Annotated in this window: 46 protein-coding genes, 2 tRNA genes and 8 pseudogenes (2 of these 56 cut by a window edge); 18 read left to right on the top strand and 38 right to left on the bottom strand. The window is 35.3% G+C overall.

Going from position 1 to position 57671, the window contains the following annotated elements; all coding sequences use genetic code 11:
- Positions 1–833, bottom strand: the 5' portion of a protein-coding gene (locus BAR153v2_RS00535; RefSeq protein ID WP_078679851.1) for a quinone-dependent dihydroorotate dehydrogenase. 256 nt of this gene lie to the left of the window's left edge; only the first 833 of its 1089 coding nucleotides appear in the window; the start codon lies at positions 831–833; the stop codon falls past the left edge of the window.
- Between the two features lie 436 nt (positions 834–1269).
- Here BAR153v2_RS00535 and mscL point away from each other — a divergent pair, with 436 nt between their 5' ends.
- The gene (mscL, locus tag BAR153v2_RS00530) at positions 1270–1683 is read left to right on the top strand and encodes a large conductance mechanosensitive channel protein MscL (RefSeq protein ID WP_078679850.1); all 414 of its coding nucleotides are present in this window, start codon (positions 1270–1272) and stop codon (positions 1681–1683) included.
- 463 nt (positions 1684–2146) lie between these two features.
- On the opposite strand, the gene BAR153v2_RS00525 is transcribed toward mscL, so the two are convergent.
- Positions 2147–4732 carry a DNA translocase FtsK gene (locus tag BAR153v2_RS00525; protein WP_078679849.1) on the bottom strand — a complete coding sequence of 862 codons (2586 nt, stop codon included), beginning with the start codon at positions 4730–4732 and terminating at the stop codon, positions 2147–2149.
- Between the two features lie 267 nt (positions 4733–4999).
- Here BAR153v2_RS00525 and BAR153v2_RS00520 point away from each other — a divergent pair, with 267 nt between their 5' ends.
- The 3 genes from BAR153v2_RS00520 (at position 5000) to rpoH (ending at position 8545) form a co-directional block, all read left to right on the top strand.
- Positions 5000–6430, top strand: a complete 1431-nt coding sequence (locus BAR153v2_RS00520; RefSeq protein ID WP_078679848.1) for an aldehyde dehydrogenase family protein — start codon at positions 5000–5002, stop codon at positions 6428–6430.
- Between the two features lie 37 nt (positions 6431–6467).
- The gene (locus BAR153v2_RS00515; RefSeq protein WP_078679847.1) at positions 6468–7469 is read left to right on the top strand and encodes an RluA family pseudouridine synthase; all 1002 of its coding nucleotides are present in this window, start codon (positions 6468–6470) and stop codon (positions 7467–7469) included.
- Positions 7470–7627: 158 nt separating this feature from the next.
- Complete coding sequence (gene rpoH / locus BAR153v2_RS00510; RefSeq protein ID WP_078679846.1) at positions 7628–8545, top strand: RNA polymerase sigma factor RpoH; 918 nt, start codon at positions 7628–7630, stop codon at positions 8543–8545.
- 113 nt (positions 8546–8658) lie between these two features.
- Here rpoH and BAR153v2_RS00505 read toward each other — a convergent pair whose 3' ends face one another.
- Both BAR153v2_RS00505 and BAR153v2_RS00500 read right to left on the bottom strand, forming a co-directional pair.
- Positions 8659–10083: a hypothetical protein gene (locus BAR153v2_RS00505; protein ID WP_078679845.1), complete on the bottom strand. Its 1425-nt coding sequence runs from the start codon at positions 10081–10083 to the stop codon at positions 8659–8661.
- 222 nt (positions 10084–10305) lie between these two features.
- Positions 10306–11595, bottom strand: a complete 1290-nt coding sequence (locus BAR153v2_RS00500; protein ID WP_078679844.1) for an adenylosuccinate synthase — start codon at positions 11593–11595, stop codon at positions 10306–10308.
- 745 nt (positions 11596–12340) lie between these two features.
- Between BAR153v2_RS00500 and BAR153v2_RS00495 the strand changes: the two genes are divergently transcribed.
- Positions 12341–12416 (top strand) — tRNA-Phe (locus tag BAR153v2_RS00495).
- 56 nt (positions 12417–12472) lie between these two features.
- On the opposite strand, the pseudogene BAR153v2_RS07425 reads toward BAR153v2_RS00495, so the two are convergent.
- The 3 genes and pseudogenes from BAR153v2_RS07425 to BAR153v2_RS00480 form a co-directional block, all read right to left on the bottom strand.
- Positions 12473–12677 (bottom strand): annotated as a pseudogene (locus BAR153v2_RS07425) (helix-turn-helix transcriptional regulator).
- Between the two features lie 102 nt (positions 12678–12779).
- A pseudogene (locus tag BAR153v2_RS00485) lies at positions 12780–13185 on the bottom strand (hypothetical protein).
- Between the two features lies 1 nt (position 13186).
- Complete coding sequence (locus tag BAR153v2_RS00480; protein ID WP_078679843.1) at positions 13187–13546, bottom strand: hypothetical protein; 360 nt, start codon at positions 13544–13546, stop codon at positions 13187–13189.
- Between the two features lie 50 nt (positions 13547–13596).
- Between BAR153v2_RS00480 and BAR153v2_RS00475 the strand changes: the two are divergent.
- The 4 genes and pseudogenes from BAR153v2_RS00475 to BAR153v2_RS00455 form a co-directional block, all read left to right on the top strand.
- Positions 13597–14094, top strand: a pseudogene (locus tag BAR153v2_RS00475) (hypothetical protein).
- 247 nt (positions 14095–14341) lie between these two features.
- Positions 14342–15042 (top strand): annotated as a pseudogene (locus BAR153v2_RS00470) (enterotoxin A family protein).
- 207 nt (positions 15043–15249) lie between these two features.
- Positions 15250–15567 carry a hypothetical protein gene (locus tag BAR153v2_RS00460; protein ID WP_078679840.1) on the top strand — a complete coding sequence of 106 codons (318 nt, stop codon included), beginning with the start codon at positions 15250–15252 and terminating at the stop codon, positions 15565–15567.
- Positions 15568–15768: 201 nt separating this feature from the next.
- Positions 15769–16062 (top strand): annotated as a pseudogene (locus BAR153v2_RS00455) (lysozyme); the annotation flags it as partial.
- Positions 16063–16461: 399 nt separating this feature from the next.
- Here the strand turns inward: BAR153v2_RS00455 and BAR153v2_RS00450 are convergent.
- A tRNA-Thr gene (locus BAR153v2_RS00450) sits at positions 16462–16534 on the bottom strand.
- 468 nt (positions 16535–17002) lie between these two features.
- Between BAR153v2_RS00450 and BAR153v2_RS00445 the strand changes: the two genes are divergently transcribed.
- The 5 genes from BAR153v2_RS00445 to BAR153v2_RS00420 all read left to right on the top strand — a co-directional run bounded on the left by BAR153v2_RS00445 (position 17003) and on the right by BAR153v2_RS00420 (position 21283).
- Positions 17003–17209, top strand: a complete 207-nt coding sequence (locus BAR153v2_RS00445; RefSeq protein WP_078679838.1) for a SlyX family protein — start codon at positions 17003–17005, stop codon at positions 17207–17209.
- 761 nt (positions 17210–17970) lie between these two features.
- Positions 17971–19404, top strand: a complete 1434-nt coding sequence (locus tag BAR153v2_RS00435; protein WP_078679837.1) for an amino acid permease — start codon at positions 17971–17973, stop codon at positions 19402–19404.
- 31 nt (positions 19405–19435) lie between these two features.
- A complete protein-coding gene (locus BAR153v2_RS00430; protein ID WP_078679836.1) occupies positions 19436–20113 on the top strand; it encodes an energy-coupling factor ABC transporter ATP-binding protein in 678 nt (225 codons plus the stop codon).
- Positions 20110–20733: an energy-coupling factor transporter transmembrane protein EcfT gene (locus tag BAR153v2_RS00425; protein ID WP_078679835.1), complete on the top strand. Its 624-nt coding sequence runs from the start codon at positions 20110–20112 to the stop codon at positions 20731–20733. Before BAR153v2_RS00430 ends, BAR153v2_RS00425 begins: the two co-directional genes overlap by 4 nt.
- Positions 20734–20737: 4 nt before the next feature.
- A complete protein-coding gene (locus tag BAR153v2_RS00420) occupies positions 20738–21283 on the top strand; it encodes a biotin transporter BioY (RefSeq protein WP_078679834.1) in 546 nt (181 codons plus the stop codon).
- Between the two features lie 565 nt (positions 21284–21848).
- On the opposite strand, the gene lldD is transcribed toward BAR153v2_RS00420, so the two are convergent.
- Both lldD and BAR153v2_RS00410 read right to left on the bottom strand, forming a co-directional pair.
- Positions 21849–23000 (bottom strand): FMN-dependent L-lactate dehydrogenase LldD, encoded by a 1152-nt coding sequence (gene lldD, locus BAR153v2_RS00415; RefSeq protein ID WP_078679833.1) that lies wholly within the window; start codon positions 22998–23000, stop codon positions 21849–21851.
- A gap of 90 nt (positions 23001–23090) precedes the next feature.
- A complete protein-coding gene (locus tag BAR153v2_RS00410) occupies positions 23091–24179 on the bottom strand; it encodes a 2'-deoxycytidine 5'-triphosphate deaminase (protein WP_078679832.1) in 1089 nt (362 codons plus the stop codon).
- Between the two features lie 331 nt (positions 24180–24510).
- Here BAR153v2_RS00410 and mutL point away from each other — a divergent pair, with 331 nt between their 5' ends.
- On the top strand, positions 24511–26349 hold the full coding sequence (mutL, locus tag BAR153v2_RS00405; RefSeq protein WP_078679831.1) for a DNA mismatch repair endonuclease MutL: 1839 nt from the start codon (positions 24511–24513) through the stop codon (positions 26347–26349).
- Positions 26350–26469: 120 nt separating this feature from the next.
- Complete coding sequence (locus tag BAR153v2_RS00400) at positions 26470–26703, top strand: DUF2093 domain-containing protein (protein WP_078679830.1); 234 nt, start codon at positions 26470–26472, stop codon at positions 26701–26703.
- 43 nt (positions 26704–26746) lie between these two features.
- On the opposite strand, the gene lpxK is transcribed toward BAR153v2_RS00400, so the two are convergent.
- The 9 genes from lpxK to BAR153v2_RS00355 form a co-directional block, all read right to left on the bottom strand.
- Positions 26747–27769 (bottom strand): tetraacyldisaccharide 4'-kinase, encoded by a 1023-nt coding sequence (gene lpxK, locus BAR153v2_RS00395; RefSeq protein WP_078679829.1) that lies wholly within the window; start codon positions 27767–27769, stop codon positions 26747–26749.
- 2 nt (positions 27770–27771) lie between these two features.
- Positions 27772–29082: a lipid IV(A) 3-deoxy-D-manno-octulosonic acid transferase gene (gene waaA / locus BAR153v2_RS00390; RefSeq protein WP_078679828.1), complete on the bottom strand. Its 1311-nt coding sequence runs from the start codon at positions 29080–29082 to the stop codon at positions 27772–27774.
- 10 nt (positions 29083–29092) lie between these two features.
- Positions 29093–29848, bottom strand: a complete 756-nt coding sequence (locus BAR153v2_RS00385; RefSeq protein WP_078679827.1) for a lysophospholipid acyltransferase family protein — start codon at positions 29846–29848, stop codon at positions 29093–29095.
- Positions 29849–29923: 75 nt separating this feature from the next.
- Positions 29924–30169 (bottom strand): DUF4170 domain-containing protein, encoded by a 246-nt coding sequence (locus tag BAR153v2_RS00380; RefSeq protein ID WP_078679826.1) that lies wholly within the window; start codon positions 30167–30169, stop codon positions 29924–29926.
- 46 nt (positions 30170–30215) lie between these two features.
- Positions 30216–31025 carry a 3'(2'),5'-bisphosphate nucleotidase CysQ gene (locus BAR153v2_RS00375; RefSeq protein WP_078679825.1) on the bottom strand — a complete coding sequence of 270 codons (810 nt, stop codon included), beginning with the start codon at positions 31023–31025 and terminating at the stop codon, positions 30216–30218.
- Positions 31012–32346 (bottom strand): TldD/PmbA family protein, encoded by a 1335-nt coding sequence (locus tag BAR153v2_RS00370; RefSeq protein WP_078679824.1) that lies wholly within the window; start codon positions 32344–32346, stop codon positions 31012–31014. Before BAR153v2_RS00370 ends, BAR153v2_RS00375 begins: the two co-directional genes overlap by 14 nt.
- Positions 32347–32440: 94 nt before the next feature.
- Positions 32441–33274, bottom strand: a complete 834-nt coding sequence (locus tag BAR153v2_RS00365) for a patatin-like phospholipase family protein (RefSeq protein WP_078679823.1) — start codon at positions 33272–33274, stop codon at positions 32441–32443.
- 409 nt (positions 33275–33683) lie between these two features.
- Positions 33684–34241: a 16S rRNA (guanine(966)-N(2))-methyltransferase RsmD gene (gene rsmD / locus BAR153v2_RS00360; RefSeq protein WP_078680906.1), complete on the bottom strand. Its 558-nt coding sequence runs from the start codon at positions 34239–34241 to the stop codon at positions 33684–33686.
- Position 34242: 1 nt separating this feature from the next.
- Positions 34243–35622: a pseudouridine synthase gene (locus BAR153v2_RS00355; RefSeq protein ID WP_078679822.1), complete on the bottom strand. Its 1380-nt coding sequence runs from the start codon at positions 35620–35622 to the stop codon at positions 34243–34245.
- A 267-nt stretch (positions 35623–35889) separates the two neighbouring features.
- On the opposite strand from BAR153v2_RS00355, the gene BAR153v2_RS00350 reads away from it, so the two are divergent.
- On the top strand, positions 35890–36342 hold the full coding sequence (locus BAR153v2_RS00350; RefSeq protein WP_078679821.1) for a nucleoside deaminase: 453 nt from the start codon (positions 35890–35892) through the stop codon (positions 36340–36342).
- 116 nt (positions 36343–36458) lie between these two features.
- On the opposite strand, the gene BAR153v2_RS00345 is transcribed toward BAR153v2_RS00350, so the two are convergent.
- The 18 genes and pseudogenes from BAR153v2_RS00345 to gshB all read right to left on the bottom strand — a co-directional run bounded on the left by BAR153v2_RS00345 (position 36459) and on the right by gshB (position 56490).
- Positions 36459–36971 (bottom strand): hypothetical protein, encoded by a 513-nt coding sequence (locus BAR153v2_RS00345; protein ID WP_078679820.1) that lies wholly within the window; start codon positions 36969–36971, stop codon positions 36459–36461.
- A gap of 212 nt (positions 36972–37183) precedes the next feature.
- Positions 37184–40097 (bottom strand): annotated as a pseudogene (gene ileS / locus BAR153v2_RS00340) (isoleucine--tRNA ligase).
- A gap of 254 nt (positions 40098–40351) precedes the next feature.
- Complete coding sequence (locus BAR153v2_RS00335) at positions 40352–40744, bottom strand: outer membrane protein (RefSeq protein WP_078679819.1); 393 nt, start codon at positions 40742–40744, stop codon at positions 40352–40354.
- 38 nt (positions 40745–40782) lie between these two features.
- Complete coding sequence (locus BAR153v2_RS00330) at positions 40783–41238, bottom strand: hypothetical protein (protein ID WP_078679818.1); 456 nt, start codon at positions 41236–41238, stop codon at positions 40783–40785.
- Positions 41239–41368: 130 nt separating this feature from the next.
- Positions 41369–42157: an outer membrane protein gene (locus tag BAR153v2_RS00325; protein WP_078679817.1), complete on the bottom strand. Its 789-nt coding sequence runs from the start codon at positions 42155–42157 to the stop codon at positions 41369–41371.
- 147 nt (positions 42158–42304) lie between these two features.
- The gene (locus BAR153v2_RS00320) at positions 42305–43141 is read right to left on the bottom strand and encodes an outer membrane protein (protein WP_078679816.1); all 837 of its coding nucleotides are present in this window, start codon (positions 43139–43141) and stop codon (positions 42305–42307) included.
- 431 nt (positions 43142–43572) lie between these two features.
- A complete protein-coding gene (locus BAR153v2_RS00315) occupies positions 43573–43869 on the bottom strand; it encodes a hypothetical protein (RefSeq protein WP_078679815.1) in 297 nt (98 codons plus the stop codon).
- 612 nt (positions 43870–44481) lie between these two features.
- Positions 44482–45102 (bottom strand): ribonuclease D, encoded by a 621-nt coding sequence (locus BAR153v2_RS00310; RefSeq protein WP_078679814.1) that lies wholly within the window; start codon positions 45100–45102, stop codon positions 44482–44484.
- A pseudogene (locus BAR153v2_RS00305) lies at positions 45095–46488 on the bottom strand (M20/M25/M40 family metallo-hydrolase). The gene BAR153v2_RS00310 and the pseudogene BAR153v2_RS00305 overlap by 8 nt, the downstream one beginning before the upstream one ends.
- A gap of 75 nt (positions 46489–46563) precedes the next feature.
- On the bottom strand, positions 46564–47439 hold the full coding sequence (gene mutM, locus BAR153v2_RS00300; RefSeq protein ID WP_078679813.1) for a bifunctional DNA-formamidopyrimidine glycosylase/DNA-(apurinic or apyrimidinic site) lyase: 876 nt from the start codon (positions 47437–47439) through the stop codon (positions 46564–46566).
- A 29-nt stretch (positions 47440–47468) separates the two neighbouring features.
- The gene (locus BAR153v2_RS00295; protein WP_078679812.1) at positions 47469–48716 is read right to left on the bottom strand and encodes an aminopeptidase; all 1248 of its coding nucleotides are present in this window, start codon (positions 48714–48716) and stop codon (positions 47469–47471) included.
- Positions 48717–48748: 32 nt separating this feature from the next.
- A pseudogene (locus tag BAR153v2_RS00290) lies at positions 48749–49599 on the bottom strand (cell wall hydrolase).
- 469 nt (positions 49600–50068) lie between these two features.
- Positions 50069–50785 (bottom strand): phosphate signaling complex protein PhoU, encoded by a 717-nt coding sequence (gene phoU, locus BAR153v2_RS00285; RefSeq protein WP_078679811.1) that lies wholly within the window; start codon positions 50783–50785, stop codon positions 50069–50071.
- 28 nt (positions 50786–50813) lie between these two features.
- Positions 50814–51572, bottom strand: coding sequence for a phosphate ABC transporter ATP-binding protein PstB (gene pstB, locus BAR153v2_RS00280; protein ID WP_244548650.1), 759 nt, complete (start codon positions 51570–51572; stop codon positions 50814–50816).
- A 40-nt stretch (positions 51573–51612) separates the two neighbouring features.
- Complete coding sequence (gene pstA, locus BAR153v2_RS00275; protein ID WP_078679809.1) at positions 51613–52905, bottom strand: phosphate ABC transporter permease PstA; 1293 nt, start codon at positions 52903–52905, stop codon at positions 51613–51615.
- Positions 52902–54350, bottom strand: coding sequence for a phosphate ABC transporter permease subunit PstC (gene pstC / locus BAR153v2_RS00270; protein ID WP_078679808.1), 1449 nt, complete (start codon positions 54348–54350; stop codon positions 52902–52904). Before pstC ends, pstA begins: the two co-directional genes overlap by 4 nt.
- 59 nt (positions 54351–54409) lie before the next feature.
- Positions 54410–55456 (bottom strand): PstS family phosphate ABC transporter substrate-binding protein, encoded by a 1047-nt coding sequence (locus BAR153v2_RS00265; RefSeq protein WP_078679807.1) that lies wholly within the window; start codon positions 55454–55456, stop codon positions 54410–54412.
- Positions 55457–55551: 95 nt separating this feature from the next.
- Positions 55552–56490 carry a glutathione synthase gene (gene gshB / locus BAR153v2_RS00260; protein ID WP_078679806.1) on the bottom strand — a complete coding sequence of 313 codons (939 nt, stop codon included), beginning with the start codon at positions 56488–56490 and terminating at the stop codon, positions 55552–55554.
- A gap of 88 nt (positions 56491–56578) precedes the next feature.
- Here gshB and BAR153v2_RS00255 point away from each other — a divergent pair, with 88 nt between their 5' ends.
- On the top strand, positions 56579–57367 hold the full coding sequence (locus BAR153v2_RS00255; RefSeq protein ID WP_078679805.1) for a molybdopterin-synthase adenylyltransferase MoeB: 789 nt from the start codon (positions 56579–56581) through the stop codon (positions 57365–57367).
- Here the strand turns inward: BAR153v2_RS00255 and BAR153v2_RS00250 are convergent.
- On the bottom strand, positions 57313–57671 hold the 3' end of the coding sequence (locus BAR153v2_RS00250; protein ID WP_078679804.1) for an ABC transporter ATP-binding protein. It continues 1252 nt past the right edge of the window; 359 of the gene's 1611 nt are visible here — the last part of the coding sequence; the start codon falls outside the window, past its right edge; its stop codon occupies positions 57313–57315. The two genes, BAR153v2_RS00255 and BAR153v2_RS00250, sit on opposite strands and share 55 nt — an antisense overlap.

Raw genomic sequence — 57671 nt, 5'->3', positions numbered from 1 at the left:
ATTTTTGCAAGAACAATAGTAGAACGTTCAAATAATGGGTGCCCTGATAGCCCACCTTCTTCAGTAGCCCATCTGTTATCCGTGAGTCCTCGACGAGAAAGAGTCGTGTTAGAAATAATTAAACCATCAAAATCAGAAGCACTTATTTCTTGAGCTACATCATCCAATTCCTTCTCCGTCAAATCAGGAGAAATTTTCAAAAAAATTGGAATAGAGAATCCATGTTTTTCCTTTTGTTCGCTGCGTGCTTGCGAAATTGCCTGAATCAAAAAACGCAAGCTATCACGTATCTGTAAATTACGTAAGCCTGGTGTATTAGGAGAAGAAACATTAAGCGCAAAATAATCAGCAACATTGTAAAAGTAAGAAATACCAGAAACATAATCATCAATCCTATTTACTGTATCCTTATTCGCACCAATATTGACTCCTACAATACCAACTCGTTTACGCGCACAAAGCTTACGATAAACAATTTGATACCCGTCATTATTAAAGCCCATTCTATTAATAATAGCTTCATCTTCTATCAAGCGGAAAAGCCGTGGTTTTGGATTTCCAACTTGTGGTTTTGGTGTAATTGTACCAATTTCAGTAAAACCAAACCCTAAGCGTAAAATAGAATCTACAACTTCTGCATTTTTATCAAAACCTGCAGCAAGACCAATAAAATTTTCAAATGCAAGTCCTAAAATATTGACACATAAGCGCTTATCAAAAATCTTTTGACAACAACCCAATCCACTTTTTAGTCCAGAAATAGCTAAACGATGCGCGCGCTCTGGATCTAACATAAATAAAGCGGAACGACCAATACAACGAAAAAAACTCATGAAACTGCCTTTATACGATAAAATCTATCTTTTGCATTTTATTGAAATTTTTGCACATCAAAAACCACCAATAAAGATAAAATAGCATATAAATGATGAAATAAATTTCTATAGTACAAAAATGTACAATATCACTAAGTGATTAACTTTACTCTATAATTATTGGAAAAAAGTCAGATAAATCACTGGGATGAGTTTATACATCTCACATATTTTCATAATTCATGATTTTATAGCTATTTTAATATAAAATACCTTTAATATTAACCTAAAATGAAACATTCATTAGAGAATTTTCATTTATCATAAGAATTTTGTAAAATATTGTTGATATTTATATTATAATTGATCAAGAAAATTAAAATTACTCTTTTCTTTTTTATTAAAAGCGATAGTTAAAATTGTTATACATCGCAGATATAAATAGGAAAAAACAATGCTTAAAGAATTCAAAGAATTTGCTCTAAAAGGAAATATGATTGATTTAGCTATCGGTGTCATTATAGGAGGCGCTTTTGGTGGTCTAATTAATTCAATTGTTAACGATATTTTTATGCCAGTAATTGGTCTTATCACAGGTGGTATTGACTTCTCTAATATGTTTATTCAACTCGCTGGTGAAAAAAAAGCGACCCTACATGCTGCGAAAGAAGCAGGTGCAACCATTAGCTACGGAAATTTTATAACACTTCTTATCAATTTTCTGATTATTGCTTGGATTCTTTTCCTTTTTGTCAAGGGAACCAATAAAATTCGCCGCCAACAAAAAGAAGCAGAAAATCCAACAGACATGTCTCTTGAAGAGAAACTTTTAACAGAAATCCGAGACCTATTAGCCAATAAAAAATAAGTTCACACACATAGCTTTAATCATGGAATACAAAAACAATAATTTCTATCTTTGTTCCTACCTTTATTCCGTGATTAAGTTTTAAAAATAATAAGTTTGGCTCCCGATCCCTTCTAACACTAAACTAATGAACCCTAAGCCAGTTTCCATAAATATACTGTAACAATAGCTCTACCTATCTATTTAATCATAAAGCTGAATTGTTCGTACAATTTCTTTATCATCTCTATTGTTAACCGTTATATCTCATTACATTTTGAAGTACGTTTTTTTCTCTATAAGAATAAATGGATAACGAGTTATTGAACTGAAATCTTCAAATAATCTTTTTGCTCTGTCACTCTTTATTTAATCTTATGAATATTCACAATTAAAAAATAAGCACGGAATTATGCTCGTGCTTTTAAAAATGAGCATTTGGCTTCTAATATAGATCTGATAGTTATAGGTTTTAATATTGTCTTTAATTGCACTTACCAAGCAAAATTTCACGTTTCCCTACATGATTGGCTGCCCCAACAATACCCTCCTCTTCCATTCTTTCTACAAGAGAAGCTGCTTTATTATAACCGATCGCAAGACGACGCTGAATATAAGATGTTGAACATTTTTTATCACGCAATACAATTTTAACCGCTTGTCCATAAAGCTCTTCACCATCTTCGCTAGAACTTCCTACTGAAACAATTTCAGAAACAGAATCAGCAATTTCAGCATCGTTATCATTCTCCTCACCATCCGTTACTGTTGCTAAATAATCAGGTTTTCCCTGCTTTTTAAGATGTGCAACAACTGCCTCTACTTCTTTATCAGAAACAAAAGGTCCATGTACACGCACAATACGACCACCACCAGCCATATGAAGCATATCTCCCTGCCCTAAAAGGGTTTCAGCACCTTGTTCACCTAAAATTGTACGACTATCAATTTTCGATGTAACTTGAAAAGAAATGCGGGTAGGAAAATTTGCCTTAATTGTGCCTGTAATCACATCCACAGAAGGACGTTGCGTAGCCATAATGAGATGAATACCAGCAGCCCGAGCCATTTGTGCTAAACGTTGAATAGCACCTTCAATCTCTTTACCAGCCACCATCATGAGATCCGCCATTTCATCAACAATAACTACAATATAAGGCAACTGTTTCAAATCCATAGTTTCTTCGTGATAAAGTATTTCTCCGCTTTCCTTATCAAAGCCGGACTGTACAGTACACATAATTGTTTCATCTTTTTCCACAGCGAGTGCAATCCGTGCATTAAAACCATCAATATTACGCACACCCAATTTAGCCATTTTTCGGTAACGCTCTTCCATTTCACGAACCACCCATTTTAAAGCCGTCACAGCTTTTTTGGGATCAGTTACAACAGGTGTTAGAAGATGTGGAATACCATCATAAATAGAAAGTTCCAGCATTTTAGGATCAACCATAATCAAACGACATTGTTCTGGTGAAAGTCGATAAAGAATCGACAAAATCATTGTATTAATAGCAACTGACTTTCCTGATCCTGTCGTTCCAGCAACTAACAAATGGGGCATTTTTGCCAATTCTGCTGTTACAGGATCACCATTAATCCCTTTCCCTAAAGCAAGAGCTAATTTAAATTCACTATTACTAAAAGTACTTGATTGAATTAATTCGCGCAAATAAACAGTCTCACGAACTGTATTTGGCAATTCAATTCCAATAACATTCCGTCCAGGAATCACAGCAACACGAGCAGAAATAGCAGACATAGAACGAGCAATATCATCAGAAAGACCAATAACTCGCGATGACTTAACCCCAGCAGCTGGTTCAAATTCGTACATTGTCACTACTGGCCCTGGGCGCACATGAATAATTTCACCCTTAATGCCAAAATCCTCTAAAACGCTTTCCAAAAGCCCTGCACTACACTCCAATGTTTCTTGCGAAATAATTGTACCTTCTTGAAAAACAGGCTCTTGCAATAAATCAATTGGAGGAAATTCATAAGCATCGCAGTTTACAGAATGAAAACTTGGTACAAAAGCTGTATCACGACCACGAAACGGTATACTCGCAGTTTTCTGTTCACTTTCTTTTTTTATCATTAGAGAAACATCTACTGTATTCTCTCTTGCCGTTATGCAATCAATAACATGAAGTGAGTCATTATGCACTAAAGTATCCGTTATATTGTTTATTTCATGAATAGATTCTTCAATAACAGACAAATCTTGTCTCTTTACAACTTCTTTATTATCTTCGTCCTTCAAAAAAGATTCAACGTGACACATTTGAATCTCTTGAACAACTTCACTTTCCGCACAATTCATATCAAAAGCTTTCTCAGAATCCTTTATCTCTTCTGTTGGATCTTTTGATAAACTTATATTACAAAACTGAGGATAACGACATTCAAGCACACGATAAAAAGCAGTAATTGATTCATCAATGACAGAATCAGTCTCTAATAAATCTTCATTATGAATAAAATTAACTGATATTTCTTCTCTTGAAGCCTTCCGATTAATTTTTTCTAATGTAAAAGAATCACACTCAAAAAATGCATCATCAGATAGATAATTAGATAGATACAATGTATGATCTGTTTTTTGGGTTATATTTTCTACTTCTATCAAAGATGAATGATGTGCTCTATTTTCTTCAATTGGTGTAACCATAGTCTGTTGTATAAATTGCTTAAAAGCAGCTGAAGAATAAAGCGATGCTTTCTTTTCAGACAATGAAATATTTATTTCATTCTCTGTCAATTGAGGTTCCATTGCTACTCCATCCAATTTTCTCATATTTGTAAGTCTTTGCTGCTTTTTCTCTGCAAAACCTTTAAATTGTTTTGCAAAAATCGGATCTGTTTCTATACGACGACGTAAAATCTCCACTTCTGGTGTTCGAGTGAAACGTACGTTCTTCCCAAGAGAAAATGCTTTTTTCCACACCGTAGGATAAGAAAGTATTTCAACAATATTAGCTGATGAATTTTTTTTTGATACATCTTCTGCACTTTTATCAGCAGGAAAAGACGTAGAAATAGATTTTTTTTCCAAATGACGCATGATACCAAACAAATTATAGAAATGAGAATAACTATTTTACAATGAAAATACATAAATGTTATATTATGAAGGTTAATAACCTTTTGCCAACCATCAATTTTTTAAATTCGAAATAAAAAAATTTAATTAAAGAAAAATACAATCACTGATATGGTAGTGTGGTATTATTTCTTTACTTTAAACCCGTTCGCATTTCAGTGAAGAGCCTCTTGTTACAAAAGCAACCTGTACTCTGCAATTTGCAAACAAAGAAATGGTAAATAGATTATGCTAAATAAGAGACAATTTTATATCAACGGTCTATGGGAAAGCCCGAGTACAAACAATGATCTTCATGTTATTAACCCATCAACAGAAGAAATCTGTGCTGTTATCAGTATTGGGAATATCAAAGATGTAGATAAAGCAATTACTGCTGCCAAAAATGCTTTTCAAAATTGGAAAACAACTACACCAGAGCAACGTCTTGCCTTTATTGAAAAAATTTTAGAAATTTATGAAAAACGCTCCGAAAATATCGCTAAAACTATTTCAATGGAAATGGGTGCGCCTATTGATATGGCGCGAAATTCTCAAACTGCTGCCGGTAGCTATCATATTCGCAATTTTATTAAAGCTTTCAAAGATTTTTCTTTTCAACAAGTTTTAGTAAAAGACTATAACCATGCAATCTTGCAATACGATCCTATTGGTGTCGTCGGATTGATCACACCATGGAATTGGCCTATGAATCAAATAACTTTAAAAGTCATTCCTGCGTTATTGGCTGGCTGTACTATGATCTTAAAGCCCTCTGAACTTGCTCCTCTTTCTGCAATGCTTTTCGCTGAAATTTTAGATGAAGCTGCTTTACCTGCTGGTGTTTTTAATTTAATCAACGGTGATGGAGCCAACGTAGGCTCTTATTTATCTTCACATCCAGATTTAGAAATGATCAGTTTCACGGGCTCAACAAGAGCAGGAAAAGCTATTTCTAAAAATGCTAGTGATACTTTAAAACGCGTCTGCTTAGAACTGGGAGGCAAGGGGGCTAATCTTATTTTTGCTGATGCTGATGCTGATGCTCTTCAACGTGGTGTAAACAACTGTTTTCATAATAGTGGGCAAAGCTGCAATGCACCAACACGTATGCTTGTGGAACATTCGATCTATAATAAAGCTATAACAATAGCACAACATATTGCTGAAAAAACAATGGTAGGATTAAGTTGTCAATCAGGGGATCACATTGGTCCCGTTGTATCAAAACAACAATACGATAAAATTCAAGCCCTTATCCAATCTGGAATCGACGAAGGAGCAATTCTCGTTGCTGGTGGCACAGGTCTTCCTATAGGTATGAAAAGGGGCTATTATGTACGACCAACAGTCTTCGCTGATGTAAAACCACATATGCGTATTTTCCGAGAAGAAATATTCGGTCCAGTTCTTTCAATTATTCCCTTTAATACAGAGGAAGAAGCTGTAACCTTAGCCAATGATACAAAATATGGCCTCACCAATTATATACAATCACAAGATAGAAATAGATGTCAACGTATTGCTGCACAACTACGTTCTGGTATGGTAGAAATTAACGGATACGATTTGCCTGATGGCAGCTATTTTGGGGGTGTAAAACAATCTGGACGCGCTCGTGAAGGTGGACGTTGGGGAATTGAAGAATTTTTAGATACCAAAGCGATTTCATATTGGTAAAAGAATCCCATAAAAATCTCAAAAAAGGGATCATGTAGTGGCACAACACATAACAAATGAAAATGCATGTGGACAACGAATTGATCAATGGCTTGCTAAACAATATAAAGAAGAATTATCACGTTCACGTTTGCAAACTCTAATCCGCGAGGGTTATTTAAAAATTGATGGTCAATTAATAAAAGAACCAAAAATAAAATTAAAATCTAATCAAATAATCGAATTGACAATACCTACTCCTAACGACGCACGACCTCAAGGTGAGGCTCTAGCTCTTGATATTTTATTTGAAGATAATCATGTTATTGTTATTAATAAACCAGCCGGTCTTGTTGTTCATCCCGGGAATGGTAATTGGACAGGTACCTTAGTAAACGCACTTATTTATCATTGTAGCGATAGTTTATCTGGTATCGGAGGTATTAAACGTCCTGGTATTGTTCATCGTCTTGATAAAGACACAAGCGGTGTTATGGTTATTGCTAAAAACGACCTTGCTCATAGAAATCTTAATGCCCAATTTGCTGATCATGGACGAACCAGCGCATTAGACCGACGTTACCATGCTGTCATTTGGGGTTCTCCTAATCGCAATATTGTGACAATTGATACATTCCTTGCCCGTTCTTCCCGTGATCGAACAAAGCGCAGTGTCGTTCATAGTGAACACGCTCATGCTCGTCGTGCTATTACGCATTTTTCTTTATTAGAGAAATACGGAGCTTGTAATGACGCAACATCTTTAGCTAGTCTTCTGGAATGTCGTCTAGAAACTGGACGCACACATCAAATTCGAGTTCATATGGCGCATATTGGCCATCCCCTTATAGGAGATAAAGTATACGGAAATGCTTTTAAAACAAAGTCAAATACTCTTGATCCTGAAATTAAAAATATAATCGATCAGTTCAATCGGCAAGCGCTCCATGCAACTAGCCTTACCTTTGAGCATCCAGCGAACAGAAAAATTATGTCTTTTTCTTCGCCATTTCCCAAAGATCTCACTAATCTTATCAACTCTTTAAAAAAACTTAATTGAAACCTTTAATCATTACAAGATTTTATAATAAAATATCTAGTTTCAAATAAAATTGCAAATTATACTAGTGTAAATAAAGCAAGAAACGTGTTATATATATATAATGTTTGTAAATAAAATTCGCCTTTAAGGGAATTCATGCAAAAGGAGGGTGCTATATGGCCCATATAAATTTACCATCGTTTATAGCAAATGATAATAGCCTGAACCGTTATTTAGAAGAAATCCGCCGTTTTCCAATACTTGAGCCACAAGAAGAATATATGTTAGCTAAGCGTTATCATGAGCATAATGACCCAAAAGCAGCTCATAAATTGGTAACCAGTCATTTACGTCTTGTAGCGAAAATTGCAATAGGATATCGAGGTTATGGTTTACCTATCGGAGAAGTCATTTCAGAAGGAAATATTGGGCTTATGCAAGCTGTTAAGCGTTTCGAACCAGAACGTGGTTTTCGTCTTGCGACTTACGCAATGTGGTGGATTAAAGCATCAATTCAAGAGTATGTTTTACGGTCTTGGAGTTTAGTGAAAATAGGAACAACTGCTAATCAAAAACGTCTTTTTTTCAATCTTCGTAAATTAAAAAACAAATTGCAAATGCTTGATAGTGGTGATCTCAATGCACAACAAGTGAAAGAAATTGCAACACGATTAAAAGTTACAGAAGACGAAGTAGTATCAATGAACCGTCGACTTAGTGGTGATGCTTCTCTTAATGCTCCTCTTCTTACAAATAAAGGTGAAAGTTATGAATGGCAAGATTGGTTGGTTGATGATTCAAATAACCAAGAACAAATTTTGATTGAACAAGATGAATTAGAGAATCGTTATTCCTTGTTAATACAGGCTATGGATAATCTTAATGAACGCGAAAAACGTATCTTTAAAGCACGCCGTTTAAGAGATGAACCACTAACGCTAGAAGAACTCTCGAATGAATTTAATATCAGCAGAGAGCGTGTTAGGCAGATTGAAGCACGTGCATTTGAAAAAGTACAAAATTCCATTAAAATCTCTGCTTTATTCCAGAAGAAAGTACAAAATCGCATTTGTTTGCATAAATCTGAAAAATAAGAGAAACTTGGCATCATAACATATTCGTACTGCGAAATAGATCTATTGAAAGTAGGTTGAGAATAACTGTTACATTTTATTTTCTCTATATCAGCATTTTTTTAACAAAAGGCTTATGATTGATTTTTTTTCATAAGCCATTGTCCGATAATTTCATTAAAAATGGTTTGGCCTGCTGGACCTTTTGTAAAAGTTAATTCATACATACGGCCATTTTTATCACTTATCACTAAACGAAGCCAATCTAGGTCACGTATTAGCTGTAGATTTCTATCGAGAAACGGATGACTGCCAATCAATGCAAAAACAAAAAAATCATTATCAATCTTAGCAGTTACAGTTCCAACTAAAGTTTGACCGATCGATGTTTCACTTTCCTTAAAAGTCAATGATTTAATATCATTGATTGCTTGTCCTGAAAATTTATCAGAAGTAATAAAAATTAAATCTATAATATAAGCAGCGTGCAAAGATTCATCAGTATTACGACGTAAAGTTAACCGTAATGATAATCCTTCATCTGGAATTATGATATCGCCTCTTATAGCTAATTCTCCTTGAAGCCCTTTAACAGAATCTTCTGTTATCAATGACCATGATGCACTACCCGTCGCTGCTTTTCCTGTATCATGTTTCGTAGGCATTTGATATAATACAGCTTCACCTGCCTGCCCAAACGACTTTAAATTAGTCGCAATAACTGTTGATGTCCCTTCTGAACTCGGAAATTCGCTTTTTTCAGCTGGACCAACATCAACCTCACTTCCATCTTCTAATAAGCGTTGTGTTAATTTTCGATTTGTTTGAGTTGCTTTTTGTGCTGTGTTAGATATCTGCGTATTTTTCTCCTGTAAATTTTGATTGTCTGATATAAATATACGTCCGCTAATAAAAAAAATACTACTAAACAAAATAATAATACTAAAAAAAGAAATAATACTTACTAAAATACGCTTTTGTAGCGTTGACCGATTAGCGCGCCGTAAAGCTTGCGAAAAGATATGTGACACAATATGAGAATTATCCACTTGCGAAGGAGAAACCAAAGGAACATTCTTAGACATGTCTTTTTCAATATTTGAGCCCTCTTCATGGGCATTATTAAAAGCATCTACATTAACAAGCTCCGCATCCGGCATATCTGATATTACAGATACCTCATCAACAATTTCATTATCAACTAAACTAGTAATAGATAATTGGTGTTGTTTTTCTATAGCTAAAACCGCAACATCATTTTCTAATGATGCTAGAGAGCTTTGTGCATTTTTCTCATCACTAGTTTTTTCTGTACAATTCCATCCCATAATTGAAGAAAGTTGTTCTTTTTCAACAGCTAAATATTCTTCTTCAACAGTTGTAATAGCACTTTGCAAAGCACGTCTTTGCTCTTCTATTGCTGCTTTTGACAATTTTATATTTACAATTTTATGCTCTAATATTTTAGTAGCCCGCTCATAAACTTGTTCGCGTAATTTAGGCGTAATCTCTTTTTGCGCATTAATTGTATTTTTTAAGATCCCAACGAAATCTATCATATTCTACATAGTCTTTCTTAAACTTAAGAGGAAAATTTCTCAGTTTATAAAACTAAAGTACTACCCCTTCATTACTTTAGCCCTCAACTAACGTAATTGATATTAGTACAAACGCCATAGTAATTTAGATGAGCACAAAAATAAACAATGCTATTTTATACCTTTCCTGTTATATAGTCTTAGATGCTTATTTTTGCTATAATTTAAGATATAAGATAAAAATTAATCTGCAAAAGGATCAGCAATGAGGATTGTATCTTTTCGCTCAGGACTAGTTGATAATAAAACAACTGGTACACCAATTAATTCTTCAATATAGCGCACATATTTGATAGCTTGTGCTGGTAATTCTGCCCAATTTGATACACGTGCCGTTGTTTCTTTCCAACCTTCTAATGTCTCATAAATCGGTTGAACACGTGCCTGTGCTCCCATAGAGGATGGCAAATAGTTTATTCTTTTACCATCAAGTTCATAACCAATACAAACTTTAATTTCATCTAAATCATCAAAAACATCAAGCTTCGTCAGTGCAATACCATTGACGCCACCAATAGTCACCATCTGACGCACTAAAACAGCATCAAACCAACCACATCGACGTTTCCGACCCGTCACAACACCAAACTCATTTCCGCGCTCTCTAAGAAATTCACCAACTTTATTCATTTCTTCTGTTGGAAATGGCCCTTCTCCCACACGAGTCGTATAAGACTTCGCAATACCCAACACATAATGAATTGAACCAAGGCCCAGACCAGAACCAATAAATGCTTGCCCAGAAACTGTATTAGAAGAGGTTACATAAGGATAAGTTCCAAAATCATTATCCAATAATGCACCCTGTGCGCCCTCAAATAGAATACGCCGCCCTATACGATAACTTTCATCCAAAAGACGCCACGTACACTCCATAAAGGGTAAAATTTCATCTGCCACTTGCATTAATTCATCATAAAGTGTTTGTGGATCAATTTCTGTAACCCCCATACCACGACGCAAAGCGTTGTGATGCCCCATCAACCTTTCAATCTTTGGCATTAAAGTATCAGCCTCTGCCAGATCCACTACGTGTATGGAACGACGACCTATTTTATCTTCATAAGCAGGACCAATACCACGTTTTGTTGTGCCAATTATCAAACCAGAAACATTACTATCCCGAGCTGCATCAAGATCACGATGCACCGAAAGAATCAAAGGAGCATTTTCAGCAACACGTAAAATTTCCGGTGTAATTTTTATACCCTGAACACGTAATTTTTTTAATTCTGCAACAAAATGATGAGGATCAACGACTACACCATTACCGATAATTGATAGCTTTCCACGAACTACACCAGATGGTAAAAGTGATAATTTATAACTAATTCCGTCAATAACCAATGTATGACCTGCGTTATGCCCACCTTGATATCTTACCACAATATCTGCCCGCTCAGACAACCAATCTACGATCTTACCCTTGCCTTCATCTCCCCATTGTGTGCCGACAACTACTACATTGGCCATAACTTTCTCCGTTGTATTTGGAAAATAACACCAGTGTTCAAAAACAAGTGGTTCTTTATAGTAAAATTTTATAGCAAGTGTGACTCTTCATTTCAACTTTTTGCTTATTTTCATATGAACCAACATTTTTGATCCCCCAAATAGACTACATGTCAATATCAAAAAAATTCTTCCCCCTTCATTCAAACACACCACAACTGCTTAAAAAGCCTGTACTACAATATCAACAGCAGCAATAACAGAAACCATCGTCGTTACACAGAAAAAATATTAATACATATTTGAATAACTCTTCTTAAAGATAAGGCCAAATCATCACTGCCACCACCAATAACCTTTCTACTAACAAAACAATGTAAATTAAAGATGATATAACTTCCCTAAAATCTAGCTTTCCAATTTTAAACTTGATAATATTATTATGATTTTTTGCAAATTAGTCATTAAGAATGAAAAATATTCTAATATTTTTTTAAAAGATTTTGAAAAATCATTGTACTAATAATGAACTTTCTTCTAAATTAGATCATGTATTATGCCGAATTTATTATACTGATGATCACTTTTATTTGAGATACTTGAGTGCTGCTCTTCCATGTGAAAAAATAAATTATAGTGTAATTCTATATTTTGGAATAGATACTCGAGAATAAATTTATAAAAAAAGATTATTTTTATTTTGGCGACTAGACAGGAAGAATTTTAATGTTATAAACTCACGGAATCCATGAATTTGTTGAAATGTGCCCAGATAGCTCAGTTGGTAGAGCAGCGGACTGAAAATCCGCGTGTCCGTGGTTCGAATCCGCGTCTGGGCACCACTTTTTCTTTAACTGTCTATTTTTAGATCACCTTGTTTTAGTTTATACAATTTTACCTAATTTGTTTTTATTTGCTCCTTATTTTTCTTTAGAGTGAATGCCAAAAGTCTCTTTTTTTCTCCACCTCACTGCCTTACCTAATTTATAGAGTTCAGAAAACAACTCTTGAAGTACCCAATTGCGAATCGTTGTTTTAGATATGCTGAAGAGTTATGTGCATTCACGGGTTGTTACATATCTATCACCATCATCAAATATCATCTCATGACCTTTCTATCTTTTATGTTACATAAATGGGAGGGGACGCTGGAGAGGGATGATGGCGGGAGCATCCCCCTAACTTTAAGCAGCTTGAGCTGTAATCTATTTTATGTCTTGTTCGATTTCTTCTAAAAAGGTTTCAACCGCTTGATTGATGGCTTCAATCTGCTCATCATTGCGATGAATACGCTGAACCTTAAGACGTAAGTGAGCGGATTGTCCTGCAAACCGAGGATCATAGCTCACAAAATCACACCACTGACGTCCTGTACAAGCCATTTGAAAATGCATTTGTGCTAAATATTCTGGTTTGATTATTTCTATCATCCAGAAACGAAGGTGGTTTGCAGATTTCACCGACTAAACGTTCTGTCATGAGTTTGATTTTGTATTCTTCATATTTGCTTGTGGGCAAGTTTTTAGTGGTTCGACTAAGGACGTTGTAAATATTTGAAGAGGTGACTTTCCCTAAACGTGCTTGAAACCATTCTGCAGTTCTTTGCTTCATTTCACACCGCCCGTTGCTCTGGGTGATGAACACGGTCTTGACTGTAGGTGTCATCATAGTCATAGACAATGTCAACTGGCTGTTGTTTTTCTCTTTTTTTCTGTAAGAGATGCAAAACAGTCTGTCCTTCTTGAAGAGAAAGATCTGTTATATTTCTGACATTTGCAAAGTTCAAAACTTTTGTTTCATCTGTTTGTATTTCATGCATGAGGCCTTGGATTCCCATGATCATTTCATCGGATACAAGCTGCCTTTGTGAATGAGAACCTTGATTAATCCGTTCAGCTTCATCTTCATCATAAATACCAGAAAATCCGAAAGCATAACGGGCACATTGGATAACTGCTTTATGACGCAACATGCGTGCAGGATACTTTTACCAATCTTCAAGCACCACGCCTTAATTAGGCTTTGCGTAATGCTGTAAACACCTCTGCAAAACAAGTTGAACGCTTTGCCGAAAAATAAATTGCTGACGTTACATCTGCCCAATTAAAGCATATCAAACGAGGCATTTATATTAAAGAAAAGGCTACAGCAAAGTTTCTCGAAACGGATATCATTGGTTCTGGAACACCGATACCTCTTAAATTTTTTCAAGCTAAAGAAACAAAACGCGGTGTGACTTACACAATGTTTGGAAAAAAAGAAATCTTGCCTCATGGTTTTATCAAGGGTGGGAGTTTTCCAAAACGTGTTGAATTACAAAAGCTGAAAGGTAATGTGTTTCAAAGAGTGGATGGAGATAAATTTCCCATTGCAAAACAAGAAGGACCATCAATTGCTGCGGTGATGTCAAAGCCAGAAATTGCAAGTGCTATCGCACAATATGCTAATGAACGATTAACCAAAAACATACAATACCAACTTGCTCGTCAAGAATATGCCGCCAATAAGAAAGCTAAATAATGTTCTTAAGCTATGTCAACATACTCCTCACTTTAATTGTAATTTTTAAAGAAGATTATCGCTTGTATGTTAATTTCCCTCCCCCCCAAAAAAATCAATGAGAATTTCATTCTTGTTTTACTTAAATTTTTATATTAAGAAAGTAAATGAAACATTTAATAGAGAGAGTGAGAAGATAAGAGCTTGCTCATATGTTCTATAAAGTAATCAACTCATCCTTAAGGGTGAGGAAGGGGGATAGAGGAAGATGTTTAAACTATTTATTTCTGTAATAAGTATTATATTTTCGCAATCTGTCTTTGCGGATGATATCCGCAAAGTTTATCGAGCGGCTATGGAATCTCCCGAAGAAATAAAACGTGAAGGTGGTTTCATTCCGCGAGGGATGGATGGAACACGGCCTAATCAACCTCCACCAGATATAAATTTATGGAATCATGTGCATGGAAGTGAAACAGGAATGTCACGTCATAATTCTGGCTATGTATCTACATCAACAGCTCGAATAATTGCAATAAATTGGGTAAATGAGCACCTTAATCATAATGGTTATGTTTATCATATTAGAGCTACCCCTAATTTCATTGATGTTAATGCATCGTTACTGGATTATTCTCCACATCCACAAGAATCAGAAATGGCTGCATTGGGTAGGATTCATTGGAATCAAGTTATAGGATGGGAAAGAGTGAGAGGGGAACTGTTGGTGAATTTATTCCGAATCCAGATTATAGAGAGCAATTATATATGCATCTTGCAGGAGGAGGAGCTCAACCACAGTTAGCAGCTTTCCCTGATGGATATCCGGCTTGGTCACATCAGCCATGGCTTACATATGCTCAGTGCGAATTAAAATCATCCTGTTCTCCTAAAAAATCACCACAGCAATTTGGAACGGATTGGTTTTGGCAATCTCATCACACTGTACGTACAATAATTAGTCATTAATCTTGATGATGAGTAAATTGCAAATGTGTCTACTATAACAAAATTATATATATTTTTATAAAAAAATTACTGCATAAGTAATCAGCAGTAAGAACTTATCGAAAGAAGCTAATTGACTTACAAATTGTAAACCTTGAGAATCTTTTTCTATTGTGATGAGAAGGAAATTAAATTCTACTATTTTAAATTTTAGAGAGGGAAACTATTATGAAAATTAAAGGAAAAATACTTCTATCCTTGATTATAACAATCTTAATGATAAGACCATCTATTAGCGAGTCTTATATGCAAGAGGGTTATATAAATGAGGTTACAATTCATGCAGACATATCTCGCTGTGCTTTAGAACTAAAACATAAATCCACTCCACATGTATCGTTCGGATTTTGGGACTGTAGTAACATAACAGGAAAAGCTATTCTTGATTTGGCTAAAATAGCAGCCATGCTAAACAGACCAGTAGTGATAACGCTTGAGGATAATACAAACGTAGTAAAACCATTATTATCCATTGTTTTAAAATAAAGTCAATAACATCAATGTAAAAGGTACTTCCCAGATGGTTGGATCTATTGCGGGGAAGGACAGCGCAAACTATCGCTAGCGACAGCATTTTCAAATTGACTGTACATTGTATAATATATGATTATCTTTATTCTTGACATTATTGCGTCAATGTATATTTCCAAGTGAGGCGTTTGAAAACACCCTGAACTACAGAAATGAACCAAAGCCGGTGGTAAGTACTTACAAGGCCTCATCTATCGGTGTATAGCAGAAGCAGAGTTATGGGTGAGAGGTGGTTTTGTTCCCTCCAACTATCAAATAGTGGAAACCAAAAAGCCAACAGGCCTTTTTATAGCAGAATCTCTTGCAGCAGTCATTGGTTCTTTTTCAAGTCTTGACGGTTTGTTAGCAAGAAGTGGTCCAATGCAACGGGCACTAGCCGACATTATGGTTTTAGCAACAGGTTTTGCTATTTTCTTTGTAGGCAAACGCTTTCAGAAGCATCACCTATGATCTAGTTTATTAGAAAAATCTGCTGATAACAGATGCATCTTTACCGCTTTTTATGACTTTAGCAAAAACCTTTACCCTTGGCAAAAAATTGAACAGAAAAAGCAAACAGAAAAAACTGCAAAAGCAGCAAAAACACGACTGAAGGTGGAAAACTAAGTTAATCAAAAAGTGACGCCAATGTGCGGGTTGCTCTTTCTCGTTGGTTACGTAACAAATAAACATATTTCTTGTGTTGGTTGATTAGCCATTATAATAAATCAAAGAAAAACATAGAATAAAGAGTAAATAAGCATAAATTAGGTAAAATGATATAAATCACAAAGAATGATCGAAAGGCGATCCTCAAATAATAATTTAAAGGAAAAGTCTATATATTTCAATCTATTAAAGATAAAACGGTGCCGCATGCCGGATTCGAACCAGCGACCCCATCATTACGAATGATGTGCTCTACCAACTGAGCTAATACGGCATAAACTTGTATATGCCTTAAAACTAAAGGCTATTTCGAGGGTAATAACTAAAAGTATGTATAAAAGCAAGCAGGTAATTTTTTCAATAATTTATAAAATGCCACAATTATTAAAATAGAAAAATAGATCCTTATAAGGAAAAGAAATAAAATTATGTTTCTTGAGCTTTTGCTATTTTAAAGTGAATGAAATATTTCTTCAATTTATGATCATATCGAATTTCAGAAGTAGGGCAAAAATAAAAATTTTTGTGCAATAAAATGGCGCTAAATGTTCTGTTTAGAAGAGTGTTTGTAATTTTGCGAGGAATGAAAAAATTTATTTGACAAGTTATTTTTTGAGTGAAAAAAATAAGAATGTTTGTGTTTTTATACAATCAAAACCATACTAATATGATAATTGTTGATAGAAAAGTGTTTCTCATTTCTATATCTATAGATATAAAGTTAAAATGGAGTTAGAAGGCAATGTCATATGAAAATAGAATAACAGAATTAGAGATTAAACTATCCCATCAAGAAAAGCTTATTGAAGAACTTTCTTGTGTGGTAACTGATCAATGGAAAAGTTTAAGTGAAATGTCTAAAAAATTAAATGCTTTAACAAAACGATTGCTAGATTTAGAAGAGCGAGATTTCTCTGAAATTCCTGTTGAACGTCCTCCTCACGGGTAAAAGTTATAGTGAAACTAGCATGTTTATTCTTCATAGCTTACAAAAGTATTTTTTGTGTTTTATTTAAAAAGTTTGTTTAGTAACTGTATCAAATTATTATTCTTGTTATTATATTTCTTGTAATTTTTCTTTAATGTAGTGTAAAAAATATCTTTAATTTCGATTTACTAACATGGTTAATTTTTGTTATCTTTAAAAATGTGAATGCTTGAGCACTATTGTATGAGTAAACATAATAAATCTTAGAAAAAATTCTTTAATCATGAATATATTTTCCTTATTGATACGAAATTTTATGAAAAGGTTTTTGTGGTTGGTAACTTAAGATATAAATTGTCAAAAGACCAAATATAAACCATGCTGGAAACTCAATAAGAGTAATACAAATTGAAGATAGAAGAAATGGCATAATGCTACATATAAACTGATTGAGACTATTAGTATCTGTCTGAAAAAAACTGCTAATATTTCACTAAATGGATTTATAATCCGACTTGCTACATTAATAGAACGTACACCATCAATAACTAATGTCATACATGTCAATGTAACAAAATAAGGGTTGTTAATTTAACTAAAGGCTGAAACATATCTTATTCCTATTATTTTAATAGAATATTTGATACAATCTATAAAAAATAGAAAGTTGCATTATCATGAAAAAAATGAATTAACTTTTACTGTAATTTTTTCTCTAAAACAAAAATGCACAGAAACTATATTTTGTTTTTATATAAATTTAGGTTAAATACATCAGAATAATGAACAATGTTGAGCTAAAATACAAAGAGCTAAAACGTGGCCTTAAAAATCGTCATGTTCAAATGATTGCCTTGGGAGGTGTTATTGGAACAGGCCTTTTTTATGGATCAACAGAAGCTATCCAATTAGCTGGCCCTTCAACTATTTTAGCATATCTCATTGGAGGGTGCATTATCTATCTTATTATGCGAATGCTTGGTGAAATGTCAGCTGAAGAACCAACTTCAGGCGCTTTTAGTTTCTTCGCTTATAAGTATTGGGGATGTCTTGCTGGTTTTATAACAGGTTGGAATTACTGGTTTCTTTATATTCTTGTTGGTATGACCGAGTTGACAGTTATCGGATTTTATCTTGATCATTGGATTTTAATTGATCATTGGCAATCATCTTTGTTCGTTCTCTTGTTTATTACATTGATTAATCTTATTGACGTCCGTTTTTATGGAGAATTTGAATTTGGTTTAGCTTTGATTAAAATTATTGCTGTTGTTGGTATGATCGTATTTGGAATTTTTATCATTATAACAGGGATGAATGGAAGCCAGGCTAGCATTAACTATCTTTGGGATCACGGCGGTTTTTTCCCTTATGGAGCAATGGGAGTTGTATTTGCTACTTCTATACTCATGTTTTCTTTTGGTGGCACAGAGCTTATCAGTATTGCAGCTGGAGAAACATCAGATCCACAAAAAACAATTCCAACAGCTATTCGCAAAGTTATGTGGCGTGTTGTCATTTTTTATGTCGGTTCTATAAGTGTAATTATGATGATAAGCCCATGGAATATGATTAGAAAAAATGGCAGTCCTTTCGTCACTATTTTTGAAACTATAGGTATTCCTGCAGCTGGTCATATTTTGAATTTTATTGTGATTATGGCTGCTATTTCAGTTTATAATAGTGCCATTTATTCTAATGGTCGTATACTTTATAGTCTAGCAATGCAAAAAAACGCGCCACGTATTTTTAGTAAACTTAATGCTAGTTGTGTTCCTTATATTGCCATTCTTTTTTCATCAATTTGTACTGCGACAATTATTGTCATTAATATTTTTATACCGGATAATAGTTTTATGAGAATTATGTCGATTACAACCGTAACAGCAGCTATTACTTGGGCTATCATTGTCATTGTACATTTTAAGTTTCGAAAAATACATAAAGATAAAGAAAAATCGTTTGTTTATGCATTTGGCTTATATCCTTATGCAAATTATCTTTGCCTTTGTTTTCTTGCACTATTGTTTTGCATTATGTTTGTAAGTGGTTTAGGAAAAAATGGATTAATTGCTCAACTTTTTGAAATGATAGGAATAAAAGTGAACTTTATTGCATCCTATATCCCTCTACAGATGCCTGATATGAGCTTAGCAGTTATTATCATTCCTATATGGTGTTTACTTTTATTACTAGGGTATAAATTTAAACGATAGCTCTGAAATCATATATTGATTGGAATAAATCTTGGGGATAAAATTTGATAAGGTAACGCAAATCTTTGATGATTTGTGCGTTTTAAAAAATATTAACGTAAATCTCACTGAAAAACGGATTGCAATTATTGGTGCAAATGGTTCTGGAAAAAGTACATTTGTTCGTCTTATTAATGGTTTACAACTTCCATCAAATGGCTCTGTAAATATTGATGGATTGGATACAAAATATGATGCAAAAGCAGTAAGACGTAAAGTAGGATTTGTTTTCCAAAATCCTGATAATCAAATTGTATTACCTTTAGTGGAAGAAGATTTATCCTTTGGTCTTAAAAACTTAAAATTGAGTAAGGATGAAATCAAAAAACGAGTAGATGAAGTTTTACAGTATTATGACCTCCAGGCATTTAGAAACCATGCCATTCATTTATTAAGTGGTGGACAAAAACAATTAGTTGCTATCTCAAGTGTGGTGGCAATGAAACCAAACTATATTGTTTTTGATGAACCAACAACATCACTTGATTTACAAAATAAACGCCGCGTTACACAAGCCATTAAAGAATTACCACAAACAACTATCATTGTATCCCATGATTTGGAATTTCTAAAAGAATTTGATAGAGTGCTTGTTTTGGATAAGGGAGAAATAGCCGTTGATGATATACCCTTGGTTGCAATCAAAGAATATATAAGAAGAATGTCATGATCAGTTCATATATATCTCAAGACACTTTTATCCACCGGCTTAAACCAGGGATTAAATTATCACTTCTTATCCTGTGTGGAACCACTATCTTTATGGTTTCATCAATATCTACTTTTTTATTTTTTTTATTATCTATATCCTTATTATACAGAATAGCTAAAATTCCTTTCAATAAAATAATAAAACAGTTTAAATCAGTATGGTTATTTTTAATCTTTATATTTATTTTTCAAGCTATTTTTGATAATTGGCTTACAGGTCTTTCGCTTATATTGCGCTTGATTCTTCTCATTTCTTTAGCATCACTTATTTCGTTCACAACAAAAGCTTCAGATATGATAACTTCAATTGAAGTAGGGTTTCGATTCTTTTCATGTTTGGGTGTAAATTCATCAAAATTAAGTATTGCCTTATCTATGGCAATTAGATTTATTCCGGTTATCAGCGAAAAATTCAATGAGATATGTGAAGCACAGAGAGCGCGTGGACTTAATATAAATATTATCGCTCTTGCAATACCCTTAACTATCCGAACAATAAGGATAGCATCAGAAGTAGCAGAAGCATTAGATGCACGCTCTTATGAGCATGATGATAACCAATTGTATTTAAAGGAATAATTCAATGAAAACAAAAGATTTAACTTATATTGCTTTATTTGCCGCCCTTTATGCAGTTTTAGGTTTTTTCCCTCCTATTTTTCTTCCTTTTTTTCTTGGTCTTCCTATTACTGCCCAGTCTATGGGACCAATGTTAGCTGGATCTATTCTTGGAGCAAAAAGAGGCGCTGCAGCATCAGCACTTTTTCTTTTCTTGGTTGCTATCGGTTTGCCTCTGTTGGCTGGTGGACGTGGAGGTATTGGTGTTTTTTTGGGAGTTGGTGGTGGCTATATGATTGGTTATCCATTTGCAGCATTCTTTATTGGTCTTATGGTTAAATCGTTTTGGCGACGACTAAATTTTATAAAATTGGTTATAATAAATAGTATAGGTGGAATTGGGATTATCTATTTTTTTGGAATATTTTGGCTCGTGTATCTTTTTAAGATACCTTTATTGACAGCTTTAACAATGTCACTAGGATTTATGATAGGTGATTTTTTAAAAGTTCTAGTTGCCTCATTTATTGCGCTTACAGTCAAAAAATCCGTTCCACTCATTGCCTCCTAAAAAAGTAACAGCCATTTATATCAACTAAAAGAATTCTATTCTAAAGGTTGCAAAAAATAATTGAAATCTTATCAAAACAGATGAAAATATGTTTATACTTAAAATATTGATGGTTTGTTTAAGCTGTTTGACATCTAATTCTTAGAATTAATGAATTCGTACTGAAAATGACAGGTAAAATTTTGAATAAGAAAAATATTCCAGAATTAATTTTCTATAGTCGAAACAAGTTATCGATATGCCACATCGCAACGCAACTATCTTTATAATTTTAGACTTTTGTTATAGCACCAATTGTATAATTTTTCCCCCATTCAAGAGCCGTTTCGGTATCTTCTTACAGAATATAAAGTATTTTTCATATTAGTATAAATCACCACTCTGCAGTTAAACAGAACATGAAACATCCAGCCTCATCGCCTTTATTGAATAGATTTAATTTTTAGAAAAAATCATCGATATCGATAATGGCAAAAGGAAACAAAATAACAGTATATCATACTCTTCTCGCATTTAATCAAAATAATTTTACACAATCTAAAATGCTAAACTCTTCTTATCTTGATTACTCTTGTAGACCCTCTGAACTAACTAAATTTCCACGTGTAATTTCTTTAATTGTACTCACACCAGTTAATGTCATCGCCACGCGCATTTCTTGAGCAAAAAGCTCAAGGAGATGGACAACACCTTGCTCACCTGCTGCAGCAAGCGCGTAAACAAAAGCACGACCGATCATCACAGCATCCGCACCTTGTGCTATCATACGAATCACATCAAGACCAGAACGAATACCAGAATCAACTAAAATAGTTAAATCGCCTTTTATAATATCTGCAATTTTCGGCAATGCTTGTGCAGTTGATAACACCCCATCAAGCTGACGTCCTCCATGATTGGATACAACAATACCATCAGCTCCAAATCGTACTGCCTCAAGTGCATCCTCTGGATCAAGAATACCTTTTAAAATCATCTTTCCTTTCCAAAAGTCTCTAATCCATTGCAAATCACTCCAGCCAATTGATGGGTCAAAGTTTGCACCAAGCCAACCAATATAATCTTTTAGTGTTGTTTTCTTTTTAAGATAGGCAGAAATATTTCCAAGATCATGTGGATGACCCATAATACCAACATCCCAAGCCCAATGCGGATGAAAAACAGCTTGTATAATACGGCGCACTCCAGCATAAGGTCCAGACATCCCTGAATGAGCATCACGATAACGTGCTCCAGGAACCGGCATATCAACTGTAAAAACTAATGTACGAACACCAGCAGCCCACGCTCTTTCCAATGCATCACGCATAAATCCACGATCCTTGAGAACATAAAGTTGAAACCAAAATTCTTTTCCAACCGCCGCTTGTATTTCTGAAATAGGACAAACTGAAACTGAGGACAAAGTAAAAGGAATATTTTTCGCAACAGCTGCACGTGCAGCCTTTACTTCACCACGACGTGCATACATACCAGTTAACCCAACAGGTGCAAGTACAATTGGCATACCAAGTTTTTGATCCAAAACCTCAGTTGAAAGATCAACATCGCCAATTTGTTTTAGAATCCGTTGACGCAATGCAAGTTTTTGAAGATCTGTATAATTACGCCGCATTGTCTCTTCAGCATAAGCACCACCATCAATATAATGAAACAAAAAAGAAGGTAAGCAACGTTTTGCTGCTTTACGATAATCAAATGTTGAGGAAATAATCATAATAACACCATTACTCTAAACACAATACGAAAAGCTTTCTTCAAAGAAGAGAATTCTTGCATATATTACATTAAATCTGTATTTCTAAACTCATTTAAAATGCTTAGACAATTTTAAACCTTGTCCCTGATAATGTGAACCAACATCATGCCCATAAAGTTTCAATGGTCGATTAAGCATACGTTCATAAACCAAACGACCAATGATTTGGCCATGCTCTAAGATAAATGGAATTTCATGGTTCCTTACTTCTAAAACTGCACGTGCTCCTTTTCTACTAATTTCCATATTTCCAAATCCTGGATCAAAAAAACCTGCATAATGTACTCTAAATTCTCCAATTAAGGGATCAAATGGTTTCATTTCAGCAGCACAAAAGGGAGGAATATGAATAAATTCCCGTGAAACCAAAATATAAAATTCATGAGGATCAAGAACTATTTCTTTCATTCCATGATCATAAATAGGTTCCCAAAAATCTAAAATATGAGCAACAGCACTTTTATCCACATCGATAACATCAGTATGACGTTTACCACGATACCCAACAAGTCCATTTTCATCGCCTTCTAAATTAACGGAAATTCCAATACCACCATCGTTAATATTAGGAGTATCATCAGATACAAGCATTTCATTTTTATGCAACTCATACAATTCAACTTCTTTTAAATAACTATGTCCCTTACGAAATCGAAGTTGTGATAAGCGTGAACCCGTGCGAACCAAAATCGGAAATGTTCCTGGACTAATTTCAAGATACAGTGGCCCATGATAACCCATACAAATTTTATCAAATTCCTGAGTATAATCTGAAATCACGCGCGTAAAAACATCCAACCGCCCGGTAGAACTTTTTGGACTAGCAACCGCAGAAAGAACTTTTGATAAAGCTAAATTTTCTAAAAGAGGAACGATATAAACACAACCCGTTTCTAAAACTGCCCCATCTTGTAAATCAAATTCGTGCAGCTTTAATCGTTCAAGTTTATCAATAACTGTCGCATTAGAGCCCGGTATAAAAGAAGCTCGTATACGATATGCCTTATCTCCTAAACGTAAATCAAGACTTGCAGGTTGTATTTGATCCTTATCAAGCGAGCAAATGGCATTAATAGTACCATTGTTAACTAAAACCTGTATATCACTATCTGCAAGAGTACCATTCATGCGTGTCATACATTTTGCCTCCCATCTTTTTTATTCTTTTTTGATCAGTATTAGTGCTTGAAGCAAGCACTTTCAAAGATAAAAAATGATTTATACCCAATTTAACAATTTAGTTCACAACCATAATTAATAATTTTGAACTATAAAATGATATTTAGTAAAGCATTCTCCTGTAAGAGAAACTCTGGATATCCATCATGAATGAACTTTACCAACAGCCTATATATTTCTCTTAGAATATATTTTCAGCTTTTTCTCTTCGAAAAAGTTATAAATATTGCTATTATAATTCAAAGTTTCTATTTCTATACAGTAAAGGGAAGGCTATTAAAATTTAAATATGATTATACGTCATCTTAGCGAAACTATTATTAATCAAATTGCAGCGGGTGAAGTTATTGAACGACCCGCTAATGTCGTTAAAGAGCTTGTTGAAAATGCTATTGATGCAGGAGCAAGCCGTATTGAAATCGTCATAGCAAATGGTGGAAAAAGCCTGATAAGAGTAAGTGACAATGGCTGTGGTATTCCAGAAGATCAATTAATTTTAGCAATTTCTCGTCATTGTACATCTAAAATTATTGACGATGTACACAATATCTGTTTCCTCGGGTTTCGTGGAGAAGCGTTACCCTCTATTGGCTCTGTTTCAAAACTTAAACTGACCTCACGAACACAAAATTCCAATAGTGCTGCTGAAATTATTGTTACTGCAGGAAGAATTGAAGAACCAAAACCTTCTGCTGCTAATCCTGGAACTATTGTTGAAGTTCGTGATCTTTTTTTTGTTACACCAGCACGACTGAAATTTATGAAATCTGATCGTGCTGAAACAAATGCTATCACGGACACAATCAAACGAATTGCAATTGCCTTTCCGCATATACGTTTTTCTCTTGCCGGTATAGATCGAGCACCCATGGAATTCCCTGCTATGGAAAAAAATACCCAAGGGCAATTACAACGTATTACACAAATTATGGGAAAAGAATTTGCTCCAAACAGTCTTCTCCTTGATGCTAAACGTGAATCTGTTCATCTAACTGGTTTTGTCGGTTTGCCATCTTTCAATCGCAGTAACAGCCTTTATCAATTTGCTTATGTTAATGGGCGTCCAGTGCGTGACAAACTTCTATGGGGAGCGATCCGAGGAGCGTATGCCGATGTTATTGCTCAAAATCGTCATGCTGTAGCTATTCTTTTTATTCATTTACCGCCTACTGATGTAGATGTTAATGTACACCCTGCAAAAATGGACGTACGGTTTCGTGACCCAAGTCTCATTCGTGGTTTAATCATCGGAGCAATTCGTGAAGCATTGCATCAAACTGGCATTCGTCCTACGTCAACAGGATCTGAAGCAATGTTGGCTGCGTTTCGAACACAACCCTTAGAAACTGTAAAAATGCATCAACCTTTTTCTGATAGTACACCACCATATCATTTTGGGCCAGAGATAACATCAATATTCCATAAACCATTAGATATGACCAGCTCTATTGATTTACAAGAAGATACGATCCCTATTATCGATCGCCTTAGCACGCCAAGTGGCGATACACGCGCTGCAATTAATAAACCAACATCAGAAGAATTACATTATCCATTGGGAGCGGCAAGAGCGCAAATCCATAAAAATTATATTGTTGCTCAAACTCAAGATAGTCTTATCATTGTAGACCAGCATGCTGCTCATGAGAGACTGGTTTATGAATCACTTAAAAATGCTCTCTATTCCAAACCACTTCCTTCACAATTATTGCTTATTCCTGAAATTGTAGAAATCTCTGAAGAAGATGCCACGTGCCTTTTATCTCACAAAGATGCTTTAAAAAAATTTGGATTAGGAATTGATTCCTTTGGAATTGGGGCAATCGTTGTACACGAAATACCTTCTATGTTAGGAGAAATTAATGTACAAGCTTTAATTAAAGATCTCGCCGATGAAGCAGCTGAATATGATACAATAGATAATTTAAAAGGAATGCTTGATTATGTTGCAGCAACTATGGCCTGTCATAGTTCAATACGTTCAGGACGTCTTTTGCATCCTGAAGAAATGAATGCACTTTTACGACAAATAGAAGCAACACCTAATTCAGCCACATGTAACCACGGACGTCCTACTTATATTGAACTTAAACTGGCTGATATAGAACGCCTTTTTGGTAGAAAATAAAATTTCATAAACTATTCTGGCTAAAAACTACTTGCCTCATTTATGCTTAACTCTATAAAATGTCTATAATATTTTATCTGTATTATTTTTTCATAAGTACATAGAAAGGGCACATAAAATATGTTTTCTCAAAATGAATGCGAAGCAACAATTCATTACTTTAATAATAGTTATAAAATTGTTAAATATGGAACTTATACTGTTTGTGCAGTTAGTGGACAAAAAATCCCTATCGACAATCTAAAATACTGGAATCATCAGCGTCAAGAAGCATATGCCAGTTGTGAGTTATCCTATCAACGTGAACTTGAGTGTAACCCCTATCTTAGTGAATTACTAAAAAACATAAAATAGCCCATAAGAAATTCTGAAATAGTGTCCGTATGCTTTTAATATATTAATTAAAGGTGATATTTCGTTTCTTAAAACGAGCAATAGTTTCCTTAAGGAGCATATGGCAAAAATCTCTTTGAACAAAATCAACTTTGACATCAAAAACAATAAGCTTTTCTAAGCTTTTATGTAAGTCATTAGCTTGTATGCGTATATAATCCTTAGCGGTCGTAGTCAGCCATAAATTATGAATTTTGGCCTTCCGTATCAAATTCTTTAGATCCATAGCTGTAAAAAAATAGTGATCTGGATAAGAATAAGCTTGAACAACATGACCAGACATTTCTTTAATGGATTTGAAAAATTTATCTGGATTGCCAATACCTGCAAATGCTAAAAAAGATTTCCCAGCAACTTCATCATCAACAAGTGATTTAAGATGCGCATAATGCAAAGGTTTTCCAGTACGTGCAACAAAAAGAGCTACATCATCACTCTCATCCAAACAACCAATGACTAAAACACTGTCCATCAAAGATAATTGTGTTTTTAATGGTGCACGCAAAGGTCCCGCTGGAAAAACAGCTTTATTACCAAAACCACGCATCGCATCCACAACAAGCAACGCATAATCCATATAAAGACGACGACTTTGAAAACCATCATCCATTAAAATAAAATTACATCCTTTTTCTTTAAGCAGTTGTGCTGCTGCATAACGATCAGGTGATATAGCAACAAAAGCATGACGTGCAAGCAAAAGTGATTCATCACCAACATCATACGCATTATCACATTTAATATCAACGAGGCGCACTCTTTCGGCTCTTCCACCATAACCACGTGATACAATACCAGGTATTAAGCCAAGTTCCTTGGCTACTTGAGCAAAAGCAATAACAACAGGTGTTTTACCTGCCCCGCCTAATGTAAAATTTCCAACACACAAGACTGGCAAATCAATAGCAAGAGCCTTTCTTTGCATACAGCACCGTGCATAATAACCATAAACCTCAGCAATTGGTGCTAATAAAAAGCGCAAAAAGCTTTTATTTTTCCACCAAAAACGCGGAGAGCAAATATGCATGCCTATTTTTGACACTGCCTTAAACCCGTCTGTATCACAAGTGGCTGTAAAAATGGATCAAGAACCTTTAATGTACACTCAAGTGCACCAGCCATACTTGTTGCTACTCTATAAGCTTTATCAACTACTTCTTGTCGCAAGGTTTCATTTGTTAAGAATTTATTCACTTGGATCGCAAGTTGCATCGTATCTTCAACTATAGAGGCTGCATCACAGGACAAAAATCGCTCAAACGTATTTTGAAAATTTGCAATATGAGGCCCAGTTAAAATAGCTACTCCAAGCAAAGCTAACTCTAATGGATTATGCCCACCATAGTTACACAATGATTTGCCAATGAAAGCAACTTTCGACAAACGGAGAAAAAGACCCATTTCTCCAATTGTATCTCCTAATAAAATATCCGTATCCATATCTGGAATAGTATCGCTGCTTCTAAGAACAAAACGCAAATTTTCATGAGCACATACTTTAATAATATCTGCTGAACGTTCAGGGTGACGTGGGACGATAATCGTTAATAAATCCGGAAAATGACTCTTGAGAATTTTATGAACTTCACAAGCAATTTTCTCTTCTCCTTCATGGGTTGAAATAGCTGCCCAAACTGGACGATTACCAATAGCCTTACAATAACGTGCAAGCAATTCCTGATCTCCAACCGGACACACCTCAGCTTTAAGATTACCAGAAAGTGCAACTGATTTTACACCAAGTGTATAGTAATAAGTTACATCCGTTTCATTTTGACCAATAGCCACATCAATATGTTTAAAAATATGCTTAGCAAGAAAAAGTCGTTTGTGCCAAGCTTTAAAAGACTGTTCTGACATACGAGCATTAACCAAAATCTGTGGAATGCGCATTTTAGCAAGTTCTTTAATACGTAAAGGCCAAATCTCTGATTCACAAATCAATGCCAAATCAGGTTTCCAATGACTAATAAAATGACGCACAGCTAATTCTAAATCCAACGGAGCATATTGATGAATTAATCGATCACCAAAATATTTCTTGACAAGAGTAGAAGATGTCACAGTACATGTTGTCAATAATACCTGTATTTTTAAAGATAAAATATAATTAATGAGTGGTAAAAGAGCTACTGTTTCTCCAATACTCGCCGCATGAAACCAAATTAATGGACTTTGAGGACGCACTTTTTGGCTTTTCCCTAAACGCTCCTTGTGCCGTCCTCGTTCCTCTTTCCCACGCATCACTCTAAAAAACAAATAAAATGGGACCACAGGATGTAAACAAAAACCAACTATCCGATAGATTGAAAGGGCTACACGTGCCTTTAATTCCATCATTCTAAACCCCTTATTTCCTTATTTTGAGATAGCTGTAAGCTTCATCCGTCAAACGATTCATTATACTTGTTAATTGTATACGTTTTTCTTCTAACAAAGAATTATCTGCGTCTTTAGGAACAAAAAACGCTTCACCTGTGAGAACAATTGAACGCCCAAAAGGAAGTGGAATTGCAGTTTTATCCCATGTTTTTTCAAGAATTTTTTCTCGCGAAAATGCATACACACAAGGTATAATAGGACGGCCAGATAATTTAGCTAATAAAATAATTCCTTTTCCAGACTCACGTGCTTTTCCACACGCGATATCTGCAATCATAGCTGCCGTTTTACCAGATTTAAGAGCATTGTTAAGCGTTAATAATGCTTTTGCTCCTCCTTTATGAACATCATGCGTTTTGCCGCGCCCCCCTGAGCCACGAACAATTTCAAGTCCTAATTTTTGGGCTAATTGTGCATTTATTTCTGCATCAGCAGAACGAGAAAACATAGCAATAACTTCTTCATTTTGAGAACGTAAAAAAGGCCCCATAATATGACGTCCATGCCAAAAGGTTATAATAAATGGATTATAAGCATTATATATTTTCCTAATATCATTTGAATTTTTTAACCGCGGATTCGTCCAATAAACAAAACGCAAATAGTTTACCAAAATCCACACAACAAAAACTTTTATAAACCATGTTTTCATTAATGTATGACGATTATCCCGCCACATTTTTTTCAAAACGCTATTTTTTTTCTTGTTAAAAGTTTCTCTCATACCGATATCAAAATTAGTAAGCTCAATCTTGTAGTATTCTCGTAGAATAAAAAACAATAATTGAATATTTAAACTTTATGATATATCGCTTGTTGCGTGATCAAGAAACCGATGTAAAGGCACAACATAATAACGTTGTAACGCATTATCTACACTGCTCTGTGCTTTTGCCCGCCATACTTCCTGTGCTGATTGATAGTCTGGAAAAATACCAACCACATCTAAATTATCGAGATCTTTAAATTGATTATCATTCAGATTTTTTAATTCTCCACCAAATACAAGATGCAATAATTGTCTCTTTTCGTTGACTTCGGCCATATTTGCCCTCCGTATTGTTTAAATAATTTAATATGTTTTTATTTGATTAAACTAACTTTGCTTGACGAACAACATTTATCATATTTTGACAGCAATTACTTTCACCAGCAACTAAAAAACCATCTTGATAAGCTTCAATCCCATAAGAAATAAACGGTGCCTCAAGCGGCATAAAACATCCACCACACTCCTGTAAAATAAGATCAGCAGCAGCAATATCCCAATCACGACAATTCGGCTGAACCAATACAATATCAATTTCACCTTGAGCAACAAGAACAATACGGTAAGCAAGAGAAGGAATATAACGAAAAAAACTAATTCGATTGCTAAAATCATATGGTAATTTTTGAGCAATTAATTGATCAATCGAAACCCTATATTTTCGATTGATGTTAGATCCTAAAAGAGGCAGCCTTACACCATTCAATGTTGCTCCTGCCCCTGTCATAGCTGCATATATTTCACCTTTAGCAGGACACTGTAAAACACCTACAACAGGACGACTATTCTCAATAATAGCAACCGAAATACACCACTCAATACTTCCGGAAAGAAAACCTCGAGTGCCATCAATGGGATCAACCACAAAATAGCGTTTATAAATAGCTTCTCCCCTATTATCTTCTGTTTCTTCTGAAATCCAACCATAATTTGGACGTGCACCAAGAAGTTTTTCTTTAAAAAAAACATCTACAGCAACATCGGCTTCACTAACTGGTGAATTACCATCTTTAAACTGAACATTCAATTCACATCCAAAATACTTCATTGCTAAATCTCCTGCCTCCCAACAAACATCGAGCAAAAGATTTAAATCGGCATAATTATAATCATGTGTATTATTTTCCTGCAAGTATCATTCCTTCAATTAATAATGTCGGTGCCGATGTACTATAACGTCGATCAATATCATTCGCAGGTATTAAATGCGCCAACATATGGAGTAGATCAGAGCCTAGTGTTACTTCACTCACTGGATAAGTGATTTCGCCATTTTCAATCCAAAAACCAGAAGCTCCACGGCTATATTGCCCCGTAACAAAATCAACACCATGTCCAAATAATTCCGTAACATAAAAACCATTCTGCACACTTTTTACCATATCATGAGGTGATACTAAACCTGGTTCAATAGAAAAATTAGTGCTTGCTGGCTGGACAAGCGATGCAGAACGTACACCATGGCCATTTGTTTTAAGTCCTAATTCACGAGCCGAAGATGATGAAAGAAGCCAGTTTTTTAGAACACCATTTTCAATAATATTCAGTGTATGTCCTTCCACTCCTTCACCATCAAAAGGACGAGAAGCATTTCCGCGTAATCTTAAAGGCTGATCCATCACATTAATACCGGCCTTCATGATCCTCTTCCCCTTTAAATTTTGTAAAAGACTTGTTTTGCGGGCAATCGATGCTCCATTAACCATAGATGCAATATGACCAGCGATTCCACGAGCCACACGTGGATCAAAAACAACAGTCACAAGCCCAGTTTCTGCACGAACTGCCCCTAAACGTCGAACTGCGCCTAGTCCAGCATTTTTACCTATCGTATCTGCTGATACTAAATCAGAGAAATGTAAAGCTGTCGTATAATCATAATCTCGCTCCATTTCTGTTCCCTCACCAGCAAGTGCGCTACAAGAACGCGAAAAATAGCTGGAATGATAAGATCCGTAAAAACCATCACTGTTTACAAGCACAAACCCATTCTTGCCATAAGCTGTTGCTGCACCGCCAGAATTGCTCACACCCTTCACATCAAGAGCTGCTGCTTCTATTTGCAAGGCATCTTCTGTTAAAAAATGACTTTGTGGAGTAAAATGATCAAAAAGGTCAAGATCCTTAGGATGAGTAACTAAACATTCTTTATCCGCCAAACCTTCAAATAAACTATCAGGTGAAGCTTTAGCCATTGCAATAGCACGTTCTGCTAATTCCCGCGGCTCAACAACAAAATTAGCAGAAACACTTGCCACCTTTTTACCAACAAAAACCCTCAATGTAAAATCATCACTTTCTGAAGCTTCAGTGGATTCTACTTTGCCAAAACGAACTGCTACACAAACAGAATTTGAGCGGATAACAACAGCATCAGCAGCATCAGCTCCAAAACGCTTTGCTGCTTCAACCAACGAATTAGCTTTATCAAGCTGTTTTTTGTTTATTTTCATAAATATCCTTTAAATAATAATGTTTCATCTTAATTAAGAAATTTTAAATGAAAAATATAATTTTTGTCTATTCATAGTTAAAAGTTATGCGCTGCTAATGTATCATTTTTCTTTCAACTAATTCTGAAATCTGCCTCTTAGCTTTTTCACGAAAAGGCTCTACATGTTGTAAAATTTCTTTGACATCAAAAAAATTTAAAATTTTTATCCCACTAACAGGAGGACATAATAAAAGATCTAACGTTGCAGACTGCAAACGTGCTGTCACAAGTGCTTGTTGTCCTATAATACCTGCAGCAACAAGACTTTCAAAAACTGAAAGGTGTCCATTTTTACATTCAATAATTGGAAGTCCTGTAACATCAATACCAATTGAAAGATCAACTGGTTCAGTAAAACAATCAAAAGGTACTGGATTACAAACCGCCCCATCAATCAAAAAATCATGATTGCGTAAAACAGGCCTAAATAAACCAGGGAGTGCAGAAGAAGCTGCCAAAGCAGAACGCAAATCTCCTTCTTGAATAACAACCATCTCCGCTGTTTCTAGATTTGAAGCTACAGCACAAAAAGGTATTTTTAATGCACAAAAATCTCGCGGAAAGTTCAATGGTAAAAAATTTTCTAAAATTAACTCCAAATTAAATTGAAAAAGATGCAAACTGCATTCACAAAACTCTCTCCATGACGTTGGTATTAAAGACCATAAACGCTTTAAAATATCATTTGAGTTAGAAAAAGTTGATAAACAATACTCTTTCCAATCAGTCTCTGTCATTCCAAAAGCTACACCAGCACCGACAATAGAACCAATAGAAGATCCTGCAATAACATTTGGTTTCAAACCCAAATCCTCAAATGCCCCAATAACTGGAAGATGACCTAAACCACGAGCTCCTCCACCACCGAATGCTAAACCAATTTTCAATCTATTTCTCCTACATCATGCTTTAATTCCCAAGTAAGTACAAAAAATATTGTCCCCTATGATTACTTTCTCTTATGTTTATAGAAATCGCTTAGAAACGACAATAAAAAATATGCAATCTTTATCTTCCTTTTAGTTCATCCACTAATCTTAGATAACGCGAAATTAATCCTTATGATAACTCGAATACCAATTCTTCAATTATGCTTACTTTAATCCATTAGCTAAAACGAAACTTTGAAACAATTTACTCAATTGCAAAAAACAGCTATTTTCTTTCTCTCAAAATCTTTAACTAAACTGGCAAAAATTCTGCAATAACGAAACAACTTCTCCATAAGGAAATATGGTAAAACTATGTAAAATAATCTTGTTTCAATTTATAGAGAAAAAATTTCTCAAGTGTAAACTACTGTTGAAGTTTGTAGATCCGTATTACTGCATCACTATAAAAACGCTCATCATCCAAATAAAATAGATCAGGCAAATTAATAATCGCTTCTTTTGTCTCTTGAAGAATAAAAAATGTTTCAGTTTTTGCCCATCCTCCTTTAAGAGCTTGAATAAAAGCCTTCTCACCTAAAGAACAACCATAAGGAGGATCTGCAAAAATAACATCAAATGCGCGTATTGTCCCAATATTTCCAAGTTTGGTTGCATCACGGCGTAAAATTCGCCCAACACCTTGTAACCCCAAAGTTTCAATATTTTTTTGAATTAAACTACGCCCCTTTATTGAATTTTCAACAAAAACAGCTGCTTTTGCTCCTCGTGAAAGCGCTTCAATTCCTATAGCACCAGTGCCTGCGAAAAGATCAAGAACACGCTTATTTGTCCAAAAATTTTCTTCCCGGCTCATAAGAATATTAAAAATGCTTTCACGCGTACGATCACTTGTTGGACGAATGGATCGACCAAGAGGTTTTGCCAAAACATGCCCTGAAAACTTACCGCTGATAACTCGCACGTTATCCTCTGGATCGCTTAGATATTCTTGCACCATGATCATATCTCTTAAACTGTTTCATGGTCTTATTAAACAACTTAGATTTCCGTTCATTATTTAAAAAATATCCATCATGATCATCTTTAATAATCTTACCCTCCCTTTTAAATAATTGATCTTTTTTGTTTAAAATACGTGATTCAACGGAAGTTATTTTGCTGCGTTTTTTAGAAAAATCAATACACTTATCTTTTTCTACTCGTCTTTCTAATCGTTTTTCCTTTCCTCTATCAGTAGATTTTTTATCAATCCAATTGCTCTTACGATCATGATGATTATTTGCATTAGAAGAGGACTTCTTACGTGTAATCTGCGGACAAGCACCAGGAGCCATCCAAACATTAGAACAACGTGAACGTAAAAAAGCACGCTCTTCTTTGCCGCCCTTGTTTTGATCTTTCCCTCTTAATTTTTCATCAATTTTTTTACTTAATTGTGCCTGACTATGCCCAGAAAATTTTCTTTTTTTTCCATATAAAAGACTTTCTTTGCTAGAGATAATCCAACTATCCTTAATCACAGGAGCTTTTGTACTGTTTTGTTTTTCAACAACAGTAGAATTTGAAAAAGGTTTAAGAATAGGCGCATCAAAATTCGCATTAGCTTGCAAAATCAAACGTTCTCCTAATTGTTCACGCAACACTCGGCCTTTTAATTCACGAACTGCACCTTCTTTTAAATCAGATAATTGAAATGGGCCATACGACACGCGAATTAAACGATTCACCGATAACCCTAAAGCTCCCAAAACATTCTTAATTTCACGATTTTTTCCTTCACGTAAAGCTACAGAAAGCCATACATTCGATCCCTGATCGCGTTCAATCGAAGCTTCAATTGAACCATAAAAAATCCCATTAACTGCAATACCATTCTTTAAATCTTGAAGTGCACTTTGTTTAACTTTTCCATGAGCTCGAACCCGATATTTGCGTACCCATCCCGTTAAGGGAAGCTCCAATACACGTGCTAAACCACCATCATTGGTTAAAAGCAAAAGTCCTTCTGTATTAATGTCAAGCCTCCCCACAGAAAGAACACGAGGCATATCTTTTGGCAAATTATCAAATACTGTTGGTCTCCCTTGAGGATCACGATTGGTTGTAATAAACCCTGTTGGTTTGTAATAAAGCCATAACCGTGTTCGTTCTATAGGAGGTAAAGACTTATTATCAACTGTAATAACATCAGAGCGAGTAACATTAAAAACAGGTGTAGTTACAACTGCACCATTAACAACAATACGACCTGCAGCAATCATCATCTCTGCATCACGCCGTGATGCTAATCCGGCACGTGCTAATCTTTTAGCAATTCTTTCACTTTCACTTTTTTCGCTCATTTTCTTTTCATTTCGATTTTTTTAATTGTATAGAAAATTTATCATGCACACTATGTCATTTATTCTGAAAAGAGGAGAAGTGCAATTGTTCACCATATTCTATCATTTAATATCCTCGTCCCCATTTACTTTTAAAGTAGCTCTAAACACTTTTAAGACGTAATGAAACTCTTTATTGCACAATGTATAATAATAAAAAAGCTTGCTCACTTCATAGACCTCTATAATATAATTTTTTAGTTACTTATACTTCAATGGAAGAATAATATGAGACTTACTCCTATGGAAATAGCTCTTTTAGAAGCACAATCAGCAAAAAAACAAGATGAAGTTCCCGTAGGAGCAGTTATCACACATGGTCAAACAATCATTGCGCGTGCTGGCAATTACACAAAAAAATCACATGATCCTACAGGACACGCGGAAATGCGTGTTATTCGCATAGCTTGTCAAATCTTCAAAAGTGAAAGAATTCCTGAATGCGATCTTTATGTAACACTCGAACCATGCACTATGTGTGCCGCAGCCATTTCATTTGCACGCATAAGAAACTTGTATTATGCAACCAAGGATTCAAAGGGCGGCGCTATTGAACACGGATCGCGTTTCTATCAACAATCAACCTGTCATCATAAACCTAATGTTTATTCTGGTTTTAAAGAAAAAGAAGCCTCTCAATTGCTTAAAGACTTTTTTATACAAAAACGGCATCAAAAATAAACTTTACTTCAACCTAAATATCCTAAGCTTTAAACAACAAAAACTCTTTTTTAATTCTTATTGCTTCCTACTTGCAAACTGCAGTTTCTTGTCTCATTTTTTATTTATTTTTCTTTTTATTCCGCAGGTGCAGTTACTGCTGGTTGACGATAAATTAAAGGTGGCTCACTAAGGTAGCGACGATAATTTGCATTCCCACCAATAGCTTCCTTTCTCCGACGCAAATATTCCTCACGTTGTTGTTTTTCATTAAGCTGTACAACACCCTTTGGATCATCAAAATTAGCATTCATTTTATTAGCCCCCACTCCATTTCGCAAATTTTTCTGAAACTGCTTTGACATCTCTATCTCATTATGAGAATTAATCTCCGCACTGTCCACCTGAGGTAGAGGTAAATTTACACGCGCACTAGGTTCTGGAAATACAAGTTGCGAGCGCTGTTTCATCACAAGCTGACTATTCTTATTTTTTGATCTTAATGAAGCAAGATTAGTTATATCATCAAAAAATTGTAATGAAACTGTTTTATCCGTACCGTAAGTAGGACCAGACAAATTACACCCCGTCAATATATAACATACACTCAGCGTACTTGCTAAAAATATTTTCATTGCATATTTATTCATTGCTCACCCACTTTCCTCAGCGCACAGTTCACTGACATTATACTGCCAATAACGTACAAATTGCCTATTCATAGATAAAACAACACATGTTATTTCTAACATAAATTTCCTCTCCATCAACGATAGAATTTAAGTGATGTTTAAACTATCGAATACCGCCCTTTCACACTGCCCTGCTCAAAGCATCTTCTACTAAAATAGGTGTGAACCTTTTAAACTTTTCCAAGCGCTTGTAATTCTCGTAAAGCAGCTGCATCACGAGCAGAGACATCAGGATAATTTGGATCACTCCCAACATCTTGTGTATAACGCCATGATCGAGCACATTTAATACCCACAGCCTTATTCGAATATACACCAACACCTTCAACATCGCTCAAAGCAAAAGCATCTGAAGGAGGTGTATCTTGAACGATTGTTAGAGCACTGGTAATGCAAATCTCTGCCATATCTAAATTGTCCAAAGATTCTAATAAAACCGGATTAGAAATAAAAACAACAGGTGCTGCCTCTAAAGATGACCCAATACGTCTATTTGCTCGCTCAATCTCTAAAGCACCCGTCACAACTTTACGAACCTGTCGGACTTTTTTCCAACGTTCTGCTAAAAGTTCACTTTTCCATTCTGCTAACACAGGACGAAACTGCTGCAAATGCACCGAACAACTTTCTGGATAACGCTCTAACCAAGCTTCTTCCATTGTAAAAGGTAACATTGGGGCAAGCCACGTTACCATTCGATCAAAAATTTCACGAATAACTTGCAAAGATGCTTTACGTTTTCTTGATGAAGGCGGATCGCAATAAAGAGTATCTTTACGAATATCAAAATAAAACGCCGATAATTCAACAATTGAAAAATCTAATAATGCACGCATAATTTTCTTAAAATCAAACTCATCATAGGATCGATTAATCAACTGATCAAGTTCATAAAGCCGATGCAATATCAATTTTTCAAGATCTGGTAGTGTACAATAAGGTATTTCTTCTCCTTCATCATAAACTAAAGTGCCAAGCATCCAACGAATCGCATTCCGCAATTTGCGATATGAATCCACATTCATTTGAAGAATCTTTTTACCCAAACGCTGATCTTCCCAATAGTCAGTTGTCATCACCCAAAGACGAAAAATATCAGCACCAGATGTTTTAATAATATCTTGTGGCATAATCGTATTGCCAAAGGATTTAGACATTTTTTTGCCATTCTCATCCAAAGTAAAACCATGTGTAACAACAGCTTTATAGGGTGCACAAGCTCGTGTTCCACAACTTTCTAAAAGAGAAGACTGAAACCATCCACGATGCTGGTCAGATCCTTCAAAATAAACATCAGCAGGCCATTTCAAGTCAGCACGGTCTTCTAATACAAAACTATGACTCGCTCCAGAATCAAACCAAACATCTAAAATATCATAGACCTGTGTCCAAGTTTCATGGACACGTTCACCTAGAAAACGTTCACGAGCTCCTTCTGTAAACCACGCATCTGCCCCTTCTGCTTCAAAAGCTTCTAAAATACGTTTATTCACTTGCTCATCTTTAAGAATAACCCCCTCCTCATTAACAAAAATACAAATTGGAACACCCCAAGCACGCTGACGAGAAAGCACCCAATCTGGACGATCTGCAATCATAGAAACCAAACGATTTTGAGCGGAAGGTGGAACAAAACGTGTCATCATAACAGCGTCCAAAGCTCGGCTACGTAAGGTTGAACCATCACCCAGATCTTTATCCATTGCAATAAACCATTGAGGCGTGTTACGGAAAATAATTGGTTTTTTTGAACGCCAACTATGCGGATAAGAATGTTTTAAACGACCACGTGCAAATAATAGCCCTGCTTTCATTAAAGCATTAATAACTTCTTTATTAGCATTACCCATTTTTCCATTATCATCAATAACACGGATAGCTCCTTCCTTACGATCTGGTCCAAAACCCGGGACATCTTTCGTATAAAAACCTGCATCATCAACAGGAAAAGGTATAGTAGTGTCAATACCAGCTTGCTCCAATACAGACCTGTAAGCATTCCAAATTTCAAAATCCTCACGCCCATGGCTAGGTGCTGTATGGACAAAACCTGTACCAACATCCTCTGTCACATGGGAGCCATCAAGCATCGCAATCCTATAATTGTATCCCCAGCTAAACCTTTAAGTGGATGAGAAAGAATAAGAGTTTTAAGTTCATCAGCGCACACAGAACGCAAACGCTTTAAAACAAGTTTTGCTTTTTCTGTACAACTCTCAACTAAAGCATCAGCAAAAAGAAGTTTTTCTCCAACCTGAGGACCAAAATCATTTTCTGCGCTTTCAACAAGATAAACGCCATAAGAAATTTGTGAAGAGTAACTAACTGCACGATTACCAGGAATTGTCCATGGCGTTGTTGTCCAAATCACAACATAGGTATCATATAAATCACAAGAACGCGTTTCCAAAATAGGAAATTTAACCCAGATAACATCAGATTCATGATCATGATACTCAATTTCTGCTTCAGCCAAAGCTGTACGCTCAACAACAGACCACATCACAGGTTTTGAACCACAATAAAGTTGATCAGACATAGCAAATTTTATCAATTCGCTAGCAATGCGTGCCTCCGAATGAAAAGCCATCGTCGTATAAGGATTTTTAAAATCCCCCACAATGCCAAGTCTCTTAAATTCTTCGCTTTGAACTATTATCCAAGACTGCGCAAAATCACGACATTCCTGACGAAATTCACTAAGAGGAACATCATCTTTGTTTTTCCCTTGAGCGCGATACTTTTCCTCAATTTTCCACTCAATTGGAAGTCCATGACAATCCCAACCAGGAACATAATTCGCATTAAAACCTCGCATTTGAAACGAACGAACAATAACATCCTTTAAAACTTTGTTTAAAGCATGCCCAATATGAATATTGCCATTTGCATAAGGTGGACCATCATGAAGAATGTAAGACGGACGATCTTTCGCTTGTTGTCGCAATTGAGTATAAAGATCTATCTCTTCCATCGCTTTATTAATTCAAGCTCTTTTTGCGGCAAACCTGCACGCATAGGAAAATCAGTTTTGGGTAAATAAAGAGTTTTTGAGTAATCTATCACTTCATTTTTCACAGACATTGTGAAATATTCCCGTTCACTTTTACTATTTTATTTTTACCATTTCCCTGAACTCTGAAAATATAGTTATCTAATCTATGAAGGAAGCTAGACTAATAATTTGTACTCAGCAGTGATCAAGAATATATAAAACCACAAATTACGTGGCTTTATCATGAAACCATTAAAAAAGAAAACAAAAAAATAACTCTTAAAAAAAAAGACCCTACGTAAGTAGAGCCTTGTTATAATGAAAGTTTAAATTTCTCAATAAATTAGAATTTATAAGCTACACCAACACGAAAGTCATTGGTTTTATAACTAAGCTCAACTTCTCCTTTTGCAAATTTCTTTTTACCAAAATCTGAATAACGATACTCGGCACGCATAACAACATTATCAATCATTGCAACATCAACACCACCACCAAAGGTATAACCGACCATTTTCTTTCCTTCAACTGTCTCAGCCTCTCTCTCAAATAAGGAGACCGATAAAATATCTTTGAGGTCCACATAAGAAACACCAGCAGCAATATAAGGCATAATATGACCAGCAGAAAAACCTATACGTACCCGTGTAGCACCAGTCCATTTTTCTTTTAAAGTGTGATTTAAAATGGTGACACCCCCTTGTGCACTATTTGCTTTCAGAATATGATGATACATTGCACTCTTATTTCTCGAGCTTCCTAAAGGATTGAATATCACCCCCCACTTTCATTTAAGCTCTTGTTCCGATACATTGGTATACCACCATTATCAATGATAACAGTTCGGCTATCTTCTTTTCCGGACCACATTATATCCGTATCAGCACCTACAATAAGATTATTACCAATGCCAATATTGAGACCTGTATAAATACCACTTCTCATACCCAATGGTTTAGGCAAAAAAGTCGAATCAACTGCATACCATTTATCATTTTTATTATTATCATTACTATCTACTAATAAGGCCGCTTCAAGATCCACAGCCTTTGAAGTAACCGTACTTGAAAAATTACTAATCTGACCACCAATATAAAAACCCGTCCAAGAAAACTGAGAAGAAGTTGATGACGATACTGGTTCTTGAAATAACATACGTTCTGATGCTTGCACTACGGGAACACAAGCTGAACTAATAGTTAGTATAAAAAAGAAAGACTTAATACTCATAGATTTATCTCCATGTAAATTTCGAAGTATATTCTATATATACTTAATTGAAAATCTGTAGTAGAAATAACACAATAAACAAATCTCTGCCTCAAAGCAGAGATTCTTTATAATCTAATCTTCCAATAAACTAGAATTTATACGCTACACCGACACGAAAGTCATTGGTTTTATAACTAAGCTCACCATCTTCTTCCGCAAATTTCTTTTTACCAAAATCTGAATAACGATACTCAGCACGCATAACAACATTATCAGTCATTGCAACATCAATACCACCACCAATACTATAACCAACTAGAATCTTCGTTTCATCTAATTTCACTTCATTTATACCTACATTTTGTTTTTGAGTATTGCTGCTCTTTACTTCAAAAACACTTTGAAGCTGCACATAAGAAACACCACCAGAAACATAAGGCATCACACGATCTACTATAAAACCAACACGCATCCGCGTAGCACCTGCCCATTTTTCTTTTAAGACATAGTCAAATCTATCATTCGGACGCTTAATAAACCTGTAAGTTACCTTTTCAATGTCGCCTGGTACATTAACCACTTTTGTATATTTTTTTCCAGACCACACCATATCAGTATCAATGCCTAAAATAAGGTCTTTGCCCAAACCAACATTCGAACCTGCATAAACACCCCCTATAAAGCCTGAAAGCTCAGGTGATAGCAATTTAGAATCTTCGCTTGCATCATTTTTATCTTTTAAAGTAGCTTCACCTGAGAAACCACCAATCTGACCGCCAAAATAAAAACCTGTCCAAGAAAAACTGCTAGAAGATGCAATCAACGGCACTGGTTGATAACTCTGTGACTGATGCGGTTTCATAATATCAGCTGCTTGCACTATAGAAACTGGAATAAAAACCCAAATAAAAGCCATCATTAAATTTCTTACATTCATACAATATTCTCCTACTTCTAATTACCCAATCTGGATTTTATAAAATATTTTATTTGGAATATCTGTAGCTCAAATGATACTTTCGCGGAAAAAAATAAAGGCCCTATCTTTGACAGGACCTCTTTGTGACTTAAATTTTATAATAAATTAGAATTTGTAAGCTACACCAACGCGGAAATCATTGGCTTTATAACTAACTTCAAGTTTGTCATTATGTAACTTCTTTTTACCGAAATCTGAGTAACGATACTCTGCACGAAGCATTACATTATCAGTCATAGCAAAATCAACACCAGCCGCAAGAGTATAGCCGATCATTGTTTTTGATTCATCAACTGTATTTGTCTGACTAGAAGTTTCTGTTTCATCATTTCTTTGCACAGGCATTTTCCCCTGACTAACTGATGTTTCAAGAGTGTCTTGAAGCTGTGTATAAGCAACACCTCCAGCGACATAAGGCATAATACGATCAGCAGCAAAACCAATACGAACCCGTGTAGCACCAGCCCACTTCTCTTTTAAAGTATGATTATATTTCGTAATTTCAGCCTCTTTTGCATTCTCTGGCTGCTCTTCTCTTTGTTGTTTTGCGTTTTGATCTTTTAATTCAACTGCCACTGTGTGTTCTTTTGTATCTTTCTGTCCAGACAGAACAATATCCGTATCAACACCTAGAATCAGGCCGTTTCCTAAATCAACATTCGAACCTGCATAAAAACCACCCATAAAACCTGAAGGCTTAGACCACAAAGCTTTATTAAGCGAATCCCATTTATTAAGATCCTCAGCATCACGGCTGCTAAAAGAAGTCTTACTAGAAAAACCACCAATCTGACCACCAAAATAAAAACCCGTCCAAGAAAAAGCTGGAGCAACAACAATTGTTTCTCCTACTTCTTGAGGAACTGTAATATCCGCTGCTTGCACCGCAGAAGCTGTCATTAAAGCAACAACAGATGCCGTCATTAAACATTTTATATTCATAAATTTGCTCCATAGCTAATGTTCATAGACATATATGTTACACACTTCCTTCAAAATATCTGTAGTAAAAATGATACAGACACAAAAAAACCATAATTACACGCGAGAATTTTATTTTTTCTTATTTGTAGATATAAAAACAGAACATTGTAGCCATAAAGCTCGCTATTTCCAAAATTTCTTAATTACTAAAATTCGAGTAACCGAGTAATATTGATTTATGCAATCAATAATATCATTTATAATTAAATCACATCTTGAGTTGTATTCAGTTATCAAGAATATTCTTCTAGCTACCGACTTTTCTCGCTGACTAGAAACAAAATTAAGCCCCTGTAACCAGTGATAACAAAATTTATTCCCGAATAAAAAACACATGTACAAACCGCACGCTTATCAACTACCAACTCATTGGATTTAACTTAGATAAACTAGGTCTTTTTTTTTCTGTGATTAGATACCCCTGATCCTTTCTTTTTTTTACATTTTATCTTCCTTGAATCATTCGATGCAAAAATCACACCCTCTGGTTCTGTTATTTCTTCCCATTTACTGTAAACACTATGACCATCAACTAGAAAAAAATCTTTTAAAGATTTCTCATTCCATTCACTAACACGAAAAGTTGAAGAAATAAGTGGTATCTCCTCTTTAAGATCAAATCCTTGAACTGTAGAAGCCGTCATCATAGTGAAACTCATTACTATAATAAAATACTTTATATTCATAACTTATCTCCATATAATAAAATACAAAACGTGTCTTTTATAAATCATTTCATAACACATATCTACAAAAAAATGATATGCGCATAGAAAAAACCTGTCTTTGACAACCTCTTCCTATAAATTACCCTCATAACACATTAAAATTTACGAAATTCACCAATGCAAAAATCATTACTAAAGAAAATTTTAAATTTTAAATAAAATCTGAATAATGTTATCGCTTAACACTTTAAATTTAAGGGTAACCCTAGAAAAAAGAAGATATCTTTATTTTATCTATCTCATCACCAATCCAATATGCTTTTCATAAGTCCAACTTGATTTGAAAAATACCTTACCAAATTCTCTGAATAGCATGTTCACTTACCAGCCGTATTCCTAAAGATAATCCTAATAACGACACAAAACCTCATCTTTATAAAAGATTTATTTGTAACCTACTATTATATTTTATAAAAACATAATGTATTTTATTTTTTGCAAAAATGACAGTTGACACTTCTCAAAATGATATAGGAAAATGGATAAATAAAGATTTGTAATGTACAGATATTCTGTATAACGATATCAACTATTTCTTCTGTTTCCGATCTCAGAAATAAATTTTAAAGCTCAAACATGTGCAAAAATATCAACTTCTGCCCATCCCAAAAGATCAAGCTTTGCTCTTACAGGCAAAAATTGAAAACACGCTTTTGCAATATCTTCGCGTTCTTCACGTTTTAAACGTTCTTCAAATATACTTTTTAAACGATGTAGATATAAAACATCAGATGCCGCATATTCAATTTGTGCACGCGATAAAGCATCTGCTGCCCAATCTGATGATTGTTGCTGCTTAGAAATATTAACATTCAATAATTCACTACAAATTTCCTTCAAACCATGCCGATCCGTATAAGTACGCGTCAGTTTTGAGGCAATCTTTGTGCAAAAAACAACATCGGGCATCACAGCAAATGTATGCGCTAAAATAGCAAGATCAAAACGCCCAAAATGAAATATTTTCGTAATTTTTTTATCTTCAAGCAATGTAACTAAATTAGGAGCTCTATTTTGTCCTTTAGCAATCTGTATAATATCAGCAGTACCATCCCCAGAAGAAAGTTGAACCACACATAAACGATCACGGTGTGGTTGCAACCCTAAAGTTTCGGTATCGATTGCAACAGAATCAACACAATAATTATCCAAATTTGGTAAGTCACCTTGATGAATACGAATCTCAGCCATTTATTCTCCTGTTTGCTAGGGCAGCAAGAATGCGTGCCCAAGACCTTTGCCCCTTATGAAATGATTTTAAATTATATTTCTCATTAGGTGAATGAATCCTATCATCAGCTAATGCAAATCCAACTAAAATAGTTTCCATATTAAAAATTGATTGAAAGTCCCCAACGATTGGAATAGATCCCCCATAGCCGTTAATAAAGCAGGCGTCCCCCATTCCTGAAATAAAGCGTCTTGTGCTACTTGAATAAAAGGCGAATTATAAGAAAGTTGAATTGCTGGAGAAGCACCATGCTCTTTAAATGCAACTTTACAATCTGCAGGAATAAGAGAGCGCACATAATTACGAAAAGTTTGGCGTATCTTTTCTGGTTTCTGCTTATGCACTAAACGAAAAGAAACTTTTGCACATGCTTGAGAAGCAATCACCGTCTTAAATCCTTTGCCCTCATATCCTCCACTAATGCCGTTAATTTCTGCTGTAGGACGAGCCCATATTTGTTCTAAAAGACTCCGTCCCTTTTCTCCAGCAGGAATAGAAAGACCAATAGGATTAAGAAATGTCTCAGCATTACAACCAAGTTTATCCCATGATTGTAAAATTTGTAAAGGCGTCTCTTCTACACCATCATAAAATCCAGGAAGTGTTACTCCACCATTTTCATCATGAAGCCCTGCCAAAATTTTAGTTAAAATACGAATAGGATTAGCTGCTGCGCCTCCAAAATAACCTGAGTGCAGATCACAATTAGCTGCCGTAACAATAATCTCTTCTTCTAGAATCCCTCGAAGACCGACAGAAATCGATGGTGTATTTGCATCCCACATTGAGGTATCACAAACTAATGCACAATCAGCCTTCAATTCATTAATATTTTCCTTTAAAAAAGGAATAAGTGAAGGCGAACCACTTTCTTCTTCACCTTCCAACAATATAGTAACCTTTACAGGAAGCTGTTTTGTTTCCTCTTTAAAAGAACGACATGCTTCAATAAAAGTCATAAGCTGGCCTTTATCATCTGAAGCACCTCGAGCACAGATAATCTTGTTTCCATTTTTCTCTTTTAAAGAAGGTTCAAACGGATTATTCTCCCATAAATCCAGTGGATCAACTGGTTGTACATCATAATGCCCATAAAATAATACATGCAAACAATCATCAAAAGGTCCTGGATGATGAGCAACAACCATTGGATGACCAGGTGTATCACGGCGTGACGCTGTGAAACCTATACTCTTCAAATCTTCCACCAGCCAATCAGCTGTTTTACGACATTCATCTTTATATGCTGGATCTGTAGAAATAGATTGAAAACGTAAAAGAGAAAAAAGATGTTCAAGATTTTTTTCTAGATTCCTATCAAGATGCTCTAACACTTTATTAAGCATAAAAAAAACCTTCCAATCTTCGAAAATTATAGATATGACTTTAAGCTTGTTACAAAATTTTGCAAGACACATTATTCATTTTTGACATTGTGGACAATAAAAGCTTGAACGCCCTGACTGTAAAATACGCACAATAGGTTCCTTACAATTCAAACATTCTTTTCCTTCACGTCCATAAACCGAAAAATAATGTTGAAAGTATCCAAATGAACCATCTGCATGCATATAATCACGTAAAGAAGCCCCTCCAGAAATAATTGCTTCAGTAATCAAATTACATATATTTTGTGCAAGAAAATTTGCAGACTCCAGCATATATACATCTTCTAATGCCAATGTAAATGCACTACGCTGTGGCGATAAATGACTACGCCAAAGTGCTTCACAAACATAAATATTCCCCAGGCCAGCAACAATAGACTGATCAAGCAAAGCTGTTTTCAGAGATGTTTTTTTATTGGCAAAAGCTTTTTTTAAATAAGCACCAGAAAGCGTATTCTCCGTAGGCTCAACCCCTAGCCTTTTTAAAAGTGGATGTTCATAAAGCTTTGCTGTATCTGTTAAAAGTATAAAACCAAAACGGCGAACATCATTATAAGTGAGACGATAAATTTTATCATCTTTTGCTTGAACCTTTATAATACAATGATCATGTGCAACTAATTTGTCTATAGAAGAATGCTCTTTTCTTAAAAATTCATCCTCTATACGCCACAATCCTGACATACCTAAATGACTCAAAATTGTCTCATTATGTGAAAGATAAAATAATAAATATTTCGCGCGACGACTAAGTCTTATGATCGTTCTACCCACCAATCGCTCAGAAAATGCTTCTGGAAAAGGAAAACGCAAATTTTTATGATTAAGTTTAACAGATATAATTTTTGCGCCAGTTAAAAGTGGATCGAGTCCACGGCGAATTGTTTCTACTTCAGGAAGTTCAGGCATTATCTCCCCAATGATTTCATATGTATAAATTAAGCCCACTCACCCTGACGAAATACAGGAATTTTTGCACCATTCTGCCTAACACCGTCTATGTTGATTTCATTTGATCCAATCATCCAATCAATATGAATAATACTCTTATTCCCACCACGCATCTCAATCTCTTCTGTCGTCAATGCTGCTCCATTTAAAAAACATTTAGAATAACATTGCCCTAAAGCAATATGACATGCAGCATTTTCATCAAACAACGTATTATAAAAAAGTAAACCGCTCTTAGAAATAGGTGAAGAATGGGGAACAAGAGCAACTTCGCCCAATCGACTAGCACCCTCATCACTTTGTAAAACTTTTTGCAAAACTTCTTGTCCCTTTGAAGCCGATGCACTGACAATGCGTCCTGCTTCAAAACGCACTTCAATATTATCAATGAGCATTCCTTGATAAGAAAGTGGCTTCGTTGAACGAACAAAACCATCAACTTTATAAGCGTGAGGGGTTGTAAATACTTCTTCAGTAGGAATATTAGGGTTACAGACAACGCCATTTTGAGCAATCGAGGCACCTCCATGCCATTCATGTTCATCAGCTAAACCAACCATTAAATCGGTTCCTGGGCCTGTAAAATGCAAAGCAATAAAACGTTGCTCATTAAGCCAAGATGAACGTTGTTTTAAATTAGCATTGTGCGCATGCCATGCATATACAGCATTATCCTGTGTCACACGTGAAGCAGAAAAAATAGCTTCTGCTAATTTCTGAATTGCTTCACCAAGAGGCAAATCAGGAAACATTGCTGTAGCCCATCCCGCTGTTGGATAAGCTATAATTGACCAGTTAATCGCAAAATTCGATATTTTATTAAGAGCTGGCTGATAAGCTATTGAAGTGGCTTTATTCAAACATGAAACCTTATTCCAATCTTGATTGGAAAGCAACAACGGATTATCTCCAACAATTGCCAAACGTGCAGCTCCATTTTCAAATGCTTTTGCCATTCCTTCATAAAGCCAAGAAGGTGCACAATCAAAACTAGCAGGATGCGCATTTTCAAAACGAATAAGTGATAATGCTTCATCACCAAACAATGGTGTAATAACGCCAGCACCAGCTTTATAAGCATGATAAGCTATCTGGCGAACCAAAGGTAAAGCTGTAACTGGAGCTGTCAAAACAAGATCCTGCCCTTCTTGTAAATTGAGTCCTACCTTTACTGCGACTTCTGCAAGGCGATCAAGCATTTCAGGAGAAATCATTTCATCAAGATCAAAACGCATAACCCTTATCTCTTATTTTAACTACAAAAAAATTACCGTTTCTTATATCGTTCTTCCAACATTGCAACAACTGCATTTAACTGGTGTGTTGAAGGCATAATAGCATACGCCAAAATTGTTGTGTTTTCTCTTAGCTCATCTTCACGACGAGGTGCAGATATAGGAATAGGGATTCTATCAAGCAGTGCAACAGCAAAAGGTACAGAACTCTTTCTATCTGCTTGTGCAATCTCTATTGAAACAGGTATTTCCTGGATTTCTTCTGTTTTTATTTCTCTACTGTTTACACTTGAATTCATAAAGTTGGTCATATTACCAGAACGTTCTTGAGAAAAAGCAAACGCAACATCATAAGGACGGTCATTAACAGGAACTTGAAGCGATCCATCATGCAAACGTTTTTCGTAGAAAGCGTTGCCCCTGCGACACGAACATAGTGCATATTTTTATAAGGAAAAGATAAACCAGCAGTATGGAAAAACATAGCATTTTTACTTTTCTTATCTCGCTCACCACGTAAAACAGCATCGGCAGCTTCTTTAACACGAGCAACAGATGCTTTCTCAAGCATAGGGCGTGTTAAAACACCCGGAGCAAATTGCTTGCGCTGACCCACAACACCACAAATAGTCTTTGGATAAGCACTTGAATTTACACGATTCATAACAACCGTTCCAACAGCAATCATTCCTTCACGACTTGAACGATTTGATTCAAAATACATTGCACGCATAAGACATTGGCGTTCTGTCAACGAATACTCAACTGATTTAGTTTTTTTATAGTCGCTCGCTTTTTGAAGCTTCACATGATTTGAGGAGCACCCAACAATAACGGACGATATAACGCAAAGAACAATAATAACCCACTGATTTTTTTTCATTTTACAAAATACGTTCCTATGTCTTCAAATATCAAAAATTCAAATGAATTTTTAAATACAAATCAAAAAAGTATACAATTAATTGCTTAATTGCTAATTTTTCAGTTAATTTTTAACATATATAATCTAACCATCAAAAAACTCTTATACACAAAAAACAATAAAAAAATCTTAATTTAAAACATCTCTCATTGCCTAAGTAATTGAATGAAACATTGTATCATTCTTAAGTTTCAAATATAACCTTACAAGACTAATATCTCTACAATTACTATAGTATTTGATAACCAATAAACATTCACACCTCAGCACCATCCAAAAACTTTTTACACAAAAAAATAAAACTGAGGAGATACATAAATTTTCTAATCTCAAATGCGATTCAAAACAGACTTAGAAGTCTTATGGAGCATGCCTAACAATAAAGTCTACCCCTCTTTAATAATCGGTTCATTTAAAGTAAAAAAGCCTAATCTGTTTTCTTCTCACTTACTCCAACTTTATACGTCATGTCATCACGGGAACGACCAGACGTCATATGATGACCTGTAATAATATAATGAAGCGTTTCAGCAATATTAGTAACATGATCACCAATCCGTTCAATATTTTTTGCGCAAAAAAGTAAGTGTGTACAAACTGTAATATTACGCATATCTTCCATCATATAAGTTAAAAGTTCACGAAAAAGAGACGTATACAAAGCGTCAATTTTATCATCACTTTCGCGTACTGCATCAATGCGATCTAATAAACGACTCGTATAAGCGTCAAGGACTTCCTTTAACTGATTGCGTGCTAAAGCTGTAATTGTTTCAAGCCCACGGTAAAAAGCTGCAGATTGACGTGTTTCCGAAATAGCAACTGTCCGCTTTGCGATGTTTTTCGCCATATCTCCAATTCGCTCAAGATCGGAAGCAATACGGATAGCACCAACAATTTCACGTAAATCAACAGCCATTGGTTGGCGTTTACAAATAATGGTAATCGCTTTTTCATCAAGATCACGTTCTGCTTCATCCAAAAATAAATCATCGGCAATAACTGTAGCCGCTAACTCAGAATCATCACACACAATTGATGCCACAGCACGTTCAATCATTCTTTCAGCATAGCATCCCATTTCCGAAATCTTGGATTCCAAATATTCTAATTCTATATCATAAGAATGAACAATATGGCTCATGATAGTACCCTTATACCCTTCAATTCACTTACCCAAAACGCCCGGTAATATAATCCTGCGTCCGTTGCTCTTTTGGTGAAGTAAACATCATTTCTGTTGCACCAACTTCGACCAAATGCCCTAAATGAAACATAGCCGTATATTGAGAAACACGTGCTGCCTGTTGCATAGAGTGTGTCACAATAACAATCGTATAATTTTGTCTCAACGCATCGATCAGCTCTTCAATACGCGCTGTCGCAATTGGATCAAGAGCTGAACAGGGCTCATCCATCAATATAACTTCAGGACTTATAGCAATAGCACGCGCAATACATAAACGTTGTTGCTGCCCGCCTGATAAACTCGTGCCTGGCCCATGAAGACGATCTTTTACTTCTTCGAATAATCCCGCTTGTATTAAACTTTTTTCGACAATATCCTGTAATTCACTACGAGATTTCACTAAACCGTGAATACGTGGCCCATAAGCAACATTTTCAAAAATAGATTTTGGAAAAGGATTAGGTTTTTGAAAAACCATTCCAACACGTGCACGCAATTCTACAACATCAATACGTGAGTTATAAATATCTTCCTCATCTAAAGTAATCAAACCTGTTACTTTAGCACCTTCAATTGTATCATTCATACGGTTAAAACACCGTAAAAAAGTCGATTTTCCACAACCTGAAGGCCCAATTAATGCAGTGACTTGATGTTCAATAATATCAAGAGTAATGCCATGAATAGCCTCTTTCTTTCCATAAAAAACACGAACATCTTGACCACGCATTTTGATCTTCATACTAGATTCAACCTTAGTTTTATACATAAACTCTCCCAAATTACCAACGTCGTTCAAAGCGTCGGCGTAAAAGAACAGCTGAAATATTCATAAAAATAAGAAAAATCATTAATATAATAATAGCACCTGATGTCTTCTCAACAAAAGAACGTTCTGCTTCACTTGCCCACATAAAAATTTGAACAGGCAAAGCTGTTGCGGGATCCATTGGTGTCACAGGAATATCTACAACAAAAGCAACCATCCCAATCAAAAGCAAAGGTGCTGTTTCACCTAAAGCTTGAGCCAAACCAATAATTGTACCTGTCAAAATACCAGGAGCGGCTAAAGGAATAACATGATGAAAAACCATCTGCGTCTTCGATGCACCTAACCCTAAAGCTCCTGCACGAATAGAGAATGGAACAGCTTGTAAAGCAGAACGCGTAGCAATAATAATTGTTGGTAACGTCATAAGAGCTAAAACAAGCCCTCCAACAAAAGAGGCTGAACGCGGCATTCCCATAAAATTGATAAAAACAGCAAGCCCTAAAAGACCAAAAACAATCGAAGGAACAGCAGCAAGATTATTAATATTAATCTCAATAAAATCTGTGAATTTATTTTTTCGCGCATATTCTTCAAGATAAAGAGCTGTCGCTATCCCTATTGGCAATGAAATTACTAAAACAATAATCATCATATAAAAAGAACCAATCATCGCGACACCTAATCCCGAAGTCTCAGGACGACTTGATGCACCAAATGTAAAAAAATGACGATTGAAAGTCTTATAAAGAGTACCGTCATTAATTAAATGTTTCATCCATTTTATCTGTTGATCAGAAACTTTACGATTTTTTTCTGGTACATGTAAATCAATTTGCCCTTTATAGGCTGAATCAATATCTGATGCGGCTAAAACTTTAACTTTTTGCATCGTTCCAATTAAGTTTGGATTTTTTATCACTATATCACGCAACTGAACGCGAACACTCTGCGAAAACATACGGTTAACATCACGCATAGATATCTGATCATTGTGATCTACCCCAAGTTTTTTTGCCAAAGCATTCCGTACAAGAAGTGGGTAATTAGCAGTTATCAATATTTTTGGATCACTCTTACGATGACCACTAGGGTCAATCACTTTTTCATCCAAATAAACCGACAAAATCATCTCGCTTTGAAAAAAAGCTGTATAACCTTGACTAACAATAGACCATAAAAGAACTGCCAAAAAAAATAAACTAATAAAGATAGCACTTAAACCATAAGCGCGAAAACGACGCTCAGCTCGATAACGACCTTTGAGACCAATATTAAGACGATGCGAAAAAAAAACTTCACTCATTCATATCGTTCCTGATATTTACGCACTATGTAAAGAGCTAGAATATTCATTAAAAGAGTCAAAATAAAAAGCGTCATCCCCAAAGCAAAAGCCACAAGTGTTTGTGGAGAATTAAACTCAAAATCACCCGTTAATTGATTAACAATTTTAACCGTCATTGTAGTCATCGCTTCAAATGGATTAAAAGTAAAATTTGCTGCAACACCGGCCGCTAACACAACAATCATTGTCTCTCCAATCGCACGTGATGCTGTCAACAGAACTGCTCCTATAATCCCAGGAAGTGCAGCTGGTAAAACTACTTTTTTAATTGTTTCAGATTGTGTTGCTCCTAAACCATAAGAACCTTCACGTAAAAAACGTGGAACAGCAGTAATGATATCATCTGACAAAGATGAAACAAAAGGAATCAACATAATTCCCATGACAATACCAGCTGTCAAAACACTTTGAGCCATAATAAAACTAATCCCACCAGAAAGAGACAGTGAGAGATTATGTAGAAAAGGCCCAACAATTTTCAAAGCAAAAAAACCGTATACAATAGTTGGAATGCCAGCAAGTACTTCTAATAATGGTTTCACAATCGACCGCAATCGAGTTGAAGCATATTCAGCCATATAAAGAGCAGAAAATAACCCAATAGGTACAGCAAAAAGCATAGCGACAAAAGCAATATAAAGTGTGCCAGCTAATAGCGGTATTAAACCAAATTGTCCCACACTATTGTCTGCATGATTCATTGAAAAACGAGGATCCCATACTGTTCCAAAAAAGAAATTTGAAAATGATACAGATTGAAAAAAATTCATTGTTTGAAAGAACATAGAAATCGCAATACCAACTGTTGTTAAAATAGCAATTGTAGATGCACAAACCAATCCAATAACAATCAAACGCTCAACTTTATTACGAGCACGTTGATACGGAGAAACCTGCATAATACCCAAAATAAAACAGCAAAGTGTAATAATAAAAAACAAAATATGACCAATAAATTGCAATTTATCATAAAAAAAGTGCCATAACTCTGCAATTTTCAACATGTAATCTGGCACTATTAAAGGCAAAACAAACCCTTGCGCTAATAATTGGGCTCTCACACTCTCATATAAAGTAGCAGTAAGAGCTCCTTGAAAGTGAGGTATCATTTTGCTTAACCTGCCGATAAGTCTATGATTATCTATTTCTGTCGTAGGTACCATATATGCTTCTAGTTCTCGTGAAATAATATATTCCAAATAAGCAGAACTACCACCATTCCAAAAAATTAAAAAAATCAGAGCTGGAATAATAGTTATTAAAAATGTCCACCAACCATAATAATGTGCACGAGAATGCATCTTAAATCCTAAACGTTCAAGGAAACGAGCTCGCATATAAGAAATGCAAAAGCCAACGATACTAAAAATCAACAAGAGAAAAATAATGAAAGAAACAGGCATCTTATTTTTCAATTTCTATAAAAAAACATAAAAGCATTTCACATCATCAACGCAGAAAATTATTGCAGAACCATAACTTTGCCAGAAGAAAAAGCATCTCGTTGCACCTGTCTTTCTCTTTCAGAAATAGGAACTAAGCCGTATTCAGCTAATGGACTATGTAAACCAATCATTTGATCAGAAAGAAACAAATCAATATATTCCTGCATACCTGGAACAATGTTTAAATGCAATTTCTTAACATAAAAAAACAATGGACGTGAAATCAAATATGAGCCATCAGAAATTGTTTCGACACTTGGATAAATACCATTAATAGATGCAGCCTTAAGTTTATCTGCATTGTTTTCATAAAAAGACAAACTAAAAACCCCAATCCCTGTTTTACTAGAAGTAAGACGAGCAAATGTCTCAGAATAATCACCATCAATATCAACAGCTTTCCCATCTTTACGGACAGCAATACAAGCAGCATTAATGGCCTTATCACTCATTCCCAAAGCCTTCATCTGCTCAACCGCACCACTAGCTTTACAACCAATAGCAAGCACCTTTTCTTCAAAAACTTCACGAGTTCCATGCTTTTCACCAGGAATATAAGCTGTAATTGTCCAATCAGGAAGATTACTATTGACTGCACTCCATTTCATAAATTCATTTGGCTGCAATTTTCCATCGACAATAACCTGCGCAGCTAATGCTCTGTAAAAATCTACTGGTTGCAATTTCCAATCAGGGCCATTGATATCTGTTGCAAAAACAATACCATCATACCCAATACGCATTTCTTCAATATCCTTTACGCCAGTATTAAAACAAGATCGTAATTCATCTGGCTTCATTGCCCTCGAAGTATGAACGATATCAATTGTATTATTACCAATACCACGACAGAATTCCTTAATACCAGCTCCTGAACCTCCGGATTCAATAATAGGAACTTTAAAATTAGAGTATATTTCTCCAAAGATCTCAGCAACAATTTTCCCATAAGGCAAAACCGTCGATGAACCTACAATATGAACTCGATTGCGAGCATAACTAATATCAATCAATAATATAATAGAGAAAACAAAACTTATTCCAATTGATAATAATTTGCTCATCTAATAATTCCTTTAAATTTAATTCACATCAATCATATGATAAATAAAAAATGACATTTACAATTTTTTTATAATAAAGTACGTTTTAGTCGTCTTTAATTTAAACGTTTAAGTTCAACAATATCCCAAAAAAGAGAAGCTATATCTGCACCTCCAAATCGTTTAATTTCACGAATTCCTGTAGGAGATGTAACATTGATTTCAGTTATATAGTCTCCAATCACATCAATCCCTACGAGAAGCAAACCACGTTTCTTCAAAGATGGGCCAATACGTGCACAAATTTCGTAATCACGTTCTGTCAAATCAATACATTCTACGCACCCTCCAACATGAATATTAGAACGAACATCAGTAGCTATAGGAATCCGATTAATTGCTCCAACCGGTTCACCATCAAGCAAAATAATTCGTTTATCTCCTTCTCGTATGCTCTCTAAATAACGCTGCACAATAAAAGGCTCTTTATAACTTTTTTCAAACATTTCGATAAGTGAGGAGAAATTGCGATCATCGTTTTTTAAATGAAAGACACCTACCCCTCCATTCCCATAAAGTGGCTTAATAATGATATCACCAAACATAGATCTAAATGCCTTTATTTCTTCAATATCCTTTGTAATGAGTGTTTCTGGCATCAAATCAAAAAACTCAGTAACAAAAATCTTTTCCGGGCTATTACGCACCCATACCGGGTCGTTCACAACTAGTGTCTTAGGATGAATACGTTCTAAAAAATGAGTAGTGGTAATATAATTCATATCAAAGGGAGGATCCTGTCGTAACAGAACTACGTCCATATCTACCAATTCTGTGCGCACAGACTCACCTAATTGATAGTGATAGCCTTCTTCATCACGCACAGTTAGTGGCTCTAACCGTGCAATCACACACCCATCGCGTATAAATAAGCGATCCGGTGTATAATGGAATAGAGAATGTCCACGTTCTTGAGCGGCCAAAGCAAGTGCAAACGTAGTATCTCCCTGAATTTTAAGAGTCGCAATGTGATCCATCTGAATAGCAATCTTCATTAATAAAATCTCCTACCGCTGAATGCGGACTAGTCAAAAAAACATAAACTTATTAAATAGTAAAAGAAACTATGACAAGAGAGAGCCTATGATAAAAGAAGTTGATGAAAAATTAAGTAAAGAGGAAATCGAACGCTACGCACGTCATATCATCCTGCCTGAAATTGGTGGCATAGGGCAACAAAAGCTTAAAGCTGCACGTGTTCTTGTCATTGGTGTAGGTGGTCTTGGAACTCCTGTCTTACTCTATCTTGCTGCAGCAGGCATTGGAACTATTGGAATTGTTGATGATGACATTGTTTCATTGTCCAATTTACAACGCCAAGTTATTCACAACACAAATACAATTAACCAATACAAAACCATCAGTGCAGAAACAACAATAAAAGTAATAAACCCTCATGTTAAAGTTGAAAGATACAACATTCGATTAAATGAAAGCAATGTGGATCAACTACTGAACGCCTATCACATCATTATTGATGGCAGCGATAATTTTGCCACGCACTATCTTCTTGCAGATCATGCTGCCCAATGTGCGAAGCCTTTAATAAGTGGAGCTATACACCGATTCAAAGGTTCACTAACAGTACTTATGCCTTATAAAGACAATAATCCACACTATCGAGATTTATTTCCTAATCCCCCACCTCTAGGTACTACACCGACATGTGCTGAAACTGGTATCATCGGTACCTTGCCTGGAGTTATCGGCACATTACAAGCAATGGAGACAATTAAATTGATCACAAATATTGGTGAACTTTTAGTGGGAAAGCTCCTCCTTTATAACGGATTGTCAGCACAATTTGATATAATTTCCTATAAACGATCAGCTTCTAACGCAAATGCAGCAGACATCAAAGTTTGCGTATAAGGATTTTGGGGACAAGAAAAAATACGATCAGCAGAACTATATTCAACTATTTTGCCATGATGCATAACGATCACTTCATGTGCAAGCGCTTTAACAACTTTCAAATCATGACTAATGAACAAATAACTTAAATGATATTTTAGTTGCAAATAACGTAAAAGATCAACAATTTGTGCCTGCGCACTCATATCAAGAGATGATGTTGGTTCATCAAGCACAATAAGGCGTGGTTTAAGAATAATTGCACGTGCAAGAGCAATCCGCTGTCTCTGTCCACCAGAAAACTCATGAGGATAACGAAAAC

This window comes from Bartonella sp. AR 15-3 (assembly GCF_002022445.1).
Taxonomy (GTDB): domain Bacteria; phylum Pseudomonadota; class Alphaproteobacteria; order Rhizobiales; family Rhizobiaceae; genus Bartonella.
The sequence above is the reverse complement of the archived record's forward strand: the minus strand, read 5'-3'. Positions and strand labels throughout refer to the sequence as shown.

Bases quoted from the DNA above. Each gene is read 5' to 3' on its own strand.
- BAR153v2_RS00410 (WP_078679832.1), bottom strand. From the start codon at position 24,179: ATGACACGCATGAATGGTACTCTTGCAGATAGTGATATACAGGTTTTA.
- BAR153v2_RS00255 (WP_078679805.1), top strand. From the start codon at position 56,579: ATGATAAAAGAAGTTGATGAAAAATTAAGTAAAGAGGAAATCGAACGC.
- mutL (WP_078679831.1), top strand. From the start codon at position 24,511: ATGATTATACGTCATCTTAGCGAAACTATTATTAATCAAATTGCAGCG.
- BAR153v2_RS00325 (WP_078679817.1), bottom strand. From the start codon at position 42,157: ATGAATGTAAGAAATTTAATGATGGCTTTTATTTGGGTTTTTATTCCA.
- BAR153v2_RS00420 (WP_078679834.1), top strand. From the start codon at position 20,738: ATGAAAACAAAAGATTTAACTTATATTGCTTTATTTGCCGCCCTTTAT.
- BAR153v2_RS00400 (WP_078679830.1), top strand. From the start codon at position 26,470: ATGTTTTCTCAAAATGAATGCGAAGCAACAATTCATTACTTTAATAAT.
- BAR153v2_RS00350 (WP_078679821.1), top strand. From the start codon at position 35,890: ATGAGACTTACTCCTATGGAAATAGCTCTTTTAGAAGCACAATCAGCA.
- BAR153v2_RS00385 (WP_078679827.1), bottom strand. From the start codon at position 29,848: ATGAGAGAAACTTTTAACAAGAAAAAAAATAGCGTTTTGAAAAAAATG.
- BAR153v2_RS00370 (WP_078679824.1), bottom strand. From the start codon at position 32,346: ATGAAAATAAACAAAAAACAGCTTGATAAAGCTAATTCGTTGGTTGAA.
- BAR153v2_RS00265 (WP_078679807.1), bottom strand. From the start codon at position 55,456: ATGAGCAAATTATTATCAATTGGAATAAGTTTTGTTTTCTCTATTATA.
- BAR153v2_RS00295 (WP_078679812.1), bottom strand. From the start codon at position 48,716: ATGCGTTTTGATCTTGATGAAATGATTTCTCCTGAAATGCTTGATCGC.
- phoU (WP_078679811.1), bottom strand. From the start codon at position 50,785: ATGAGCCATATTGTTCATTCTTATGATATAGAATTAGAATATTTGGAA.
- BAR153v2_RS00320 (WP_078679816.1), bottom strand. From the start codon at position 43,141: ATGAATATAAAATGTTTAATGACGGCATCTGTTGTTGCTTTAATGACA.
- BAR153v2_RS00335 (WP_078679819.1), bottom strand. From the start codon at position 40,744: ATGTATCATCATATTCTGAAAGCAAATAGTGCACAAGGGGGTGTCACC.
- BAR153v2_RS00460 (WP_078679840.1), top strand. From the start codon at position 15,250: ATGAAAATTAAAGGAAAAATACTTCTATCCTTGATTATAACAATCTTA.
- BAR153v2_RS00505 (WP_078679845.1), bottom strand. From the start codon at position 10,083: ATGATAGATTTCGTTGGGATCTTAAAAAATACAATTAATGCGCAAAAA.
- BAR153v2_RS00310 (WP_078679814.1), bottom strand. From the start codon at position 45,102: ATGGCTGAGATTCGTATTCATCAAGGTGACTTACCAAATTTGGATAAT.
- gshB (WP_078679806.1), bottom strand. From the start codon at position 56,490: ATGAAGATTGCTATTCAGATGGATCACATTGCGACTCTTAAAATTCAG.
- BAR153v2_RS00380 (WP_078679826.1), bottom strand. From the start codon at position 30,169: ATGGCCGAAGTCAACGAAAAGAGACAATTATTGCATCTTGTATTTGGT.
- lldD (WP_078679833.1), bottom strand. From the start codon at position 23,000: ATGATTATTTCCTCAACATTTGATTATCGTAAAGCAGCAAAACGTTGC.
- BAR153v2_RS00500 (WP_078679844.1), bottom strand. From the start codon at position 11,595: ATGGCCAATGTAGTAGTTGTCGGCACACAATGGGGAGATGAAGGCAAG.
- BAR153v2_RS00520 (WP_078679848.1), top strand. From the start codon at position 5,000: ATGCTAAATAAGAGACAATTTTATATCAACGGTCTATGGGAAAGCCCG.
- BAR153v2_RS00425 (WP_078679835.1), top strand. From the start codon at position 20,110: ATGATCAGTTCATATATATCTCAAGACACTTTTATCCACCGGCTTAAA.
- pstA (WP_078679809.1), bottom strand. From the start codon at position 52,905: ATGAGTGAAGTTTTTTTTTCGCATCGTCTTAATATTGGTCTCAAAGGT.
- BAR153v2_RS00345 (WP_078679820.1), bottom strand. From the start codon at position 36,971: ATGAATAAATATGCAATGAAAATATTTTTAGCAAGTACGCTGAGTGTA.
- mscL (WP_078679850.1), top strand. From the start codon at position 1,270: ATGCTTAAAGAATTCAAAGAATTTGCTCTAAAAGGAAATATGATTGAT.
- rpoH (WP_078679846.1), top strand. From the start codon at position 7,628: ATGGCCCATATAAATTTACCATCGTTTATAGCAAATGATAATAGCCTG.
- BAR153v2_RS00315 (WP_078679815.1), bottom strand. From the start codon at position 43,869: ATGAATATAAAGTATTTTATTATAGTAATGAGTTTCACTATGATGACG.
- pstB (WP_244548650.1), bottom strand. From the start codon at position 51,572: ATGAAGATCAAAATGCGTGGTCAAGATGTTCGTGTTTTTTATGGAAAG.
- mutM (WP_078679813.1), bottom strand. From the start codon at position 47,439: ATGCCTGAACTTCCTGAAGTAGAAACAATTCGCCGTGGACTCGATCCA.
- BAR153v2_RS00480 (WP_078679843.1), bottom strand. From the start codon at position 13,546: ATGTTGCGTCATAAAGCAGTTATCCAATGTGCCCGTTATGCTTTCGGA.
- BAR153v2_RS00445 (WP_078679838.1), top strand. From the start codon at position 17,003: ATGTCATATGAAAATAGAATAACAGAATTAGAGATTAAACTATCCCAT.
- BAR153v2_RS00355 (WP_078679822.1), bottom strand. From the start codon at position 35,622: ATGAGCGAAAAAAGTGAAAGTGAAAGAATTGCTAAAAGATTAGCACGT.
- BAR153v2_RS00435 (WP_078679837.1), top strand. From the start codon at position 17,971: ATGAACAATGTTGAGCTAAAATACAAAGAGCTAAAACGTGGCCTTAAA.
- waaA (WP_078679828.1), bottom strand. From the start codon at position 29,082: ATGATGGAATTAAAGGCACGTGTAGCCCTTTCAATCTATCGGATAGTT.
- BAR153v2_RS00330 (WP_078679818.1), bottom strand. From the start codon at position 41,238: ATGAGTATTAAGTCTTTCTTTTTTATACTAACTATTAGTTCAGCTTGT.
- lpxK (WP_078679829.1), bottom strand. From the start codon at position 27,769: ATGCATATTTGCTCTCCGCGTTTTTGGTGGAAAAATAAAAGCTTTTTG.
- pstC (WP_078679808.1), bottom strand. From the start codon at position 54,350: ATGCCTGTTTCTTTCATTATTTTTCTCTTGTTGATTTTTAGTATCGTT.
- BAR153v2_RS00525 (WP_078679849.1), bottom strand. From the start codon at position 4,732: ATGCGTCATTTGGAAAAAAAATCTATTTCTACGTCTTTTCCTGCTGAT.